Raw genomic sequence first — 57,671 nt, forward strand, 5'->3', positions numbered from 1 at the left:
ATATACGCGAAAGTTTTTAGAAGCGTGTCCTTGGAAGCCAACATTGAAGTCTGTTTTTGCCGGAGCGCTGTTTTATCCGCGTTATAAATGGTTTGATAGAATGATGATCCGCCTAATCATGAAAATGACAGATGGCCCAACCGACCCAAAAACAGAGATTGAGTATACTAACTGGGAAAAGGTTGCCGAATTCGCAACTGAATTTGATGGTTTATAGGTCTTAATTTCAACAAAATGTAGTTATTTTGTGTTTTTTGTTTAATAAATCATCGCTTGGTGAAATAAATCAAAAAAACACTTGCGAGAATTTTTCGACTCCCTATAATGCGCATCCGTTGTCACGACAAACCGGTTAGAAGAAAACTTCATAACCCAGTGATAACAGAGGTGAGAAAGAAAAAAAGTTGAAAATAAACGCTTGACTTTCTAAATAAAAAACGTAATATACGACACCTCGCGACAACGACCTTGAAGTCGAAAATCAAAAGATTTAGTCGCAACGCTCTTTAACAATTTATCAGACAATCTGTGTGGGCACTCACAGGACACTATCAAAAAAATATTTGATTTTAAGTCTTGAAGAGTGACTAACACGTTAATTCATATATATGAACTAATAGGTAATTTGGTTTCTTCGGAAATCAAACGACAGTAACATTCTTTGAGCATCAAGCTTTTTAATTGAAGAGTTTGATCATGGCTCAGATTGAACGCTGGCGGCAGGCCTAACACATGCAAGTCGAGCGGTAACAGGGGAAGCTTGCTTCTCGCTGACGAGCGGCGGACGGGTGAGTAATGTATGGGGATCTGCCCGATAGAGGGGGATAACTACTGGAAACGGTAGCTAATACCGCATAATCTCTTAGGAGCAAAGCAGGGGAACTTCGGTCCTTGCGCTATCGGATGAACCCATATGGGATTAGCTAGTTGGTGAGGTAATGGCTCACCAAGGCGACGATCTCTAGCTGGTCTGAGAGGATGATCAGCCACACTGGGACTGAGACACGGCCCAGACTCCTACGGGAGGCAGCAGTGGGGAATATTGCACAATGGGCGCAAGCCTGATGCAGCCATGCCGCGTGTATGAAGAAGGCCCTAGGGTTGTAAAGTACTTTCAGTCGGGAGGAAGGCGTTGATGCTAATATCATCAACGATTGACGTTACCGACAGAAGAAGCACCGGCTAACTCCGTGCCAGCAGCCGCGGTAATACGGAGGGTGCAAGCGTTAATCGGAATTACTGGGCGTAAAGCGCACGCAGGCGGTTGATTAAGTTAGATGTGAAATCCCCGGGCTTAACCTGGGAATGGCATCTAAGACTGGTCAGCTAGAGTCTTGTAGAGGGGGGTAGAATTCCATGTGTAGCGGTGAAATGCGTAGAGATGTGGAGGAATACCGGTGGCGAAGGCGGCCCCCTGGACAAAGACTGACGCTCAGGTGCGAAAGCGTGGGGAGCAAACAGGATTAGATACCCTGGTAGTCCACGCTGTAAACGATGTCGATTTGAAGGTTGTTCCCTAGAGGAGTGGCTTTCGGAGCTAACGCGTTAAATCGACCGCCTGGGGAGTACGGCCGCAAGGTTAAAACTCAAATGAATTGACGGGGGCCCGCACAAGCGGTGGAGCATGTGGTTTAATTCGATGCAACGCGAAGAACCTTACCTACTCTTGACATCCAGAGAACTTAGCAGAGATGCTTTGGTGCCTTCGGGAACTCTGAGACAGGTGCTGCATGGCTGTCGTCAGCTCGTGTTGTGAAATGTTGGGTTAAGTCCCGCAACGAGCGCAACCCTTATCCTTTGTTGCCAGCGATTCGGTCGGGAACTCAAAGGAGACTGCCGGTGATAAACCGGAGGAAGGTGGGGATGACGTCAAGTCATCATGGCCCTTACGAGTAGGGCTACACACGTGCTACAATGGCGTATACAAAGAGAAGCGACCTCGCGAGAGCAAGCGGAACTCATAAAGTACGTCGTAGTCCGGATTGGAGTCTGCAACTCGACTCCATGAAGTCGGAATCGCTAGTAATCGTAGATCAGAATGCTACGGTGAATACGTTCCCGGGCCTTGTACACACCGCCCGTCACACCATGGGAGTGGGTTGCAAAAGAAGTAGGTAGCTTAACCTTCGGGAGGGCGCTTACCACTTTGTGATTCATGACTGGGGTGAAGTCGTAACAAGGTAACCGTAGGGGAACCTGCGGTTGGATCACCTCCTTACCATTGAAGTGTTTTTGTGAAGTGCTCACACAGATTGTCTGATAGAAAGTAGAGCAATAGGTTCACGTGGGAGGCTTTTTGCGCTGATGTAGAATTTTAACACAGCCGCTCCATTCCAATGAGGAATGTCGCCTTACACGAAACGAGCAAATCAGTGATTTGCTAAACAAGTTTCGTGTCCCCTTCGTCTAGAGGCCTAGGACACCGCCCTTTCACGGCGGTAACAGGGGTTCGAATCCCCTAGGGGACGCCAATTGCGCCGATATCGAGTGAAAGACGATGTCCCCAATAATGATTAAGCCAATTATTTCGATAGTTGGTTTAACAATTATGCTCTTTAACAATCTGGAACAAGCTGAAAATTGAAAACAACGCACATTGTTTATCGCTTAAACAATGTGAGAGTCTCTCAAAAATCTCAACTTGAAGATGTCGTCAACAGACAGAAGCCGTCGGGTTTTGTGTCGAGTGACAAAAAAGACACCTTCGGGTTGTGAGGTTAAGCGACTAAGCGTACACGGTGGATGCCTAGGCAATCAGAGGCGATGAAGGACGTGCTAATCTGCGATAAGCGTCGGTAAGGTGATATGAACCGTTACAACCGACGATTTCCGAATGGGGAAACCCAGTGCAATTCGTTGCACTATCGTTTGATGAATACATAGTCAAACGAAGCGAACCGGGGGAACTGAAACATCTCAGTACCCCGAGGAAAAGAAATCAACCGAGATTCCCCTAGTAGCGGCGAGCGAACGGGGAGCAGCCCAGAGTCTTAATCAGCATTAGCATCAGGAGAACGGTCTGGAAAGTCCGGCAGTAAAGGGTGATAGCCCCGTATCCGAAGGTGTTAGTGTTGTGAACTCGACGAGTAGGGCGGGACACGTGTTATCCTGTCTGAATATGGGGGGACCATCCTCCAAGGCTAAATACTCCTGATTGACCGATAGTGAACCAGTACCGTGAGGGAAAGGCGAAAAGAACCCCGGCGAGGGGAGTGAAATAGAACCTGAAACCGTGTACGTACAAGCAGTGGGAGCCTTGATTTATCAGGGTGACTGCGTACCTTTTGTATAATGGGTCAGCGACTTATATTCTGTAGCAAGGTTAACCGTATAGGGGAGCCGTAGGGAAACCGAGTCTTAACTGGGCGAATAAGTTGCAGGGTATAGACCCGAAACCCGGTGATCTAGCCATGGGCAGGTTGAAGGTTGGGTAACACTAACTGGAGGACCGAACCGACTAATGTTGAAAAATTAGCGGATGACTTGTGGCTGGGGGTGAAAGGCCAATCAAACCGGGAGATAGCTGGTTCTCCCCGAAAGCTATTTAGGTAGCGCCTCGTGAACTCATCTTCGGGGGTAGAGCACTGTTTCGACTAGGGGGTCATCCCGACTTACCAACTCGATGCAAACTACGAATACCGAAGAATGTTATCACGGGAGACACACGGCGGGTGCTAACGTTCGTCGTGAAGAGGGAAACAACCCAGACCGCCAGCTAAGGTCCCAAAGTCATAGTTAAGTGGGAAACGAAGTGGGAAGGCTCAGACAGCCAGGATGTTGGCTTAGAAGCAGCCATCATTTAAAGAAAGCGTAATAGCTCACTGGTCGAGTCGGCCTGCGCGGAAGATGTAACGGGGCTAAACTATGCACCGAAGCTGCGGCAGCGAACGTATCACTTAAACTGATTAAGTGATACTCAGATGTATCAAAACGATTGACGGAGCGAAGCGACGTCAATGCGTCCAACAAAGTCGAGGCGGAAACGTCAGGCAGTCAGTTTAAGGATACGTTCGTTGGGTAGGGGAGCGTTCTGTAAGCCTGTGAAGGTGTACTGTGAGGTATGCTGGAGGTATCAGAAGTGCGAATGCTGACATAAGTAACGATAATGCGGGTGAAAAACCCGCACGCCGGAAGACCAAGGGTTCCTGTCCAACGTTAATCGGGGCAGGGTGAGTCGACCCCTAAGGCGAGGCAGAAATGCGTAGTCGATGGGAAACGGGTTAATATTCCCGTACTGGTGATAATTGCGATGGGGGGACGGAGAAGGCTAGGCTATCCGGGCGACGGTTGTCCCGGTTTAAGAATGTAGGCAGGTGAATTAGGCAAATCCGGTTCACTACATGCTGAGGTTCGATGACGAGTCACTACGGTGATGAAGTAGCTCATGCCCCGCTTCCAGGAAAAGCCTCTAAGCTCTAGATTATCATTAATCGTACCCCAAACCGACACAGGTGGTCAGGTAGAGAATACTCAGGCGCTTGAGAGAACTCGGGTGAAGGAACTAGGCAAAATGGTGCCGTAACTTCGGGAGAAGGCACGCTGGCGCTAGGTGAAGTCCCTCGCGGATGGAGCTGAAGCCAGTCGCAGATACCAGCTGGCTGCAACTGTTTATTAAAAACACAGCACTGTGCAAACACGAAAGTGGACGTATACGGTGTGACGCCTGCCCGGTGCTGGAAGGTTAATTGATGGGGTTATCCGTAAGGAGAAGCTCTTGATCGAAGCCCCAGTAAACGGCGGCCGTAACTATAACGGTCCTAAGGTAGCGAAATTCCTTGTCGGGTAAGTTCCGACCTGCACGAATGGCGTAATGATGGCCAGGCTGTCTCCACCCGAGACTCAGTGAAATTGAACTCGCTGTGAAGATGCAGTGTACCCGCGGCAAGACGGAAAGACCCCGTGAACCTTTACTATAGCTTGACACTGAACATTGAGCCTTGATGTGTAGGATAGGTGGGAGGCTTCGAAGCGTGGACGCCAGTCTGCGTGGAGCCAACCTTGAAATACCACCCTTTAATGTTTGATGTTCTAACGTTGCCCCATTATCTGGGGTGCGGACAGTGTCTGGTGGGTAGTTTGACTGGGGCGGTCTCCTCCCAAAGAGTAACGGAGGAGCACGAAGGTTGGCTAAGCATGGTCGGACATCATGCGGTTAGTGCAAAGGCATAAGCCAGCTTGACTGCGAGAGTGACGGCTCGAGCAGGTACGAAAGTAGGTCTTAGTGATCCGGTGGTTCTGAATGGAAGGGCCATCGCTCAACGGATAAAAGGTACTCCGGGGATAACAGGCTGATACCGCCCAAGAGTTCATATCGACGGCGGTGTTTGGCACCTCGATGTCGGCTCATCACATCCTGGGGCTGAAGTAGGTCCCAAGGGTACGGCTGTTCGCCGTTTAAAGTGGTACGCGAGCTGGGTTTAGAACGTCGTGAGACAGTTCGGTCCCTATCTGCCGTGGGCGTTGGAAGATTGAAAGGGGCTGCTCCTAGTACGAGAGGACCGGAGTGGACGCACCACTGGTGTTCGGGTTGTCATGCCAATGGCATTGCCCGGTAGCTAAGTGCGGAAGAGATAACCGCTGAAAGCATCTAAGCGGGAAACTTGCCTTGAGATGAGTCTTCCCTGACCCTTTAAGGGTCCTAAAGGAACGTTTAAGACTAAGACGTTGATAGGTTGGGTGTGTAAGCATAGCGATATGTTGAGCTAACCAATACTAATGAACCGTGAGGCTTAACCTGACAACACCGAAGGTGTTTTAGGGATTGAGAGATAGAGTTGTTTTTCAAGAAAGAGTGAGAAGCCGAGAGGCGAAGGACACGCAGCTTGTTTGAGATTGACGTTCTGGTTTAGTGGAGAAAACTAAACGGGAACAAACAGAATTTGTCTGGCGGCAATAGCGCGGTGGTCCCACCTGACCCCATGCCGAACTCAGCAGTGAAACGCCGTAGCGCCGATGGTAGTGTGGGGTCTCCCCATGTGAGAGTAGGGAACTGCCAGACATTAAATTAGTGAAGAAGCCACCCATTGGGTGGCTTTTTTGCGTTTAGGGATATCCTCGGTATTGTGCTAACATGCTAACTATCTTATGTTTTTTCTCTTTTCTCTTTTCTCTTTTCTCTTTTCTCTTTTCTCTTTTCTCTTTTTTATTTCTTTATTCCTGTATTTCTTACGCTATTTCCCCTTCCCCTTTTCATCTCTTTGGCTTATGGAAAGCCATTAATATATCTTTACCGCTGATCGTGGTGAATAGAATTGTTGGAACTAAAGTAGTGAGTAACAGCTCACAGATTATTTTGTGGAAAAGAGAATTTTAAGAATGTCACGTGAGTATTATGGATTGGGTGCTTGTTCATCATGGTGATGAATGACATCACTTGAGTCAAAGTAGTAAGTAACAGCTCACGTATTTTTTAATTAAGTGCAGGTAAGTCAATAAAATCAAATGGGTATAGTGATTTGATAATTATTTATTACCCCAGAGAATGTAATCACTTGAGCCAAAGTAGTAAGTAACAACTCACGTGTTGAAGAGCGCGCGGAGATATAAGTGATGGCTGTGGGGTAAAAAGAGTTAAGAGAGTTAGGTTAGGCAATCGGTAGGTGACTCTTAGTGGCATTGGCTCTGTGAATGAAAATTCTGGATATAAAGTAGTAAGTAACAGCTCACATGTTGAGGTGGGGCGGTGACTGCCGGTGATGGTAGTGGGGTGAGGGGAGCTAGGAGGAGCAATGGAGTGTATCAGTGTGACGAATGGACATTCTAGACGTAAAGTAGTGAGTAACAACTCACAGGTTATTTTGTGGAAAAAAATTTAAGAATATCACGTGAGTACTGTGGACTGGGTGTTTCTCCATCACGGTGATGAATGACATCACTTGAGCCAAAGTAGTAAGTAACAACTCACTTGTTGAGGTGGGACGATGGCTGCTGGTGATGGTAGTGGGGTGGGGAGCTAGGAGGAGCAATGGAAGAAAAGCGGTTGTATTGGCGTCATGAATGGATGTTTTAGATACAAAGTAGTAAGTAACAGCTCACTTGTTTCTTAATTAAATGTAGGTAAGTCAATAAAATCAAACGGATATAGTGTATTGATGATTATCTATTACTCCAGAGAATGTAATCACTCGAGCCAAAGTAGTAAGTAACAACTCACAGGTTATTTTGTGGAAAAGAGAATTTTAATAATATCACGTGAGTACTGTGGACTGGGTGTTTTTCCATCACAGTGATGAATGACATCGCTTGAGCCAAAGTAGTAAGTAACAACTCACTTGTTTCTTAACTAAGTATAGTTAATTTCAATAAAATCAAATAAGTATATTGAGTCGACAATTATCCATTGCTGGGGTGAATGTAATTGCTTGTGGTAAAGCAGTAAGTAACAGCTCACTTGTTATGGAAATATAAAAATATAGCTGGAAGGAAAGTAATAGAATGTAGAAAATAAGGTGGTAGTAATTTTCTAGCTGATTAATTTTTATATAAAATATGAGTTAGATTTATTGATGAAGAGAGTAGGTTAAATAAAAATTATCAATAATATTTATTGTTGAAGATAGGCCGGGAGAAAATATTAATCTAACTTAAACTTAAACTTAAACTTAAACTTAAACTTAAACTTAAACTTAAACTTAAACTTAAACTTAAACTTAAACTTAAACTTAAACTTAAACTTAAATCAATACTATTACTAAGTGGAGTTTAATAATATTACGTTTATTACTTGAATATTTATAATGCTACAAATAGATATAAATATTCTTCATAATTAAAAATGAAGATTAGAAAGTTAAATTATTCATAAAAATGTTATAAAACATATTTATTTAAAATCTAATAAAGGAAATTCTTCTAGTATCTTTTTGAACCACGGTGTGAAAATTTCAGGAGTAAGAACGATCTCTTGTTTTAATTGAGGAAGGCTTACCCACCTTGTAGATGAGACTTCTTCTCTATTTGGTTGAATATATTGGTTATAATAACCAATAAAAATATGGTCATACTCATGTTCAATTAAGCCTCCCTGAACATCTGCTTTATAAATTAAGGAACCTATGTGCGTCAATGGAGTGACAAAACCTAATTCCTCTTGAAGCCTACGTTCAGCAGCTTTCTGAGTATCTTCATTTGGTCTAGGATGACTGCAGCAAGAATTTGCCCATTGTCCCGCTGAATGATACTTATGAAAAGCGCGTTGTTGAATTAGTAGCTCATTTTTCTCATTAAAGATAAATACTGAGAATGCTCGATGTAAGTGACCGAGCTGATGTGCCAATAGCTTTGGCATAACCCCAATAGGTTGGTCATGCTCATCGACTAAAATTAATTCATCTTTCATTTATATTATTTTCCGTTATTAAATGATTGCTCTAGTTTAGTATAATTAAAAATATAAGTTTGCATATTAGAGCTGTTTAATTATAAATATAATTATTTTTAACTCACAGCTATCATAAGGTGATATAGCTGTGAGAGTAAAAATTATTTTTGTTGTAAAACCCAAACTGCAGCTTCAACTCTTGATTTTAAATTGAGTTTTTTTAGTAAATGTTTAACATGTACTTTTACTGTGCTTTCTGCAATATCGAGTTTACGAGCTATCATTTTATTTGATAAACCCTGAGAGATCAGTTCTAAAATATCGGCTTCTCTTGGTGTCAATGAAGCAATATTATTATCATCCTGTGTGGTGTTATCTCTTAGTGATTCAGCAAGCACAGATGCTAATGTTGGGCTGACAACTAACTTACCGCTTGCAGCTTCTTTAAGGGCTACGATAAGCTCTTCAGGCTCCATATCTTTTAGTAAATAACCATCGGCACCTCTTTTTAGTGCATTGACTAAATCATCACTATAATTAGAAACGGTAAAAAGAATAATTCTACCTGATAGCTCTCGCTTCCTAAGTTCATCGAGAGTTTCAAAACCATTCATGCCTGGCATGTTGAGGTCAAGTAAGATAAGGTCAGGATCTTGCTCTTCAGCGATCTGTATGCCAGTTTTACCATCTCCAGCTTCACCGATAACTTGCAATGAAGACTCCAAACTAATCAATTGCTTGACTCCATTTCTTAGCATCGGATGATCATCAATAAGTAGAATGGTTGATTTTTCGTTCACTATATTTGTATTTTCCATAGATGATTTTCCGGTATGTTAAGCGTCAGATAAAGGGAAGGTAACTTTTACCTCTGTTCCACCTTGAGGCCTAGGTGTAATACAACAATTTCCATTAAGGCTTAATGCTCTTTCTCTCATAATAATAAGCCCATAATGGTTAAGTTTATCAGTATTTGACGTGATCCCTGTACCATCGTCAGTAACTGTAATGGTAACAATACCATCATACTGGTTTAATGAAACCTCAGCCCACTTTGCATTAGCGTGTTTTAAAATATTAGTTAATGCTTCTCGGACTATTTGTATTATATGAATAGATTGATGCGGTGAAATACTTTTCGCGGGTAGGTCGTAATTTAAGCCTATTGTATACCCTGTGCGTTCACTAAATTCACTAATAGTACTTTCTAATGAGGGAAGTAAACCCGGTTCCATTAATTTAAGCCTAAATGTAGTTAATAATTCTCTTAACTGGCTATATGCGGTATTAATCTCGCTACGCATTTCTGTTAACAGTTGTTGAGGTTTTTCTGGTAATGGCTCTGGCTGTAATTGCAGATAGCTAATTTGCATTTTTAAACAAGATAAAGATTGAGCAATCGAGTCATGAAGTTCACGCGCAATTGCAGAGCGCTCATCCATGATAAGTAACTGTTGCTGTTGTTCTATCTGGTGCTCCATGGCTAACATACCAGAGATTTGTTTAGCTAAAACAGAAACGAGGCTATTTTGTTCATCTGAAAGTATTTGGTTATCTTCAATCTCCCCAATAATAATGCCATAACGATGCATATTGTCTGATAAATCCCACTGTAAGCTGAGCGGTTTTTCGATTGAAGCTTGTTGTTCTAGCTGCGTTGTATTCACTTCTGATAACCCGGTTGAATGGCAGCATATTTCGTGAAAATATGTTTCGTTGCTTTCTTCATACAACCGTAAACTGAGATTTTTGAGTATGGTAATATTTTCTAGTTCAATAAGGACTTTTTGTAATCGCAAGTAGAGAGGATCTGATGAATGAAGGATTTGGCTTGATTGATATAAGTATGATAACACTTTATTTTTTGTGATTAAGTCTGCAGTTTTCTCTGCAACCCTTTCTTCAAGCTGATGATAACTTAGCGCTAATTCATCCGACATTTGGTTCAGAGTTTCTCCTAACGCATTTAGCTCATCTTGCCTATTATTTTTAGGGTAGCGTTGGCTAAAATCTTTTCGTCCAATCGCATTGACCATTGATAATAATTTAACCCATGGGTAATAAATTTTTTTTCTCAGGTGCCAGATAGTTCCCATCAGTAATAAGAATACTAAACTGATAAAAATCAGTTGTGTCATGGCAACATAAGCAATCTTTCTTTCCGTTTTCTCATCAATGTTATGAACTAATTCATCTAGTTTACTTACAAATGATATAACTTCGTATCTTGCATCATTAGGGGCATTTGCTTCCATTAATGAGGGTTTCAAGATATGTAGCCAGTAATTGTAGAGTTCATCAAATTGAGGCGTTAAATTTTCGATCTTTACAACTTGAGTCAGTTCTGGACTGATGAGGTCAGATTCTAATGCATCGAGATAACGCTGATTCTGGGTATTTAAAGGGACTAGAGAAAGTAATCTGTAGCTCTGCATTCGTAGTGAACCTGATTTATTTATTGCATGAGCATTACCTTGCACACTTATAATCATTCGATTGGAAATCGTCATCCCAATAATTCCTAAGATCGCAATAAGTAGCATTAGGCCGATCACTTGGTTAATGATTGAAAATCGACGATACAGCGTGGGCATGTGTCACTTCCTTAAAAAGTCGTGCTAGTGAACTTAAAATGCATACTTCTAGTATTGTTCATAAAGGTTTGAATATTAAATATACTACTTTGGTAGTAATTTTTGGGATTTATAACAGAATAGTAAATAGAAAATAAAATTCTCCGTTGAGTTTTATCGTGTTATTTATTGATATATAAGATTAAATTTTATTTTGCTGTGAGTGAATTTACGTATTATAGCGTAAATTAAAGATGAGTTTCTTTTGATTTAGATCAGTTTAAATATCGAAGTAAATCAATATGTAAACTAATATACATCGAAAGTATTTTTGATAATCATATCAATGATAGAAAGAAGGGCAGCCCTAATGGATAGAGCTACCTTTTTGTTTTAAGCTTTTTTTAATTTTTTGAATAGTGAGATTATCGCAACAAGGATTAGACCTGTTACTAGCCCAAAAAATAAATTAATTATAGTTGGTAGGATAAAATGCATAGTACTACCAATGATCGGTGTTAAGGTTGCAGTAAACGATATTTCGGTAATCCATTCTGAAATATAGCTGATACCGTGGGTTAGAATACCACCACCGACCATAAACATCGCGGCAGTCCCTACAACAGATAATGTTTTCATCAGATAAGGGGTTGCATAAATCAATGAATTACCAAATTTTTTTAATAAAGATGAAGTTTTCTTCTGTAAATAAAAGCCTAAGTCATCTAATTTGACAATCCCTGCAACTAAGCCATATACACCGATAGTCATTACGATAGCAATGATAGAGAGTACGGCCACTTGGTTGATAAAAGTGGTAGTGGAAACAATGCCTAGTGTGATAGCAATGATTTCGGCTGATAAAACAAAATCAGTACGAATAGCCCCTTTGATTTTTTTACTTTCAAATTCCTTAAGTTGTTCTTCTGATAACTGTAACTGGTTTTGGGAAACAGTATTTTTTACGTTAGAATGCAAGAGCTTATGAGTTATTTTTTCTGCGCCTTCAAAACAAAGGTAGGCCCCACCAATCATAAGTAGTGGTGTGATGGCCCAAGGAATAAAGGCACTGATTAATAACGCTAAAGGAACAAGTATTAATTTATTAATAAATGACCCTTTAGCGACGGACCAAACAACAGGGATCTCCCTATCTGCACGAACACCTGTGACTTGCTGGGCATTTAGCGCGAGGTCATCACCTAAAACTCCAGAGGTTTTTTTGGCTGCCATTTTAGTCATGACGGAAACATCGTCTAGTACAGCGGCAATATCATCAAGTAAGGTGAGTAAGCTACTTCCAGCCACAAGGGTATCCTCAATATTTTTTTAAGGTGTCATTAATGTTTATTAGGTCAGTTAATGGATAATTAGTTCACTACAACATAAGCCATATTTACAAATAAGATAATCCCACTGCAGTTGAAAAGTCTGAATTTTGAATTATTAAATTTTTATGACAATGGAACCAATATGATTTTTTCGTTTCTAAACTATTAATTTTAGTAAAATAACATACAGTTATCTACTATCTTACTTTATGTTTGGTTTAATTATTTAGTTTATAAATAATTTTTAATAGATTGGTATAGGGTTATAATACATGTCTTCTCAGCCAGTTTTGAGTATTGTCGTTGCTGTATATAACGGTGAAAAATTTTTACCTCAGTTCTTTGATAGCTTAATCGCACAAAAATTAGAAAATTGGGAACTGATTGTTGTAAATGATGGCTCTAAAGATAAAAGTGAAGACATCATTAAGTCTTATGCAGATAAATTTGTACATTTGAAAGTGCTTTATCAAGAAAACCAAGGTGTCTCAGTTGCTCGCAATACAGGGATGGTTGAGGCCACCGGGAAATACATTACATTCCCTGATATTGATGATGAAATTAGCTCACAAATGTATGGGCGCTTATTAGAAATCGCATTATCAAATAATCTCGATGTTGCAACCTGTAATGGGACTTATGTTTACACTAATGGTGATGCCCCAAAGGCAATTTTTCCACCGAATAAAGTCCCGTCAACTGGTGTCATTTCAGGCCCTGAATGGCTTGAAATTGGCTTAAGCTCTCGCAAGTTTTTGCATGTAACTTGGCTGAATTTATATCGTTTAGACATGTTGCGCGAACACAAGTTTTTCTTTGAACCCAAATTACATCACCAAGACATTCCTTGGACAACAGAAGTGTTGCTCGTGGCAAAGCGCGTGCAATTCATCAATGAACAATACTATCGATATTTAATCCATAACCAATCTGTTTCTCACTCATTGAGTGGTGATGAACGTTCAGTCCGTAAGATAAAAACCTATTTGAAAATTATTGATATGCTGTTAAATATTTACCAGCGTTATCCTGAACAAGTTAAACAAGCACCGGCTTGTCTATGGCAGGTAGGAAAAGAAGGCTTAGGGGTGATTCAAGCGCTATTAGCTATCAAATCACCAGATGTACAGAAAGAAATGGTACAACTATTTTTTGATAAGGGTTATTGGCAAATTGTGTGGGCACATGCAACTACAGTAAAATTAAAATGGCGATTAATTAGGCGCTACACAAAGCTAAAAGAAATTATCAAATCATAATTTACGGAAAAGGTAGCTATTTTAATAGGCTACCTTTTTTGTTTTCTATTTTTCTAATTGCTTTAGAGAAGCAATAAACATATCCCATAACTGTGGGTTATCTAACTTTGTTGCAACTTGTGTGTGGCAATCTGCTTTAGCGGGGTGGCGAAAGTCAGTCACGGTCATACCTGTTGTTAAAGCGCCCTGTAGTTCGATATCAATCGGGGCTTTAATCGTTTCCATTATGGATGGGTCGATAACATAAGCAACAGCACATAGGTCATGAACTGGAGCATGGTCAGTATAGCCATTACGTCTGCGGTAACCAGCAGTGTAGTAATTTAGGGACTCAACAACAAAATCACTTACAGGTGTGTTTAACGCAGCAATTGTTTCCATTATTTGGTCGTCTGGCCTTGCTTGGTGTGTAAGGTCTAGCCCAATCATAGTGATAGGCCAAGTTTCATTAAATACGATATGAGCCGCTTCAGGGTCTATAAGGATATTGAACTCAGCGACTGCAGTACGGTTACCTGTATGGTAGCCTCCTCCCATTAATACCACTTCTTTGACTAACTCTACAATTTCAGGTGCTTTTCTTACTGCCAAAGCAATATTTGTGAGTCCTCCAATCGGGACGAGAGTCACCGTTTTAGGGGGATGTGACTTTAGCGTATCAATAATCAAGTCAACAGCATGGCGCGGATCAATAGGTAATTTAGGTTCGGGGAGGTGAGTGCCGTCAAGGCCTGTTGTACCGTGAACTTCTGGGGCTGTCTGAATGGTTCTCACGAGTGGTCGAGAGCAACCCGCAGCGATAGGGATATTATTTGCACTAACGAATTCCATAATTGCGCGTGCATTATGAGTGACTTTATCTAAAGTTTGGTTTCCAACGACAGTCGTTACCGCAAGTAACTCTATATTTGAATTGCCTAATGCTAAGAAAATTGCCATTGCATCATCATGGCCAGGGTCACAATCGATAATAATTTTATTTTTAGACATTATTTCTCCTTTTCTTAGGTTATTTACTTTTGATTAACATAATATAGGGATGAATTTATTTTTATGTGACGTAAGTTCTATTTTCATGAATGCTAATGTAATGAAACTATTCATTAGGGTAACTAATGAGGAGTGATGTGATTAACATATTAATAACAATCGTGTTGAGTTTATAAAGATAATGTGTTCTTTATGTAGTTTTAAGCAATATAAATGAAACCGCCTAGAGGGTTTTTATTAACGAGTTAATGATTGAGGAGGCAGAGTGGAGAACTATCTAGAAAGATTACCTGATGTTATTGATTCTGTTGCAACTAATCAGTTTTACCCTAATTTATTATCATGGTTGTCTTCACTTATTGCATTCGATAATGCGATTGTTTACTCCTTTGAAAAAGGAGCGCCACCCCGATTTCTTTCCAAAGTAGAGCGCCGTAATAGCGATAGTATTAACAGAATCTATCAACGAGGTGCTTATTTAATGGACCCATTCTACCAAGAAATCCAAAGAGGAGGCGCTTCCAAAGTGTTAACACTAAAAGAACTCGCACCTAAAGGATTTTATCATACGGACTATTATCTCAATTTTTATCGCAAAACAGGGTGGTGTGATGAGGCTGGGCTGTTATTAGATATTTCAGATGATAGGCAATTAGGTATTTTTTTTGGTAATGAAGATAGGCCTTTTTTCTCGGAAAAATATACGCAAGCGCCACTTAAAGATGCCTTCGATATCATTCGTAGTATGGTCAAACTTCATAAAGATATTTCTCCTTCTTCGGTGTCGAATCACTACCAAAATACAGATATGCAAACACGATTTGGGCTGACCCCCAGAGAGTGTGAAGTTGTCGAGTTAATTTTAGCGGGTAAAGGCTCACCACAAATTGCACAGGCGCTTTTCATTAGTTTAGGGACAGTGAAAAATCACCGTAAGAATATCTATCAAAAGTTAAGTATTAACTCACAAGTCGAATTATTTAACTTATTAATGAATAGGCTGAGTTAAGTACAAATTATCGTAATATATTGATTTGATATGGTTTTATGGGATGCTGTCTTTTTTGTTATTACGTTATTTTTTTTGATTTTGTCTAGATGGTCTTAATGAACTAAAATTAATAAACAATATTGTTAATATGAGAATGGTTTGTTAATTGGTTGATTTTTTTGGTTGTTTAATATTTTTTGTGAATTTCGTTACTATTTAAATATTCTACTTGGCTCACATTTGTTAACTTTATGTTTCGAATGTCCCTAAAGGGCTATGTAATTGTTAATGTAAGGTTAAGATAATCGGGTTATCGAAAGATACTAAATAGGGTATCCATAATGAATAACCAAGTAGAATCATTGACTTACTATGCTGCAACTAAGAAGTATGACTTACGTTTTCCGACATTAAAGGAAGATCTTGATGTTGATGTCGTGATCATCGGTGGCGGCTTCTCCGGGATCCATACCGCACTAGAGCTATGTGAGAAAGGGATCACCAATATTGCTATTTTGGAAGGGCGTCATCTTGGCTATGGTGGTTCAGGGCGAAATGGCGGCCAAGTGATGGCAGGCATTGGTCATGATATCGATGCAATTAAAAAATATGTTGGGCCAGAGGGTTTAGAAACGATTTTTAAACTCAGTAATATGGGCGCGGGGATCATGCGTGATCGCATCGCTAAATATGATATTGATGCAGACTTTTGCCGTGGTTACGCATACTTAGGAAGCAACAAGCGCCAAGAAAAGACCTTACGTAACTGGTTAAAAGACGTCAAGTCAGTTGATCCTGATGAAGAAATTGAATTTTACAGTGGTTCAGAACTAAAACAGATTATTGGTTCCGATGCTTATACCTGTGGTATCAAGCACATGGGTGGTGGCCATGTCCACTCATTGAATTTATTATTGGGTGAAGCGAAAGCGATTAGTGAAATATATGGCGCTAAAATATTTGAAAATAGCCAAGTATTAAATGTGGAGTATGGTAATACCATCAAAGTTAGAACTGCGATGGGAACAGTTAAAGCACAGAAAATGCTATGGGCTTGTGACTCATTTCTAAATGGTCTTGAGCCGACGCTTTATCCTAAAACCATTAATACTTACGCATATCAATTAATGACTGAAGAATTGCCTGATGAATTAATTGAGCAAATTAGCCCAATCCGTGGTGCTTATAGTGATATTCGCCCCGTTATAGATTACTACCGAGTAACGAATGAAAATCGCTTATTATTCGGTAGTTCAACGCATTTTCTTGAATACATTCCATCTGATCTTAAAGCATGGAATCGTAATTTAATGCTAAAAGTCTTTCCTTACCTCAAAGATGTCAAAATTGAACTAGCTTGGGGTGGACCGATGGCATGTAGTGCAAATTTATTTCCACAAATTGGCTCATTACCACAACATAAAAATGTGTTTTATGCACAGGGCTATTCAGGTTTTGGTGTTACGCCTAGCCAGATTGTGTGCAAAGTCTTGGCTGAAGGGATGGTAGAAGGTTCTCATCGTTATGACTTAATGAGTTCTATCCCGCACGCTAATATTATTGGTAAAGATAGCATGCGTAATGTGATTGTTTCACTGGCAAAAATAATGCATCAGACATCCGGTTATTGGCAAGGTCGCCGCTAATTCGTTATCCACTTAACTAGTTTATTTAAATCGATTAAAGGTAAAAATTATGATCAGTCCATTACTGTTAAACAAACCACTGCCAGAACTATTAAATATTGGTAGTGTGACAAACTTAGGTTCTGTGGTTGTTGAAGGCGACCCTCAAGCGAGTGTTGCGATGATCCACGGTGAACCAACGGATAACCTGACCTGCGGTATTTTTGCTTGTACTAAAGGTAAGTTTAAAATGGTATATCCATTTGATGAAATGGCGACAGTTCACGAAGGTTCGGTGAAGTTAACGGATGTGAAAACCGGTGTGACGGTTGAATACCATAAAGGCGATACATGGTTTGCTGCGAAAGGTACTGAAGTTTTATGGGAAATTGAAACACCACGCTTCGTAAAACACTACTTAGCTTGTGTAAATGCCTAATTAATTTCTATTTAGTGGAGTGATAACAATGAGCGAGTTAAGCCTATTACCAGAAGTCAGTGAGTTTTTGAAGCGCCAGCACGGTCATTTTATCAACGGGTTACCGGTTTCTGGCAAGGGCGATACTTTTTTTGATGTTGTTAACCCAGCCACAGAACAGGTTATCGCGAAAGTAAAAGAAGGGACCTTAGCAGAAGTGGATGCCGCAATGAATGCAGCTCATACTGCGTTTAAAGGGGTTTGGGCAAATACCACACCAATGGAAAGAGGGAATTGCTTAAACCGCCTTGCTGACTTGCTTGAAAAGCACCTTGAAGAGTTAGCCCAGTTAGAGACGTTATGTTCAGGCAAAACCATTCAATTATCTCGTTTTCTTGAAGTGGGGTCATCTGCGCAGTTCTTGCGTTATTTTGCTGGTTGGGCGACAAAAATCAGCGGGGAAACGTTGAATGTTTCATTGCCTTCTTTTAATGGTGAGAAATATTCTGCATTTACTCAGCGTGAACCCGTTGGTGTTGTAGCCGGTATCATTCCTTGGAACTTTTCTATTATGATTTCCATTTGGAAATTAGCCGCGGCTTTAACATGCGGTTGTACGATTGTGTTGAAACCAAGTGAATTTACGCCACTAACTATGCTCAGAGTGGTGGAATTAGCAAAAGAGGCAGGGATCCCTGACGGTGTCATTAATATCGTGAATGGCGGTGGTCGTGAGGTTGGGCCCGCACTGATCCATCATCCGCTTTGTTCTAAAGTGACATTTACGGGGTCTGTACCGACTGGGCTGGCGGTAGGGCGTTCAGCGATGGAAGGTAAATTAACCCGAGTCACACTTGAACTTGGTGGGAAAAACGGCGCTGCATTCTTAGCTGACCTCTCGGTTGAAAAAATTGTTAATGGGATTATTGAAGCGGGATATCTAAATCAAGGACAAATTTGCGCAGCTGCTGAGCGGTTCTATATTCCCTCTAAATTGATGGATGAAGTATTAGCGGAACTAAAAACACGTTTGTCTGCGATGAAAGTGGGTTCTCCATTAGATGAAACAACCGAGATGGGGCCGCTGGCAAATAAAGCGCATTATGAAAAAATCTTAGCTTTGTTTGAAAAGGCTCGCGAAGAGGGTAGTGAAATTATTTATGGTGGCCAGCCAGTTGCAGGTGCTGGGTATTTTGTGCCTCCAACCATTATTCGTGCTAATAGCCCGGATGATGTATTGATGAAAGAGGAAACATTTGGGCCAATAGGGACTTTCTTGAGTTACGATGATGAAGAAGAACTTATTGAGATGATGAATAGCACTCCGTTTGGTTTAGCTGCGAGTTTATGGACAAATGATCTCAGTAAAGCAATGCGCATGATTTCACGCATTGAAGCGGGAACCGTATGGGTGAATATGCATACTTTCCTTGACCCCGCAGTGCCATTTGGTGGCATTAAGTCATCAGGTATTGGTCGTGAATTTGGTAGTGCCTTTATTGAGTATTACACAGAGTTAAAATCTGTCATGGTGCGTTATTAGTGTTCGATTTATATTTAATTAATCAACATTTCCCGGCCACCGTGCCGGGTTTTTTGTATTTTATAGCTATCGTTGCTTATTCGTGGTTATGATGAAAGCTCGTTATTATTCATTATGGGTAACAGTATGAAGAAAGTGTTGATTACAGGTGCTAGCCGAGGGATTGGTCGAGCTACAGCGATTAAATTGGGCAGCCTTGGTATGCATGTACTGATTAACTATAAAAATCACCAGCAAGCGGCTGATGAAGTTGTGCAAGAGATTCAATCTGCGGGGGGGATTGCAAATGCACTGCAATGTGATATCAGTGATGAAAATGATGTTGTTAAATTATTTGCAACCATCAAAGAACAATATGGTGACTTAGATTACTTAGTGAATAATGCCGGAATTTTATTTCAGCAGTGTCGTACAGAGATGCTGACTGCAGAGCGCATTAATCAGGTATTAGCCACGAATGTCACCGGATTACTGATTTGTTGTCGGGAGTTTATTAAACACGCCTACCATTTTAATCAATTCAAAGATAAAGCCATTGTGAATGTTTCATCTGCAGCTGCGCGTTTAGGTGCTGCAGGGGAATATATTGATTATGCCGCTTCTAAAGGCGCTGTAGATTCAATTACAAAAGGGTTATCACTTGAGCTTGCAGAAGTAGGAATACGTGTTAATGGCGTTCGACCCGGCTATATTTATACTCAAATGCACAAAGATGGCGGTGAGGAAGGTCGAGTTGACCGTGTTGCTTCGCAATTACCGATGAAAAGAGGGGGAGAACCACATGAGATTGCTGAAATCATCGTATGGCTGTTAAGTGGTGCATCTTCTTATGTTACAGGTTCAATTATTGATGCGGCGGGTGGCCGTTAGATTCATTATCATTTTTCTTGGCGAATGATAAACCCTGATGATACAAGCTCGGTGCGGTTTGTCACATTCGCTTTAGTGAAGATATTGCGTAAGTGAGTCTTCACTGTTGATAGTGAAACTCCCAATAATAAGGCAATTCGCTTATTACTTGCGCCTTCCCGTATTAAATGGATGATTTCTTGTTCTTTAGGGGTATAAGAGACTAGCGAGTCGGGTAACACATCGAATGTCATTAGTTCAGCGACAGGCAAGATAGCATTTAATCGCATGATTTCTTGCTGGCTAAATGGACTGTCTCGCAGCACCGAAATCCCCGCAATAATTTTATTTTTACGGCGAATAAATATTTCTGCCATATCAGTCATGTTATTCGGTTGCATAAAATCATGGAAAAAAGCCTGATTTTGCTGACGTATTTCAGAATCCATTCTCACTAAGCGTAAGTCATCACTGCGAAAATGGTCGGGGTGCAAAGGGTCTAATTGGTGAAAATAAGTGAGATATTCTTCGTGCATTTTTGCTGGGATCCCATGAAGAACGTAGTTATCTGGCTGGCAATGATCATTCACGAGGTAATACACCAAAGCAGAAACTGGAATAATATGTGCAATGGTATTTAGGCAGCAATCAATTAATGTTTGTTGATGAGGCTCGAATAATGGTGAATTCATCATATTCCCTTGTGTATTAATCGAATTATTATCATGCTCCTTAATGCCATTAACATAAAGTAAACGTATTAATAACGTGAGGTTGATAGCAGTATTTAAAACGCATAAAAACTCCACAAATATTGATTGGTAGCTTTTTGGTATCTTTAGAGGATTATTTATTAATATATTAATGAGTTAATTGCTTGCTACATATTGATATTACTTTAATTATTTTTATTTCCTCTCAAAGTGTGGGTACTTTTCGTGAGTTAAATTTTATTTCCCCTCTCTCTAGGTATCGTTCTTTAGAACGATAGCAGCCTGTTTAGGCTTATTTCTATAGTGGATGTGTAGTTACTTTGTTTTTACAAAAAATTCACATTCATGGCTGGGTAGAGAGTGAGAGGGATGTAAAATGAATTTATCCTCAAAATTGTCGACACATTTAGAAAAAGGGAAAGTTGGCTTTCCGACCACATTGGCGAGTTCTGCCGGCTTGATTATGGCTAGCCCCGTTATTTTAACCGTTACGAGTGGATTCGGTATAGGTGGTGATACGTTTGCCCTAGCCGTGCTACTTAGCTTCATTATGATGCAAGCTCAGCTAACCACATTTTCGGAGGCTGCAGCCATTCTACCAACGTCAGGCTCAGTATATGACTATATCTCTTGTGGGATGGGGCGGTTTTGGGCGATAACTGGCGCGCTTTCGGCTTATTTGATTGTGCATGTGTTTGCAGGAACTGCCGAAACGATCCTTTCTGGAATTATGGCGCTTGTTAATTTTGAGCATCTCAATACTGTCTTAGAAACCAGTAATTCGTCTTGGATGGTCGGCGTGGGATTAGTTGTCGCGTTTGGGATTTTAAATGCATTCGGCATTGAAGCCTTTGGTAAGGTTGAAGTTGTACTGACATTCGCCATGTGGTCTACGTTAGTGATTTTTAGTGTGAGTGGTTTGATATTGCCCTTTCATGTCGATATGGACGGCTGGTTTGGTCAGCCACTCAATACTGACCCAACATTGATTCTCAGCTTTGTTGGTATGGCGATGTTCATGTTTGTTGGGTGTGAGTTAGTGACACCAATGGCGCCTGAAATTAAAAATTCCGCTAAGGTGATCCCTCGCGCGATGACAACGGGCCTATTTTGTGTCGCGCTCTGTATGGTGTTATTCGGTGCAGCTTTAGCGAACCAAGTGGAAAATGTGGTCGTTGACCCGCAAACAGGCACACGTTTACTGGAAACACCAATGGCAATCCCTGCATTTGCTGAAATTGTGATGGGTGAGTTTGGGAAGTATTGGATAGGTGTCGCATTATTATTGGCTGGTGGAGCAACCATTAATACGTTAATGGCAGCGGTTCCTCGTATTCTTTATGGAATGGCGCTTGATGGGGCATTACCACGCATCTTTGCTTATTTACATCCACGTTTCAAAACCCCAGTATTCGGCATTTTAGTGGCCGTGATGATCCCGTGTTTGCATGCTTTTGCTATTCAAGGCGACCTTGACCGTATCATTCCATTGGTACTGGCGGCGGTGTGTTCTTGGGGAACGGCTTACTTGCTGGTAACGATTTCAGTGGTGTTATTGCGTATTCGTCGTCCTGACTTACATCGTGCTTATCGTTCTCCTTTTTTCCCTATACCGCAAATTATTTCGAGTGTCGGAATTATTTTAGCTATTGTGTACATTACCCCACCGGGTATGAATAAATCGGATATCTATATTCCTTTTGCCATTATGTTAGGTTTAACCGCAGGGTATGCATTAATTTGGACCGTTTTCGTGCAGAAAGTTAACCCATTTAAACCCGTAGATGTTGAATCCGTTTTATCAAATTCCTTTGCCGATGAAGAAATGGAAGGAGGCCAACTTGAGCCATTACGTCACCTCGCCTAAACCGTCTTTGTGGGAAAAAATCGGTAAGCTCACTCAGCAACGTTTGCCTGCCGGATATCAAATAGGATTGACACTTAACCGTGTTGAAAAGGACATGGCGCCTTATCCATGTGAGTGGGGAGCACCCGGAGAGCTCCTTGTACAGCCTCAACCGGAGTTAACCATTGAGGTGACAGAGCGACCAAAAAAGTTGTTTCTCGCTTTCATTGTGTATAGCCGTTTTGCGGTGTCAGGCCAATGCACAGATAATATCAATGCAAAAATTGAAGTAAAAACCCGAGGGAGTATAAAGAAAAAACATATCCATTTCGTCTCAAAACAAATGGATGGACAGAGAGTTATTGAATGGCTGAATGAATACCCCATTATTAGGCAAACATTAGAAGAGCTGGAATTTAATCATTGCGAAATAGAGTTTAGCCATGGTCGTTGGCGTTGTGAAATCGAGCCTTACACCGCATCAGAAATGGTGAGCCGTATTCCTGCGACTCGCCGTTATTTGAGATTAGTACAAAAACAACGCTATTATTTATTGAGTGCGCTGCAGTTAATTAACCAATTGGTGGAAAAACGTGCTGTGAGCCATTGAGTTTAAAAGAGTTTTTTGATAGTAATAATTATTATCAATTGACTCGCTGGAATTTGATGTGAAATCTTTGCCTCTTTTAGGTTGTATGTTGCTGTCATCTACTGCAATGGCAACGCATTCTGACTGCATGCGTTTATCTGAGCTTTCCTTTGTTGAAGGGCTGCATGATAGCGAGGGCCATAGTTGCTTATCTTTTGAAGTATCACAGCAAGATTTTATAAAACAACGTGGTGAAGGCCTTTCCAAGGTCCTGTTATTGGACTCCAATAAACAGCCTGTGCGTGCATTGCAAGAGTATGGCTCGGTGCGAGAACCCCATAGCGCAGACTATGTCGTATCAGAAAATGGGGTTTATTATTTAGCATTGAATGGTGAGCCGGGTAAACCTTGGCAGTTAAAGTTTGATATCAGCGAGTACCAACCTTTAGCCATTAAGAAAGATAATGAACCTATTAGCCCAATGCTACAAAGTTTACTTGATGAACATTATCAAAATGGCGATACAAGCGCATTTTGGCAAGCTGTCGCCGCGCAAGGAACACCACTGGTTGAGGTGTTTTCAAATCGACAAAAACGCGTGACATTTCTTTGGCGAGGCGCGAAAGCAAATGCTTATATTCTAGGGGCACCGTCGGGTAATCACGAAAGAATGGCCCACTTGGCGGGAACGGATATTTGGTATCGTTCTTTTATCATTCCTAATGATACGTTATCGCAATATAAAATTGCACCGGATATCCCTTCTGTGCCAGAGGGCGGCTTTGCTCAACGTAAGGCGATTTTAGTCACTGCGCAGTCAGATCCTTATAATTCTCACGTTATTCCTTCGCAAAGTGTAGATAAATATAACCGTTTTTCGTTGTTATCATTAGTACCGAATATACGCCAATGTCATTTCTCTGATGTAGAAAACAGGCAGATGAAAGGCCATTTAGAGACATTTACGTTGGCGAGTCAGGTATTAAAAAATAAAAGAAAAATAACGGTTTACCAGCCTAATATCCCAATGGAAACCCCTGCACTATTGGTGCTATTGGATGGCCAAATTTACCTGCAAAACTATCAAATGGATAAATTCTTTGATAAGTGGATGGATCAAGGGAGTTTCCCAGCGATGAATATTGTGTTTGTGGACAGCATCAATTCAGCGCGTCGTGGTGATGAGCTTCCTCCTAATGATGCGTTTCCTAAGTTGCTGGCGGATGAACTTATGCCTCAGCTCGCGGAAATGGGAGTTCAAGCACCTGCAAGCCATACGATTATTGCAGGTTCCAGCTATGGAGGGCTTGGGGCGACATGGAATGCGTTACAGTACCCGGAAATTTTCGGTAATGTCATTAGCATGTCAGGATCTTACTGGTGGGCTCCGAAGGATAAAGACCCTGAATGGTTAATTCGTGAAATTGAAATGATGCCAACACAACCGATCCGTTTTTTCCTTGAGGCTGGCCTATTTGAACAACGTGGTAGTTGGGGGGGAATTATTCAAAACCACTACCGGTTATTCGATGTTCTAAAACATAAAGGTTATCAAGTTGATGCCATTGAACTCCCTAGTGGGCACGACTACGTTTCTTGGTGTGAAACGCTTTATGAGGGAACAAACCAACTTGCGTCACAATGGTAAATAGCCCTAACGCTCATTCATAAAAAGCAGCTTATATTTAGCTGCTTTTTCACATTTATGACAAACGTCTTCATTTCGCCATAAAAGCGTCATTCAACTGTCATCTGGCTCCTTTAGCATGCCTTTCATTATTTGAAATATACATCTTCTATTTTCATTATTGATTGGCAAGGAAACAGTTATGACTGGTAATTTTATGAAATCCCTTTTAGCTGTCACGGTAAGTACTTTAATTTTAGGGAGTACAGTCCCTGCCTACGCGGCTGATAAAAATGATGCGGTGTCAGAAAACCGTGCGGCGCAAGGTGATATCACCAAATTTGGTGGCGCGCGTCGTTTAGCGACAGAGCAAACTGATATCATGAAAGCGGCACTTCACAATGGCCAAGCCAAAAATGTGATTTTATTTATTGGTGATGGTATGGGGGACTCAGAGATAACTGTTGCTCGTAACTATGCAGAAGGCGCTTCAGGGTTCTTTAAAGGTATCGATGCGCTGCCAATTACGGGTCAGTACACCCATTATGCATTAGATAAAAAAACACAAAAACCCGACTATGTGACTGATTCTGCCGCGTCTGCCACTTCGTGGTCTTCCGGTGTGAAAACCTACAATGGCGCATTGGGAATTGATGTATTTGGTAACGACCATGAGACATTAATTGAGATAGCTAAACGTAATGGTAAAGCTACAGGTAACGTCACAACTTCCGAGATTCAAGATGCAACGCCTGCTGCGCAATTTTCGCATGTGAGTGCGCGTAAATGTTATGGCCCTGAGGAAACAACAGAAAAATGTGCGACTAACGCGCTAGAAAATGGCGGTCGTGGTTCAATTTCAGAGCAACTGTTGGTAACTCGCCCAGATGTCACACTTGGTGGTGGCGCTAAGAGCTTCAAGCAAGAAGCAAAGGCGGGTGACTACAAAGGTAAAACGTTGGAGCAACAGGCGATTGAACGTGGGTACAATATTGTGCGAGATGCTAAATCATTAGACAGCATTAAAGTCGCAAATCAAGACAAACCTGTTCTTGGCTTATTCCACGATGGCAACATGACGGTTGCATGGGAAGGCCCGAAAGCGGTTCATTATGGTAATATCAACAATGCGCCGTTAGAGTGTAAACCGAACGCTAAGTTAGACCCTAATGCGCCAACATTAGCTCAAATGACGAAAAAAGCGATTGAACTGTTAGAAGTTAACCCGAATGGTTTCTTCTTACAGGTTGAAAGCGCTTCTATCGATAAGCAAGATCATAAAGCAAACCCATGTGGCCAAATTGGTGAAACAGTTGCTCTCGACCAAGCTGTACAAGTTGGCTTAGATTTCGCTAAAAAACATGGTGATACATTAGTTATTGTGACAGCTGACCATTCACATTCAAGCCAAATTATTCCAGAAGGCACAAAATCAACGGGCTTAACGCAAGCGTTGATTACTAAAGACGGTTCTGTGATGGTAGTGAATTACGGTAACTCTGAAGAAGATGATTCTCAAGAGCACACCGGTGCTCAGTTACGTGTGGCGGCTTATGGCCCACATGCGGCAAACGTAATGGGTCTAACTGACCAAACTGATTTGTTCTTTACCATGCGCGATGCAATGGGATTGAAGCAATAAACCAACCCTGTAGTGAAAATTCTCCGCAATAGGATGTTGCGGGGGATTTTTTTATTTTTTAGTCTATTTTCTCCTTATTTTTCAACCGTTCCTCAATAAACTTACTAAATATTTGCACTTCTTTTTTATCCGTTATCTTGAAAAATTGATTTATCTGATAACAATAAATGTGCTTATTCATGGGCACGAATAATGAGAATGGCATAATGAGAGAAGTTCGCGAACTACAACGAGATGAAATCCCATCTGTTTGGTCTATCGACCGCACTGAATTAATTGAAAACCTTTATCTGTATCAAAATGGCGAGTTGGTGCTATCCAAACAGCGGTTTGATATGAAAGGTTGGCCAGAAGGTGAACCTGAAGCCTATACCCCCCATTTGTTGGAAAGTTATGACCAAGGCGCGGTATTTCTTGGGGTTTTTGAACAGGGCAAGTTAATTGCTGCTGCAAGTTTAGATAATGTGTGGCGCGGTGAGCAAAAAAATTTACTGCAATTATCTTTCCTGCATGTGAGCCACTCGTACCGTGGCGAAGGTTTAGCAGGGATGTTATTCCAGCAATGTGTTGAAATTGCGATGCAAAAAGGGGCAAAAGGCTTATATATTTCTGCGACGCCTTCAGAAAATACAGTGCACTTTTATCAATACCTAGGCTGTACCTTAATTGCACAACCTGATCCTGAATTATTTGCATTGGAACCTGAAGATATTCACTTTATTTATCTATTTTAGTAAGTTTTTATTTTGTAAAATAAGTGTTAATTTATAGGGCGATGAAATAAAAAAGCATTGAAATTTACTAAAAACTAGATATTATTGATAATCATTATCATTTAAGGTGTTGAGGTCACTATGCCAACTAGCATATCAAAAACCACAGGTTTAAAGCGTATAGGCGCTGGCCTTTGGGGTGTCTTTGCTGTGATATTGTTGAGCATTGCTTATGTACTCAATAATATGGGCTTAGATAATTTAAAAATCATTATGATTATCATGATGGTAGCAACTGCGGGGATGTTATTTAATCGTGGTTCTCGTCGTTTATTGATTATCCCAGCTGTGATCTCACTTGCATGTTTTATGATGGCCTTTGTACTACAAAGGTAGCTCTATAATCTAATTGATAATTAAATAGAACAGAAAAAAGTGGTATCGAAAGATATTGATAATTGAATGGTATTCAAAATAACGGTTTATTTAAATGATTTATTATTGTCTTATAGTAAATAAGGCAAATAAGACAGCGTTAGCATTACAGAGAAGGTCAAAAGGGCAGGATGTTATAAAAAAATGACTGACCAGTGGTGCGAAAGGGGGGACTTGAACCCCCACGTCCGAAGGACACTAACACCTGAAGCTAGCGCGTCTACCAATTCCGCCACCCTCGCAATACTGTCACATCAATACTACTGTCACATCAATACTATATTATTGTGATTTACCCAAAGCTAGTGGTGCGAAAGGGGGGACTTGAACCCCCACGTCCATAGGACACTAACACCTGAAGCTAGCGCGTCTACCAATTCCGCCACCCTCGCAGTACCTAACTAAACTTTGGTCCATCAATGCTTTTAACCAGCAATAATGTGGTGCGGATTTTAGGCTAATTTCGACGAACGTCAATAATTTTTTTATGAAGTATTTTTTGATTGATGAAAAAATGGCCGGTGAAGGATCACCAGCCAATGAGAAGCATGATAAATTGTGCTTTAGCCTAAATTACTCGTGTATAAATTAACGCTTAACTGCTTGGTAAACTTTAAATTTTCCCGTTTTTGCAAGTACTTCGTGACTACCAAAAGCTTTATCGAGTAAATCAGGGTATGGTAAGAAAGCATTCGCAACGATCCGCAAGCGGCCCCCTTTTTTCAGGTATTTAGGGGCTTGGTAAATCATATTTTCAACCGCACGATAACTGGTGTTTAGGCCATCATGGAATGGCGGGTTAGAAATAATCCAATCAAATTTATCGTTAATATCTGAGTAAGCATCACTAGCGATGACTTTAGCAGTTAGTTTATTGGCCTCAAGAGTGGATGCTGCGGAATCTAGTGCAGACGCACTGACATCACTTAAGGTAAGTTTGATCTCTGGGTTTTGTGAGCCGATCACCGCGGCAATCACACCGTTACCGCAAGCAAGATCAAGCAGATCACCACTCATTGGATCGGTTAATGTTGATAACAGTAGGTCACTACCGATATCAAGCTCATTATGGCTAAACACCCCTGGTAATGCGTTAATTCTAACATTATCAAGTTCATAATGACGCCACCAGCGAGCAATATCAAAGGTGGTTGGTTGCTCTAATTCACCATAGTACAAGCCACAGCGACGTGCGGAGTCAATTTTTTGTAAGCTAGCGATCCCCTCCATAATGGATTCGGCGCTTTTAACACCACTGCGATTCTCACCGACGATAAAGATTTGGCTACCCGCAGCAAGATGAGTACAAAGGTCATCGAGTTGGAAACAGGCTTCTTGCTTGTTTTTTTGCCAAAAATAAATGAGAGTATCGCAAGGCTGGATAAATTCCGCAGGCGTAGTGGCAGAGAATAACGCCATATCTCCCATTAACGGCTGTAAACGCTGCCAGTGATGATACTGGTTGGTGATGACACGAACACTAGCCGCTTCTAAGGTTGCAGCGAGCTCATCCTGAATGTCACCGGCCAAAATGACATGACGATCTGTAAAATGTTCGAGATGGCGTTGAATAACTTCGCTGGCAGGTGTCAGTAATGACATATTCTGTCAATCTCCTAAAATAATAAAAAAACCGATGACATCTTACCAAAGATAAGAGAAATAGCATTGCTCTGTTGGCGCTATTGATCCCCTTTGATAAGATGTGGTTGTAAAATTGCGACTGGAAAATCAAATGACACGACGTGACAGGCTTTTAGAACAACTGGGGATCACTCAATGGATGGTGAGAAATCCTGCCGTGTTACGTGGTGAGCGTGGTGTAAGGATCCCAGCGTCGACTAAGCTTATTATTATTACTGATGAGAACCTTGATTTAAATAGCCAATTGCTAAAAGATATTTTTCTTTCCATGAATATTGCACAGGACGATGTGGTTTGTGTAAATTCAGAGCAACTAGGTTTAATCCCAACACCAATAATAACACCATGTTGGGTATTAGGTGATGAAATCCAGCCTGAAGGTTCAAAAATCATGTTTACTTCACCCGTTTTGTCTGAGCTAAGTACAAGCTGTAGCGCTAAACGGGCACTATGGAAACAAATTTATCAATATGATGAAAATTTCAACACTAAAGCAATCTGATCTCGCAACTGCGTACTTAATTGAGAAGTTGAGCCATGATTTTCCATGGACTGAGCGAGTTTTTTATGGGAACCAAGGGGAAAAGTACCATAACATAAAAATATCTGTTAATAATCAAATTGTTGGTTATGCAATAACACAGTGTGTTCTTGATGAGGCGACCTTGTTTAATATTGCCATACACCCTGATTACCAAGGGAAAGGCTATGGCCGTTTGTTGCTAGAACAGCTCATTGAAGAACTCGTAAAGAAAGGTATTCTCACGTTATGGTTAGAAGTGAGGGAATCAAATGCATCTGCTTTGCATCTATACGATAAGCTAGGTTTTCATCAAGTGACGGTGCGTAAAGATTATTACCCCGCCAAAAAAGGCCGAGAAGATGCTTTAGTACTTGCTTTGACTCTATTTTCTGATGAATAAATTTAAGTAACAAATAATTTATTACTAATATAATTAAAACCCCAATATGTCATGAGACATACTGGGGTTTTGTGCTTTTAGTGAAATTTATTTTTCAATTTCAGGAAGAATGGGCTTATTAATTATTTGGATATTATCTTTTAACGCTTTTTTTGCCGCCGCTTGTGCGTTGACTTCTTCGTTGAGGCCTTTATATGTGGAATAACACATAATTAGCATCATGATGGATAGTGGCACAGCCATGGCGACCAGTGCGGATTGTAAGCCTGATAAGCCACCCGTCATAATTAGCACAATCGCAATAGCAGCAATAACGACACCCCAAATGGTTTTAGTAACATGAGAAGGATTTGGGTTGCCATTTTCACTGACCATTCCCAGTACAAATACCGCTGAGTTAGCTGATGTGATAAAGAAAATCAGCACTAAAACAATCGCTAAGACACTAATAAATGTCGATGCAGGGAAATAGTCTAAAAACTTAAACAGTGCAGATGTGACGTCAGTTTTTACAGCATCTGCTAGTGCGGTTTGACCTAAGTTTTGAATTAAATGAATGGCAGAACCGCCCATGACTGCAAACCAGGCAAAAGCACTTAATACAGGAATAAATACTGCGCCAATCATAAACTCTTTAATTGTTCTTCCTTTTGATATACGCGCCACAAAGCTACCCACTAATGGTGCCCATGCTATCCACCAGCCAAAGTAAAACAGTGTCCAGTTAGCAATCCAAGTGCCGTCATTATAGGGCTCAGTGCGAAATGACATACTGACAAAATTTTGGACGTAGTCACCAATACCTTGGAATAAAACTTTTAAGATAGTTTGGGTGGGGCCAGACAAAAATATAAATGCCATCAATCCTAGGGCAAGTATGATATTTAAGTTTGATAGGTGTTTTATCGCTCCTTGTAATCCAGAGATCGTCGAAGCAACATAAACAACGGTAATTATTGCGATCAAGCCAATTTGTACATAAATACTGATGGGCAATCCCCATAAGTAATTCATGCCACTGTTAACTTGTAGTGTACCAAAGCCTAATGATGTGGCGATACCAATGACGACGGACAACATCACCAAGATATTGATCCATTTCCCGACAGAGCCGTAGATCCGATCCCCGATTAAGGGATAGAAAACCGAGCTGAGTGAGGATGGCAATTTTTTTCTAAATTGGAAATAGCCTAAAGCCACACCGACGAGAGCATAACACGCCCATGCGGAAACCCCCCAGTGCAGATAGACATATTGCATAGCTGCTTTGGCAGACTGTTCTGTTAAGCCTTGCCCAACGGGTGGGCTGATATAATAGGAAACTGGCTCTGCCACCCCCCAGAACATCAAGCTGATACCAATCGAGGCACTGAATAACATCGCAATCCAGGTGACCGTGCTGTATTCCGGTTTGTCATTGTCATCGCCGAGGCGTATGTGACCAAATTTGGAAAAACCGAGAAACATACAGAAGCTGAAAAAGATAAAAACGGAACCTAGGATGAACCAACCTAGGTTGTTATAGATAAAACTTAAGGCGGAATGTGAAAATGCTTCCAGTTTATCAGGAATAAATGCACCAAAACTGATTAACGCCAGACTAAAGGCTAGCGACACGTAAAATACGGATTTTTTGTGATTCATCATACCTCTTCTCCAGTTGCTCACTTATTTTTTCTTTTATGAGAGTTGGCTTGCAGGGAATACTCGTTTTGTTTTTAAGGGTACTTTTTTGTTAATTGCTACTTTTGGTTTACAGAGAATAGCCATGCAAAGATTGTGTAGTCAACAAGTAATTAACCAATTATTAACAGTTTCAATAATTAAAATCAATTTAACTTATTGTTATATAATGATTAAATGTTTTTGGTTAAATTTTTATCAATATTTCGTTTGATCATTAATGCGATCTGCATTAACATTCTCAAAAAAGATGTTAACTATAAGTTTACATAAGTGAGGGCAATTATGAGCAATGCAGCTAAAGTCATTTCGATTAATGATCACCTTGATATCGATAACGCATGGACAATCCCAGCGCGTTATTACACGTCTAATGATGTTTTTGAGTATGAAAAAGAAAAAATATTCGCTAATTCATGGGTTTGTGTCGCACATGTTAGTGAGGTAAAAGAAAAAAATTCGTATATTACCCGTGAACTCATTGGTGAAAGCCTTGTGATTGTTCGTGGTCGCGATGATGTATTGCGCGGTTTCTATAATGTGTGCCCACACCGAGGGCATCAGTTGATCAGCGGTGAAAGTGGTAAGGTCAAAAATGTGATTACTTGCCCTTACCATGCGTGGGCATTCAAGCTAGATGGCCAATTAGCACATGCGACTAACTGTGAAAATGTGAATAATTTTGAAGCTGATGCAATGACATTAAGTAGCTTCCATGTTACTGAACATGCAGGGTTTATCTATGTAAATATGACCGTAGGCGAACCTCAGCCTATTGAAGAGCAACTTCCAGGTTTAGCTGAAAAAATGCAAGAAGCTTGTGCGGTAATTAGTGATTTAAAATTGGCCGCTCGGTTTGTTAGCCATACACCAGCTAATTGGAAGACCATCGTTGATAACTATATTGAGTGTTATCACTGCCCAACCAACCATGTGAGCTTTGCAAGTTCGGTGGATGTTAACGTATACGAACACCAATTATTGGATAATTGGACTGTTCAAATTGGTAAGGCAAAACCTTCTGAGTCCTCCTATCAATTTGATGAATCTGTTTTAGACCCGCGTTTCTTTGGTTTTTGGATTTGGCCAAGCACTATGTTCAATATGCCTCCAGGCGGCGATTTCATGACAGTCATTTATGAGTTTCCTGTGAGCGCAGGGGAAACTTTGCAGCACTATGATATTTATTTCCTCAATGAAGAGTTGACTGAATATCAGAAAAACTTAGTGGAATGGTATCGCACGGTGTTCCGCCCAGAAGATTTACGGTTAGTAGAAAGTGTACAAAAAGGGTTGAGATCGCGTGGCTATCGAGGCCAAGGGCGTATCATGGCTGACAGGCAGCGCAGTGGGATTAGTGAACATGGCGTTGCTCATTTCCATAAAATCATCGCTGGCGCGCACACTGAGTAATTACGTTAACCATAAAAATAAAAGGAGAAGTCACAAATGCATCATTTAACTCACCCTGCACTATTTCGTCAGTCATGTTACATCAATGGGCAATGGGTTGATTCAGACAATAAAATCCCTGTGACTAATCCTTTTGACCAATCTGTGCTGGGAACGATCCCCAGCCTGTCGGCCACACAAGTAAATGAGGCGATTGAATCTGCGTATTCTGCGATGGAAGGCTGGAGTAAGCTGACAGCGAAAGCGCGTTCTATCATTTTACGTCGCTGGTTTGAGCTGATTGAAGCCCATGTTGACGATCTCGGGCGTTTAATGACTCTCGAACAAGGTAAGCCACTGCATGAGGCAAAAGGTGAAATTCGTTATGCCGCGTCATTTATTGAATGGTTTGCGGAAGAGGGAAAACGTGTTTATGGGGAGACTATCCCTCAAACGGTGGGAAGTAACCGTCTTTCGACAATCAAGCAGCCGATTGGTGTTTGTAGTGCGATTACCCCGTGGAATTTCCCCGCAGCGATGATCACCCGTAAAGCGGCTCCAGCACTGGCTGCGGGTTGCAGTATTGTTATCAAACCCGCGACAGAAACGCCTTTTACGGCACTTGCCTTAGCGCAGCTGGCTGATGAGGCGGGTATCCCCGCTGGGATATTTAACGTCATTACTGGGGACTCTCGCGTTCTAGGGGAACGCCTAACTAAACATGAGCTTATCAGTAAATTTTCGTTTACCGGTTCAACACAAGTTGGCCGAATATTGTCTGAGCAGTGCGCATCAACGATTAAGAAAACCTCACTCGAACTGGGGGGGAACGCGCCTTTTATTGTCTTTGATGATGCAGACATTGATAAAGCGGTAAAGAGTGCGGTTCAAGCGAAATTTCGTAATGGTGGGCAAACTTGTGTTTGTGTGAACCGTTTTTATGTTCAAGATGCGATTTTCGATGAATTTCAGACCAAGTTCGTTACAGAAGTCGCCAAATTGCAAGTCGGTAATGGTCTTGAAGCCAGTACCGACATTGGGCCGATGATCACAACACGTGCTATCGATGGGATGAATGAGTTATTGCAAGATGCATTAGCGAAAGGCGCTCGCCAATTAACCTTAGGGAATGAAGTCACTGAGTATGGCAATTTCTTTAATCCCAAAGTCCTTGTTGATGTTGATGATTCAATGAAGATTGTTCATGAAGAAATATTTGGTCCCATTGCAACATTGATTCGTTTTAGTGATGAAAATGAAGTGATTACTCGCGCCAACAATACGATTTATGGCTTAGCGGCTTATTTCTTTTCTCGTGATGTTAGCCGTGTTTATCGTGTTGCTGAAAAGCTACAAAGTGGCATGGTCGGTATCAATACAGGCTTGATTTCTAATGAAGTTGCTCCTTTTGGAGGTGTGAAGCAATCAGGTCTAGGAAAAGAAGGCTCTCGATATGGTATTGAGGATTATTTAAGTACTAAGTATCTGTGTTTAGATATTGAATAATAAGAGAGGCACTGTGATGAACCAACAAAAATTTGCAGTCAATATTAGCCGAATTGAGCAAGTTAGCCCAAATATCAAGATGTTCGAATTTGTAGCGCAAGATGGTACTTTTGTGCCTTTTAGTGCAGGTAGCCACGTTACCGTTCACATGGATGGGCAGGCCGGTTTACAACGTGCTTATTCGTTAATCAGTGACCCACAGCAGTGTGGCAGTTATTGTATTTCTGTATTGCGTGATGAAAACTCGAAAGGCGGCTCTGCATTTATGCATGAGCAGCTATCGCCAGGGGACAGTTTGTACCTGTCACCAGCACAGAATTTTTTCTCGTTGGCACCGGATAACCAATGTAAGCATATTTTGATCGCTGGTGGAATTGGGATCACGCCTTTTCTCTCTTATCTCTATGAATTAGAAGAAAATGGAATGGATTTTGAGCTCCATTACTGTTTTCGTGATAGTGCAACAGCGGCATTTCTTGAACATTTGCAACAGCGTATTGGCTCGCGTTTATTTCTTTATGACAGCAGCCAAGGGCAACGAATGTCTGTTGAACAGTTGGTTCAAGCACAAGCGAGCAATAGCCATCTGTATGTATGTGGTCCCCAATCATTAATTAATGAGGTGATTGAAAAGGGCCATCAGCACCTTGGTGAATCACAGGTTCATTTTGAAAATTTTGGGGAAGTTGCCAGCGAAGGGGATTCATTTGAGGTCTATTTTCAACGTTCAGGCTTTAGTTTAGAAATCGGTAAAGATGAGTCCATTTTGCAGGTAATCGAAGCAGATAAGCGCATTAACGTGGAATGTTTATGCCGTAATGGGGTTTGTGGAACCTGCGAAACGGCAATACTTGAGGGAGAGGCTGATCATCGTGACTACTACCTCGATGATGATGAAAAAGCTGAGCAGAAAACGATGATGTTGTGTGTTTCTCGAGCTAAATCTAAACGGTTAGTCCTTGATTTATAATCAAAGTTGCCCCGCTTAGGTCACAAGTGGGGCAGAATACCTGTTTTAAATATCTTTTAATTCAAACATTAAAAAAGGCTGTTTTTCATCATTCAAGTGTTGATAAGCGGTAATTTGCTTGTCTTGAAATACGATTTGCCCCCGCCCAGTCCGAAATACTTCATCTAGCCATGGCTTATGATTAATCACTAACTGATACAATAAACGTTGTAGTTCAAGGTAATCTATTTCAGTCGATTGGTTGTGTAAGTTGCTGGCTAATATTTCACCTGCTTTATCGGTAAATACGACTAAATGATTGAAATGGGACAATAAAACATCAAAATAGCATTTGATTTTACGCAGGCGCAGTTCAGTATTTTTACGTTCTGTGTTGTCTAAGCTGATCCCAACCAGTTTTGTCACTTTGCCATTAGGGCCTTTGACGCCTGTGGCTCGGGATGTGATCCAGCGGTAATCGCCTTCCCAGTTAATTTTAAAATCCATTTCATGGGCACCCCCTTCACGGATAATTTTGGAATATCCATTAACCAACTTTTCCTTGGAGTCATGGCTCATTAAGGCCCAGAAATCTTCATTACTGGTGATTTTGATGCCATATACGGCTTCAACGTTGTCGGAGTAGTTCAATTCCCCCGTTAATAAGTCCCACTCCCATGTCACGATATCTGCGGATTCTTGAAGATGGACTTCGTTGATATTGCGCATGACGCCTGAATTGCTAACAGTGATTTGATTATTGGTATATTCACCGTATTTCAACCATATCTTGTCGACATCCAATAACGTGGCGAGCTTTTCAAGATTATCTTCATCAATCATGCCGCCTTTCGTCCACTTGTTAACTGCCGTTCGGGAAACGCCAAGGGCTTCAGCTGCCTTTAATTGACTCATTTTTTTCTGTTTTAGCAATTTCAACAAACGTTCTTTGAATGTCTCTGTTTCTGTCATCAATTCATGTTTACCTTATAACTTATGGGGTTAACTAAAAACCATTTGATAAGTGAGTAGCAAGGTATTGCTCTAGATTTTCGATAAAGACTCTAAGGTTAGCACTCGTTCGGAGACTTCTCGAATATACAGCATAAACATCTGCGGTTTGATGCCATTGCGGTAACACTCGCACTAATTGGCCAGACTGTAACTCAGGCTGCACACTCCATTGGGAGCGCAATAGGATCCCTTCACCACTTAAGCACCATTGCTTGGCGACTTCACCATTATTGACGGTTAATTTACTATTGGGAGTGACCGTCATACTTTCTTGCTGATGTTCAAGCTTCCATACCGCGGGGGCTTGATTACGTTCTTTAATCGCAATACAAAAGTGCTTTTGTTCCAGTTCTTGTGGATATTTTGGGTAGCCGTGTGTTGCTAAGTAGCTTGGCGAAGCGCACAGGATACGTTGGTTTTGTGCAATCCGCCTAGCAATAAATTGCTCAGCTATCGTACCGCCAATACAGATATCAACATCAATGTTTTCACTAATAATATCGACAGACTTATCGGTTAAAGTGAGGTCAATGCCTAATAAAGGGTAATTTCCCCGCAATGTCAGTATAAACGGGTTAATGTAAGTACTGCCAAAGCCTGTGCTACAACTGATACGCAGTGAGCCGCGGATCTCTTCGCGACAGGCGTTGAGTTGCTGTTGCATCTGTTCCAATTCAGCTAGCATCATTTCACTGCTACGCAAAATAATTTGCCCTTCATGAGTCAGCTTAATTGAGCGAGCAGTTCTAAAAAATAAAGTTTGTCCTAAATTTTCTTCTAGCAACTTAATGCGTTTAGAAACATAAGCTGGGGATACCAACAGCTGTGAAGCGGCTTGAGAGAAACTCATCAAACGGGCAACCGTGACAAAAACGCGGATATCCTCTAACGAAGGAAGCTTGTTCATAGTTTGTAAACCTAAGGATTACACTTCATATCTATACTTTATCACAGCAACCCCTAAACTGGAGAACAAACAGACATAATTCAATTATCAGAGGTTTTCACAATGTCACAATTTAACATAGCGGTTATTCCTGGTGATGGTATTGGTACCGAAGTGATCCCTGAAGGGTTAAAAGTATTAGAAGCAGCGGCAAATAAGCACGGGATAAAATTGCAGTTTACCCATTTTGATTGGTCGTGCGAAACCTATCACCGTACGGGGCGTATGATGCCTGAAGATGGCTTAGAACAATTGAAAAAATTTGATGCGATTTTCTTAGGCGCAGTCGGGTTCCCAGGTGTTCCTGATCATATTTCATTATGGGGGCTGTTATTACCTATCCGCCGCGCTTTCAACCAATATGTTAACCTGCGTCCTGTCCGTCTGTTTGATGGCATTAAGTGTCCGTTAGCAGATAAAAAACCGGGAGATATTGATTTTTATGTGGTGCGTGAAAACGTTGAAGGGGAATACTCTGCGATTGGCGGTATTCAGTACGAAGGTACTGATGAAGAAATGGTGCTGCAACAAAGTATTTTTACCCGTAAGGGAACAGACCGTATTTTAAAATATGCTTTTGATTTGGCACAGTCGCGTGAGAAAAAACATTTAAGTTCAGCGACGAAATCCAACGGACTATTTCATTCAATGCCTTATTGGGATAGTCGCGTAGCCGAAATAGCGAAGCAATACCCAGATATCAAAGTTGACCAATTTCATATTGATATTTTTGCTGCAAACTTAGTGAGAATGCCAGAGTTCTACGATGTGATTGTTGGGTCAAACCTGTTTGGCGATATTTTGTCTGATTTAGGGCCAGCTTGTACAGGTACCATTGCGATTGCGCCGTCTGCCAATATTAACCCAGAAAAACAATTCCCATCGATGTTTGAGCCGGTTCATGGGTCAGCACCGGATATTGCAGGGCAAAATATTGCTAACCCGATTGGTACGATTTGGGCGGCAGCCATGATGATGCAGCACTTGGGGTGCCCTGAGATGCATGATTCGATTATGTCTGCGGTAGAAACCGCGATTAAACAACGTCAACATTTGACTCGTGATATGGGTGGCGATGCCAGTACGCAGGCGTTGGGGGATGAAATAGCCCGTTTGGTCAGTGCTTAGTTGATGCATAAAGACGCTGTTTATTGAGCCAATTTCGTGAGCCATCGGGGGACTGTTTTGACTGTTCCTCGGTGCTTTGCTTTTCAATGATGTTCAAGTGTGATTTCGGAAAGTGTGTACAAACTTGAGTACAAATTCCGTTTTATGGGCCTCTGGCGAAAATTCCATGACATAAACCGTCTTGTATCCCTTGTTATTCATAGGATTGAGCTAAAAATTTCCATCTTCGGATGGGACTTGTTCTTTTATCACTTGATCTAGTAACTGTACAAAGCAAACACACCAAAACATTGCAGATATTACTCGCGGACTGGACAAAGTAAGTTTTCTAATTTTCGGTAGATTTGGTTTAAAAGTTGGAAATTATACGGCGATATTCGCCGTGAATAGAAAGAATAGTAAACCACGCCTTGTTGTGATAGTTTATTAAGTCTAGGTTTTACGGCGATATTAGCCGTAAAATAGTAAAGAGATAAACTAGAAAAAGGTTTGGTGTTTAAAAATGGTTAGTCATTCCCAGCGCGAAACGGTGAAAGAGTCTTATAAGCAGTCTCTTAAAACTCTTTTACCTTATGGTATGTTAGCAACAAAAAAATGGCTTGCAGAGCAGGGCTTGAGTGCTCATGCGTTGGATAACGCTGTCAAAACCGATACGTTATTGCCGCTAGCTATAGGTGTTTACAGCCAGTATTCTCGAACAGTCACTTGGGAAGGCGTAGTCGCTTCTATGCAGCGTATGATGAATAAAAGTGCAGATGAACAACTTCCGCCTGTCGTGGTCGGTGGGTTGTCAGCGCTTTCCATATCTGGTTTGTCGCAATATTTGTCATTAGGAAGTACACCTCATATTCATTTATATGCAACGGGAAAACTGCCTTCCTGGCTTGAGAGACTGTCATTGCCAATTAAGTTCGAAGGACATAGTACAAGTAAACTTTGGCCTGAGAGCTTATTCAAAGATAGAGCATTCGTTAAAGAGCATGAATGGGGAGAGCAATTACCACCTGTATATTTTTCATGTCCTGAAAAAGCCATATTGGAAGTGTTGGTGGATTTGCCTGAAAGTGTGTCATTTGAACATGCCGATGAGCTAATGCAGGGGTTGGTGAATTTATCTCCAAGAAAACTAGATTCGCTCTTAAAAGCGTGTAAAAGCGTAAAGGTCAAACGATTGTTCTTTTGGCTTGCAAAACGCCAAGCTTATCCTTGGTTTGATAAGTTAAATGTAGAAAATTACGATTTAGGCTCAGGTAAGCGTGTTGTTGCTAAAGGTGGAAAATTGGATACAGAGTATCTAATAACAGTACCTCAGCATATGGTGTTGGCAAGTAAAGGATAAGTTCAGCGATGGATAGAAACAGTATTTATTACAAGCAAGTACAGCTTTTGATACAGGTATTGCCTTTCGTTGCCAAACAGAAATGCTTTGCGCTCAAAGGTGGTACAGCAATCAATTTATTTGTCAGAGACTTTCCTCGTTTATCGGTCGATATTGATTTGGTGTATCTGCCAATGAAGAGCCGTGATGATGCCTTGCAGGAAATCTGTGATGCACTTGATGCTATTAGCGTGGATTTAAAAATAACATTTAAAGATGTCGAGCTAACGGAAGCTTATCGGTCAAAACGCGATGCTCTAAGGTTGATCATTGCTCGCAACGGTGTGCAGATCAAAGTCGAGTTATCACCTGTATTGCGCGGTACTGTTTATGAACCAAAGCTGATGGAAGTTTGCGCAGTCGTAGAAGACGAATTTGGTTATGTTGAAATACCTGTTGTTGACTTAGCTGATCTTTATGCTGGAAAGATATGTGCAGCATTGGATAGACAGCATCCAAGAGACTTATTTGATGTGAAGTTGCTTTTGGAGAATGAAGGGCTAACGGATGAAATTCGTAAAGCATTACTCGTTTATTTATCAAGCCATAATCGGCCAATGGCAGAATTGCTCAGTCCGCAATTTAAGGATATTACTGCCACCTATGAAGGTGAGTTTACTAACATGGCCGAGACGGATGTCCCGTTGGTGGAACTGGAAACCGTAAGGGGACGCCTAGTAGACCTCATTCACCAAGGACTGACCGATGTTGAAAAGGCTTTTTTGCTATCCTTTAAAAATCGAGAACCTGACTGGTCTTTACTCGGCCTGAATGGAGTCTGTGAGCTTCCTGCCATCAAATGGAAACAAATCAATTTAGCAAAAATGCCGAATGACAAACATACACAAGCCTTAGAAAAGCTGAAAGATGTTCTCAGTATGTGATTTCTTAAAAATAGATGTTTATGCAGGGCTGATCTTCTGAACAAATCATGCACCTTTCTGACCATTAACAAGTGGTAAATCAGACGATGAAAAGTCAGATTTATTCAACCAAAACTAGATGTTTTGCTGCTTTGAGTTGTTGGCTCGTCACATTGGTATCATACAGCAGCTGATCAGCCAGATTTGCTCTGGTAAATCGACTAGATCTCGTTACACCATGCAATACCGAACAACGGCAATTGCAGCATTATTGGCGTAGTACGACAAGCTATCATCGATTTTTGGTAGCGAAGGAATTTGTGGTTTAGAGACAGTTGTTTATGGGCTGAAGAAGCAACGATTACAAACAGCTACAACTGAGTATTGGCGCACACTGAGAGTAAATGGTAACAGATTGGATAGCCTTTGATTGTTAATACCCCCAAGATCTGCGAAAATAACCGCCAATTTTGATTAACAAGACGGATTTGCGACGCCAAGAGCCACATTGAGCCTCTTCGAATGCTTATACAAATCTGTATATAAACGAAAAGAACGGTTAAATGACAGATCAGAACTTTCTCCATGAAGTTAGCACACGCAGAACGTTTGCTATCATATCTCACCCTGATGCCGCCCAGCCTTTCAACGCTTAAAACCACCTTTCATTGCACACCACAATCACATCTCTACGTACTGAATTTAAAGGCTTTTTGTCTTTTTCTCGTTTCTTTGCTTTTCAATGATGTTCAAGCGTAACCTCGGAAAATGTGTACAAACTTGAGTACAAATCGCCATATTTACCGTTTTTAGCCAAATTCCATGACACAAACCTAGCTGTAGGCCTTGTTCCTACTGGGTTTTAGCCAAAACTTGCCTATATTTTTTATGCCAAAAATCGAGAAATGATGGTAAGACGTTCGCGATTATCTCTAATTGTTTGCCGGTTGAGTTGGTTACCGGTTGCTTTCTTGCTGTCCTAAAAGTTCATTTGTATGGGCCTGATCTTCTGAACAAATCATGCATCTTTCTGACCATCAACAAGTGATGAATCAGGCGATGATAGCTTTACATTGATTTTCAGGAGAATGCAGATGACAGCAGTAGCGCACCAAGTAACCCCTTTTCTAACGTCTTACGAAGTTATGGCTCGTTACCACATTAGCTATACGACGCTCTGGCGAAGAATAAAAGATGGCAGCTTGCCGCAACCTCGTATCAACCGAAATACACGAAACAAGCTGTGGCACATTGAAGACTTGGAGGAGTATGAGAAGAATTAGGAATAGATAGCGTAGCTTAGTTTTTCTGTTGGAGCTTGGACTAACGCTTTGAAACGCCGGCTTGTGCCAACAATATAGTTAATATGTACACCAACTTAGGCTAAGATAGCAGCATGGATTTTTTATTGATTGGATGGATAGGTAAGTGACGACTCCTCAAGAACGGACAACAGGTATTACAAATGCGTCGATAAAAAAACGTTTCGGCTCAATTCCCGCTTGGAAGATGTTGAGTGAATATATCTGGAACGGTTTGGATGCTGGTGCATCAGATATTGATGTCATTATTAACACCTGTGATCTCGGCGGGGTGGAGTCAATAGAGATCCATGATAATGGTGAAGGAATTGACTTTCATAACCTAGACCGAAATTTTGATAATTGGGATGACTCATCCAAAAAACAGGTTACCCAAAAAGGCAGTCAAGGCAGAGGGCGGTATTCATTTCATAAATATGCTGCAACAGCAACCTGGCTTACGAGAAGACAATCTGAGAATGCACGTATTACCATAGACTCGTCTCGTATTAAAACGTACAAAGTTGAGTTGATCGACGATAAAGAACAGCATAGTAGTATTCTTTCAAATGGAAGTGGGACATCAGTATTTCTTACGGGCATTACGAGTGAAAAATCTCAAAAAATCCCTAATATTGAAAATATCATGGAGGAGCTTTCAAATGAATTTGGTTGGAAGCTAATAGTTTTTTCTAACCTTAAAATATCAGTTAATAGAGTCCGAGTGACGCCTCCCCAACATAGGTTGTTTCAAGAGCTTATAGATGTTGATGGAAATATATTTAGTTCAAGTATCATTCAGTGGATAAAAAAACCATCTGGTGAAAAGTCATACAATTATTTTAGAGATTCAAAAGAACATCAGAAGTATAGAAATCTGACTGGTTTTAACTACAAAAACAATTTTTTCATAAGTGGATATATACAATCTGAGTGGTTCGATAATTTTCAAGATACCTCATCTCCAAATGCTGATCTCTTCATTAGTGAAAAGAGTGATGGGAATAAAGTTTTAGCTATGCTGCTAAAAGAACTGCGCAACAAAACAGCCGAGATTTATCAGGGGTTCCTTAGAGAAAGAGCTGTTCAGCTTGTCGATTCTTTCGAAGAAAAAGGATATTTTCCTGTTTACAATTGGGAGTCTGACGAAGATCGTTCCTTTAGAATTGCACATACGAAGAAATTAGTAACTAGTATCTGCGTTGCTGATCCAGCAGCTTTTAATGGGCTAAAGGCTAAGCAAACAAAAATTATAATCGGTTTGCTTGATAGGCTATCTACATCAAGTGAAAATGATAGTTTGATAGATATATTGGAAGGCGTTTTAGACTTAAATAAGGAGCAAATGGATGAATTTGCATCTCAAATAAGTAAATCTAAACTTGATTATATAATTAGCACGATTGGACACATTCATAAGCGAGATCTAGTCGTACAGAAAATGAAGTACCTTTTTAAAGAGCACGCTAAAGAAGTTCTAGAAACACCAGACTTACAAGGTATTATTGAGGCTAATACATGGTTGTTTGGCCCTCAGTACACAACTATAGGTGCCGAAGAGGATGACTTTTCTAATACAGCTAGAAATCTTCGGAATTCAGATATTGAAATATTGGATGGGGACGATATCAGTACCAGTGATCTTATTGAAGGCGCTACCATAGAGGGGGCAAAAGGCCAAGTAGATTTGTTTCTTGCACGCAAAATGGTCACAATTGATCATTCTACACAAGAAGAATTTATTAAATGTACGATCATTGAAATAAAAAGACCAAGTGTAGCATTGAATAAGAAACATTTAGCTCAAGCTGAACGTTATGCTGAGGTACTTGATAAGCATCCTGCCTTTAATGATGAGAGAATGAGATTTGATGTTGTTCTTGTTGGAACTAAAATCTCCCAGAATGATACTCAAATTACAAGGCGGTTGAAAGACCTTGCTGGTAAGGGCGGCGCGGGCCTTGTTTCCGGGGCGGATGAAAGAATTCGAGTATACGTTAAAAGTTGGTCTACAATTTTTAATGATTTCGAGGTGACTCATAGTGCTTTATTACAAAAGCTAAAAATAAAGAGAAGCGAGCTAGAGTATAAATCTAAGCAAACCCTTGTGGATGAATTGCAAATACCTCTCTCTGAGGCGTCGTGAGACTTATAATAATTATTCGATAAGTTGTTTTTTTGTAACTGGAAAAACAACTAATCTAAACCGAGCCAAATGCACTACTTGACTCGGTCATTTGTACTAGCTCAGTCTCTTCCTTAATTCAGCTACCCCTTATTGTCCGAAACGCCAGTTGAATGGAAAGCCTGTCGGCTCGATGATGGTTTCTAGTTGTTGATACCAAACGTCGTAAGCATGACGCATTTCGTCCAGGTACTGATATTGGTTGTAGATAGCATCCAGCCCTTTTTTGCTGTGGCCAATCATCAACTCGGCAACTTCTTGCGTCGTGATGGCAGACATTCGCGTTCGCATCGTTCTGCGAAGATCATGCATAGACCAGTGTTCCATCTCAATACCAAGCGATCTGCGAGCCCAGATTTTCACATTGTTAGGAATAGTGGTATCAAAGCCATTTGTGGCAAGCTCTTCTTGTCCGTTCGCGGGAAACAAGTAAGTTGATTTGCTCATCTGCATCGCCAGTTCAATCAGCTCAATAGCTGGCTTAATCAATGGCCGCATGATCGGCGCTCCAATTTTCTCACCTTGTTTGCGGATCTCTATGGGCACTGTCCACATTGCAGATTGCAAGTCAAAGTGATGCTTTTCAGCTTGAATGAGTTCGCCCTTGCGCCCTCCCAATAAGAGAAGCAGTTTTATGTAGATGCGATTCTTCTCAGTGATTTTTGACTCATGCAAATAGCGCCAAAGTATCCTGATCTCGTTGTCATTTAGCACCCGAGTTCGTTTTCCTTTTTTACCGCCAACCTTTTTTGCTGTGATCCCAGCGGCAGCGTTAATTTCCAAAATTTGTTCATCAATCAGCCAGTCATAGAACTTATGCAGTACAGACACTAGGCGCTCTGTGTTTGACGGAGACGATTCCGAAACCTCACGAAGACAGTTTCGCAAGGACAATTCAGTGATGTCAGTTAATGGATACTTGCCAAGTCGGGGCAGCAAATATATTTCACTGCTGCGTTTTTGGTAGTGCCACGTTTTCTCCTTTAGCCCTTGCTTACCGGCAGAGTCTATCCAGTCTCGAAAAATCGATTCGAAGCTTTGATTAGCAGAATACTTAGCCCGTTCCTGCTGTAGGTAAAGCTTGGGGTTTCGGCCTTGATCAAGTACTGCCCTTAACCTATCCAGCTCATTCCTGGCTTCAGCCAGCTTCATAAGGGGGTAAGTACCTATGTCTACCCGCTGTTGCTTGCCATCGAACCGATAACGAAACTGAAAAACAATTTTGCCCTTGGGCGATACCCGAGCACTTAGCCCATCTCGGTCGGCTTTTACTACGGTTTCTTTTGCTTCTTTATTTAACCTGGCATCGAGCCAGCTAACTGATAACGCCATGTTATAAGCCCAGCCCTAGTTTTGATTTTAATGATTGTTTACGTGTTTCTGCTTTGGGTTCTGGCGCTGTACTCATAGAAGTAACTTCACCATCTGGTGCAAGGCCATCCACCGGTACAGATGTCGTGGATAGATTGGGTTGGCTCATTTGAATTAACCCAAAGGTTGCCAGCATCCGCAGACGCTCAGCGCGTTCCCGTGGTGGCGTCTTTTCCAATTCTTTGAGTAGTTCTGGGTGGCTCCCTGGGGGAATGTTGACGACAACTCTCATGATCATGCCCCATAAAACCAGAAGCCTCGGACGTTCGCCAAAACAGACTGCTCAGGCACGATGATCTTGCTTCGTGAAAAAATCTCCTTGGCCGCTTCCTTATAAGCCAAGGCTCCACCTCCGGCGATCAATACCAAGTCCGCATTAATGCTTTCGTCACGCATGGATTGACGCATGGCTGTAAGAGCAACAGGCGCTACCTTTTTCATGGCAGCATTCAGATAAGGTGAAATATCGACTTTTTCTCCAAATAGCAGGACCTGTAAGTCGCCGGTTCTCATGGCTTTTTCAAGTCGATCCATTCCGACTTTGGCACCATGATCTTCCGAAATCAGCTTATCGATGGTTTCCAGTAGCACGGACATTGCCTGAAGACTGGTTCCTGATGAGCTGTAGCGAATTTCTCCGGCCTCAAGGGCAACCCAATCAACAGAAAAGAAGCCGGGATCAATGACGACGACACGACCTTCTTCAATCAAGCCCAGATCACCACCCGTTTGAACCAGATCCATATAGGCACCGGCAGGCTGTGGTAGTACTTTGACGTCATGAACGGTGATGCTGCGCTTAGGCGTCACTTGATGGACACCTTTTAAACGCTGCACAAGGTCAGACTTACGTTGTGGTTCATGAAACTGGGAAACCGGTAATCCAGTGACAACCAAATCGATGGATTCTGTTTCAGCCATTAACAAGGCGGCATGAAAAAGTGCCTTATAGGTTTTTGTGGTGGGATATTCCGGGTGAAGCTCTCGTTCCCAGCCTTGAAGGCGTCCAGCAGGAACACCAGCGGCCCAGCGCTCATTATCGACAGAGACATACAAACAAGTTTCATCATCGCCTCCACCGATACGCTCCGGCATACGATCCGCTGGACCGGCACCCGCAGGTAGAATAATGGTTTTCGGTTCACTACCTGATTGGCCAATTGCCAGCTTCAGGTTTGAGTAACCGATATCTACGCCTAGTACAAACATACTTATCTCCTGTGCACTCAAAGTGCTCTAACGGTTTTCAATCAACCGCGCTGTTCACGCTTGGGCATTTCCAAGTGCTCTGGCGGTTTACTCAAATGTCATTATCAGGATTCGGTGCACTGGCGGTGGGCAGAAAGGTGACAAATCCTTTCATCTATCTGCCTATTGCATTTTTGCAAAAGTATGAGAATAGGCTCTGTTTGGCGGCTGGTGACCTAGCCAAAAAAATTGAGACGCCAAACGTCGTTTGCATTCTGGCCTGAACTTGCCAAACGGTTTGTATCTTCATGGCGATACGTCTTTTTAGGTGTTTTTAAGTGAAATCAGCCTGTATCCCTTGTCGGGTATGGGATTGAGCGAGTCGATTTATATCGAGACGCCAAACAGTGATTGTGACGGCAGTTTTACGTTTGGCGTTTCGATCCAAAAGCCAAACGGATAGTGGTTTTGGCTTTAGGGGTTAATTGGATGGGGAAATTGGTTTGGTAGAAATCGTCAATGAACAATGGAAAGCAGATGTATCAGATTTACTTCAGCAAGAAACGGACAGGCTAAAAGCGCTGGCACGAGCTGAAGTTGATGACTTTTGGGTTACCCATTACAAGGTTCGAGAGAATGAGCCCTTTAAAGACTGGGGTCTGCTTGGTGTCCGTATCAGAGACTTTAAGTATGGCTTTGGCATAGAGTGGTATATCAACAGTTTTCACGGTCAACGAGGCAAACGCGTGGTCTTTAGCAAGGGGCTGCGTATCTCAAAGACGAAGCTGAGATACGCATTTTTAGACTGCCAAGGTTTGGCCAAAGAATGGGAGCTAGCGCTGGCCATGGAGAAAGAGGAATTCTTCAGTGATATTCGACGCCAGGTTGATAAGCTCAACATGCTGCGTCGCAGAGTGAATGCGTATTGAGTCAACTGCGCTACTTCACTCGCGGTAACTGGTCCCAGCGTGTTGTATAAGCGGGAGACAAATGCTCTCGCTTCATCGACCAATCTTTCTTGAGTCCTTGTCCAGCAAAGAAAACCTTTCCGGCACCGCTTTGGTTAATGGTGTCCAATACAGACATTAGCTGCTGGCTATTAGAGCGGGTCGATACGTCATCGAATAGTCCTGGTTGAAACATGCCAGGATCGTAAAAGTCAGACAGCATGACGCCCGCTTTGGCATAACGAAAACCATCCTTCCATATCCGCTTGAGTAAGTGATTGGCCAGCTCGATAAAATCCCGCGTGTCGCAACTGGGGATTAGCAATTCACCCGATGCAGAGTTGCTGTACTGCGGCTCGTTGTCCTTAAAGGGGCTGGTACGTATGAACACGGTCAGCACTTTGGCTTGCTGCTGTTCTTTGCGAAGTTTCTCAGTGGCGCGGGTTGCGTATTCGCATACGGCTTCACTTAAAAATTCAAAGTGCGTCACTTTTACGCCAAATGAACGGCTACAGACGATTTGCTTCTTAGTTGGCGGGATCTCTTCAAGTTCAATGCACGACTCACCATTGAGCTCTCTGACGGTTCTTTCTAAAACCTCTGAAAACTGGTCTCTGATGGCTCTAGGAGAGGCATTGGCGAGATCTAAGGCTGTGGTGATACCCAACGCATTTAAACGCTTAGAAAGCCGTCTACCAACGCCCCAAACATCATCAACCGGGACTAATGCGAGCAATCGACGTTGCCGATCTGGATTGGTCAGGTCTACAACCCCCTGAGTAGCTGGATATTTTTTGGCGGCATGGTTAGCCAGTTTGGCGAGTGTTTTAGTCGGTGCAATGCCTACACAGACGGTGATCCCAATCCAGTGGCCTATGCGCTCTCGCACTTGTTGTCCGAACTCGACAAGAGATATGGCAGACTCAATACCGGTTAAATCCAAAAACGCTTCGTCAATAGAGTAAACCTCTACTCGTGGTGCCATCTCCTCCAAAGTGCGCATCACTCGACTGCTTAAATCTGCATACAGCGCGTACAGTTGGCTAAGAATTCCCGCTAAAAATAGACGAGTAAGTGAGCAACCATTCTGCCGCATGGGTTGCTGGCGTCTAACACCAGAAAAATCACCCAGCCCAACCCGCTGTCTATTTTTTAAGGTGGGCATTCATCTACATGTCTAATTTTTTACCAATTTGATCGCTAAGATGTACTAATTTGATTACCGAGGGAGACTGACGGACTAATTACTTAGGGGCTTAATCGTACAATCTCCACTCGACACCACACAACTCACTTCTGGACATTTCTGAGTTGCATTTTAGCTAATTTAGAAAAACATGAATTAGATAAAGTATGGAAATTTCAAATCAATATGAGGCGGACATGAAGAAATTGAAAAAAGTAGCTTAACTGGGTTGGTCAATTTTGGTTGACCACGTCATGTTCCGGTGAGTACGCAAGTCATTGGCGCTAACGAATATGAAGGTCACTTTGCTTTTGACTTACTCTATAACAACTCTTCAGATATACAGCCTAATACCTTATCGACCGATACGCATGGTACCAATAATGTTAACTTCGCTATATTAGATTTCTTTGGTTACACATTCGCCCCTCGATACGCGAAAATGAAAAAGGTGTTTTTTGAGCTATTTGAAGTGACTGAAGAGAACGGAGGCCGTATTCAATTAAAGAAAGATATTAATCATAAGCTAATTGCTGAAGAATGGGACAATATTCAGCATATTGTTTGTTCATTGAGTCGTAAAACCACCACTCAAAGCACAATCATTAGAAAGTTGAGTAACGGCAAGAGCCGAAGATTGTCAGCATTGCATGAGTACGACCGTTTAATTAAATCTATTTATGTTTTGGAGTATGTTGATAATTCAACGTTGCGTCATTACGTCCAGCAAGCCTTGAACAGAGGTGAAGCATACCATCAGTTAAAACGTGCTATTACTTCAGTTAATGGCAATAAATTTCGTGGGGGGAATGATTACCAAGTATCACAATGGGGTTCTAGGGATTTTCCCCTCTAAAAAGACTTAATCCTCTGTAGACCACACCAATAAATGGCTGCGGAGGTGGGTTACTACTTATAAGTGTGGCAAATTAGGTAAATATCGTACATTTAATACGGAACAGCCCTGATATGGCCATCAAAAACGAAATTACTATTCTCACGAGAGCAGAACAGGCAGATCTTTATTCCCCACCCATTTTTTCAATCGAAGAACAACGTCTGTACTTTTCTCTGAACGATGCGGAATTGGCAGTTTTTCGGTCAATTCGTCTCAGAGCTCATAGATGTTACTTTGTCGCGATTTTGGGATACTTCAAATCAAAGCCCGTCATCCTAGATATCGCTTACTCGCAGGTTTCTAAGGATTTAATGTTCATCAGTAAAGAGCTGCTTGGCGGCAAGGGGCTCAGACCATTCACTCCCTCACAAAAACAAAAAGATCGACTCTACGCAAAAGTATTAGACCTTGCTGGTTATCACAAATGGGACGAAAGTCAGCACTTCAATTCTCTTTTCGACCACCTTGTTCAGGTGGGCAATGCCTGGCTGGAGCCGCGTTACCTCTTTGATACTGCTATTGAATTCCTAACCAGTCACAGCATTGCTATCCCTAGGTACACCGTACTCCAGAGACTGATAAGCAGAGCGATGCAGCAGGTCAGAAAAGACCTGGCGCACCAACTTAATCAACTCACCAGTCCTGAACTTCACGTCTTTCTGGACAGCATAACAGCCATTGATGACGGACTAAGCCTGAACCAGCTCAGAGGCGGTGCAAAAAGTCTGACCGTACCTGAACTTAAAAAAGAGCTTGCCCTTTATCATCAGTTAGCGCCATGGCGCACGCAAATCAATGGCGTTATCGATGGGCTTAATCTGTCTCTTAAAAATCGACAACACTTCGGTGAGCTCATCAACTATTACGGTAGTAAACTCAAACGATTCAAACGCGCACAGCAGCATCTATGGTTGCTATGTCACCTGACAGAGCGGATACAACTGGCACTGGAACGGTTAACTGATGGGTTCATTTACCATATCCGCAAGCAACAAGAAGCTGCCAACACCTTTGCACAACAAGCAGTGTTCCTGTCCTGGCAGTCAGCCGCGGACAATGTCACGAAAGCGGCAGAGTTACTGCATCTGTTTGTGGATGAGAACATTGATGATAATCAACCCTTCTCAGTAGTCAGACAACAGGCATTGAAGGTCATGAATGACAGGGATATCCAGACCCTCTGCCTTTACCTGAAAAAACAGAAACGGACCGTGGAAGAGTACCAGTGGCAACATTACGATGAACAATGCAATCTCCTGGAGCAACTGTTAAGGCAGGTGTTCTTGTGCCTTGAATGTGAGGCCGGTAAAGGCTCAGAAGCCGTCGTCGCCCAACTTCAACAGATGCAGACGGAAATCGCATTCGGTGGACCACTGAAGACGATGGATACGTCGCTCATCCCGAAAAAGCACCTCCCATGGTTGGTTAAACAGGATAACGTTAACCCGCAACGTTACGAATGGCTGCTCTACCGGCAGTTAACCTCACGACTGAATGGACGCATTTATTTGCCAAATGTTACCAAATACCGCGCACTGGAAGACGACCTGATCCCCCAGACATCGCAGGATACCTTGCTGGCCTCATCAACACTGGACAGACTAAAACAGCCCGCAGAGTTATTGTTACAGGAGAAACAACACCGGCTGGAAAGTGCACTCAAAGACGTTGCTCTCCATATTGATGAGGGAGACAATCGAAATGTGATCATGAAAAATCGTACCGGTACCCGCTGGCGTCTGCCGACCAAAAGCGCTACATCTCTGGTCAACAATCCCTTTTTTAAGCGAATGCAACCGGTCGGTATCGCGGATGTACTGCGGTATGTAGAGCGCGAAACCGGGTTCATGAAATGTCTGACTCATGTACTTCCGATACAAAAACAAGGGTTCACTCATCAGGATGATTTACTGGCCATTCTGATTGCCAACGCCACTCACCGTGGTGTGTATGGCATGGCGCAGATCTCCGATCGAAGCTATGAACACCTGAGTACGGTGCAGGCCAACTATATCCGGCCTGAAACGCTGCATGACGCCAGCGACGTGATCAATAATGCGGTTGCAGCGCTACCCATCTTCCGCCACTACCATATTCAGGAGGACCAGCTGCATGCCAGTGCGGATGGTCAGAAATTCGAAACCCATCTGGAAACCTTTAAAACCCGGTACTCCTCTAAGTATTTCGGCACCAACAAAGGGATCACGGCCATGACACTGGTGGCCAACCACAGCGCCCTCAATGCTCGGATCATCGGTTCCAACGAGCACGAATCACACTATATTTATGACCTGTTACAATCCAACAGCAGTGAAATCAAACCTGACGTACTCTCGACAGATACACACGGTGTCAATCATGTTAACTTCGCCTTACTGGATCTATGCGGTTACAGTTTTGCACCGCGATACGCGCAGTTCAGTAGTGTCATCAATGATCTGTTTGATGTGACTGAAAGTGAACAAGGCAGCACCATACTGGCGCTAAAGAAGCCTATCAGAACGAATGTTATTACAACGGGATGGCAAGATATCAGGCGTATTGTTCTGTCACTTCAGACAAAGCGGACGACACAAGCAATGCTGGTAAGAAAGTTGTCTGGTTACCCTTCTGGACACCCAATATTACAGGCTCTGACGGAGTATAATCGACTGGTTAAAGCGCAATATTTACTTGACTACATCGACGATGCCAGTTTGCGGCAGTATGTGCAACGTGCCCTGAACCGGGGAGAAGCATGGCACTTCCTTAGACGAGCCATTGCGTCGGTGAATGGTGATCAGTTCCGTGGCAAAAACGAGTCTGAAATCGCTATCTGGAATGAATGCGCAAGATTGCTTGCCAACGCGATCATCTACTTCAACTCCGCGATACTGAGTCATCTTCTGGGACACTTTGAAGCGAGAGGAGATGAAGAGAAAGCGGGTATCACTCGTGCTGTTTCGCCCGTTGCGTGGCAAAATATCAACTTAAGCGGAACGTATAACTTCACTAATACTGGGAAATTGCCCAATATTGGCGAAATAACAAGGCCGATAGTGGATGATTAGGCTCCAAGCTGAAAGTAAACCACCTCCGCAGCCATTTATTGGTGTGGTCTACAGAGGATTATGTCTTTTTAGAGGGGAAAATCCCTAGAACCCCATATTGGCGCAAATTAAACCCATAATAAATGATGCGCTACGCATCACTTAAAACGTTGGTTTGTTCTGCCCTATGAGCGTACAAAAAAGGCCGGGTGAGTGGCCCGGCCTTCGTTTAGGTGCTGAATAGGATTGGTTCTGGTGCCAGCCTCATGAGAAGCGCGTCATAAAACCACATGAGGGCCGACGCACCAAGGCCGACGCCTGCGACCGATAGCATGATGTGGGTCTTATTGGCCGAGTCCAGCCCAAGCCACATGATCGGTAGGGTGATGAGACTGGCGAACGAAGCCAAGCCGAGAAGAAAGCGCACCGGGCCGCGCAGCCACCAGAGAATGAGGAACACCAGATGTCGTTTTCAGAAGACGGCTGCACTGAACGTCAGAAGCCGACTGCACTATAGCAGCGGAGGGGTTGGATCCATCAGGCAACGACGGGCTGCTGCCGGCCATCAGCGGACGCAGGGAGGACTTTCCGCAACCGGCCGTTCGATGCGGCACCGATGGCCTTCGCGCAGGGGTAGTGAATCCGCCAGGATTGACTTGCGCTGCCCTACCTCTCACTAGTGAGGGGCGGCAGCGCATCAAGCGGTGAGCGCACTCCGGCACCGCCAACTTTCAGCACATGCGTGTAAATCATCGTCGTAGAGACGTCGGAATGGCCGAGCAGATCCTGCACGGTTCGAATGTCGTAACCGCTGCGGAGCAAGGCCGTCGCGAACGAGTGGCGGAGGGTGTGCGGTGTGGCGGGCTTCGTGATGCCTGCTTGTTCTACGGGGCACTGTTGCAAATAGTCGGTGGTGATAAACTTATCATCCCCTTTTGCTGATGGAGCTGCACATGAACCCATTCAAAGGCCGGCATTTTCAGCGTGACATCATTCTGTGGGCCGTACGCTGGTACTGCAAATACGGCATCAGTTACCGTGAGCTGCAGGAGATGCTGGCTGAACGCGGAGTGAATGTCGATCACTCCACGATTTACCGCTGGGTTCAGCGTTATGCGCCTGAAATGGAAAAACGGCTGCGCTGGTACTGGCGTAACCCTTCCGATCTTTGCCCGTGGCACATGGATGAAACCTACGTGAAGGTCAATGGCCGCTGGGCGTATCTGTACCGGGCCGTCGACAGCCGGGGCCGCACTGTCGATTTTATCTCTCCTCCCGTCGTAACAGCAAAGCTGCATACCGGTTTCTGGGTAAAATCCTCAACAACGTGAAGAAGTGGCAGATCCCGCGATTCATCAACACGGATAAAGCGCCCGCCTATGGTCGCGCGCTTGCTCTGCTCAAACGCGAAGGCCGGTGCCCGTCTGACGTTGAACACCGACAGATTAAGTACCGGAACAACGTGATTGAATGCGATCATGGCAAACTGAAACGGATAATCGGCGCCACGCTGGGATTTAAATCCATGAAGACGGCTTACGCCACCATCAAAGGTATTGAGGTGATGCGTGCACTACGCAAAGGCCAGGCCTCAGCATTTTATTATGGTGATCCCCTGGGCGAAATGCGCCTGGTAAGCAGAGTTTTTGAAATGTAAGGCCTTTGAATAAGACAAAAGGCTGCCTCATCGCTAACTTTGCAACAGTGCCTTCTACGGCACGTTTGAAGGCGCGCTGAAAGGTCTGGTCATACATGTGATGGCGACGCACGACACCGCTCCGTGGATCGGTCGAATGCGTGTGCTGCGCAAAAACCCAGAACCACGGCCAGGAATGCCCGGCGCGCGGATACTTCCGCTCAAGGGCGTCGGGAAGCGCAACGCCGCTGCGGCCCTCGGCCTGGTCCTTCAGCCACCATGCCCGTGCACGCGACAGCTGCTCGCGCAGGCTGGGTGCCAAGCTCTCGGGTAACATCAAGGCCCGATCCTTGGAGCCCTTGCCCTCCCGCACGATGATCGTGCCGTGATCGAAATCCAGATCCTTGACCCGCAGTTGCAAACCCTCACTGATCCGCATGCCCGTTCCATACAGAAGCTGGGCGAACAAACGATGCTCGCCTTCCAGAAAACCGAGGATGCGAACCACTTCATCCGGGGTCAGCACCACCGGCAAGCGCCGCGACGGCCGAGGTCTTCCGATCTCCTGAAGCCAGGGCAGATCCGTGCACAGCACCTTGCCGTAGAAGAACAGCAAGGCCGCCAATGCCTGACGATGCGTGGAGACCGAAACCTTGCGCTCGTTCGCCAGCCAGGACAGAAATGCCTCGACTTCGCTGCTGCCCAAGGTTGCCGGGTGACGCACACCGTGGAAACGGATGAAGGCACGAACCCAGTTGACATAAGCCTGTTCGGTTCGTAAACTGTAATGCAAGTAGCGTATGCGCTCACGCAACTGGTCCAGAACCTTGACCGAACGCAGCGGTGGTAACGGCGCAGTGGCGGTTTTCATGGCTTGTTATGACTGTTTTTTTGTACAGTCTATGCCTCGGGCATCCAAGCAGCAAGCGCGTTACGCCGTGGGTCGATGTTTGATGTTATGGAGCAGCAACGATGTTACGCAGCAGGGCAGTCGCCCTAAAACAAAGTTATGTTCGCTGAGGAGAGTCAGTGTTACGAGGATTGAATCATATTACTATTGCAGTAAGTGACCTTGAACGTTCCGTGGAGTTCTATACGCGTCTATTAGGAATGAAGGCACATGTCCGCTGGGATAGTGGGGCATATCTGAGCTTGGAGGCTACTTGGATTTGCTTGTCTTGTGACGAAGTGCATCCGAGCCAAGATTACTGTCACATCGCGTTTGATGTTTCCGAAGAGAATTTCGAACCAGTTACTAAAAAGCTTCGCGAAGCACATGTCGTTGAATGGAAACAAAATAGAAGCGAAGGACTTTCTTTATACTTGCTCGATCCTGACGGCCATAAATTGGAAATCCATAGCGGTAGCCTACAAAGTCGTTTGGAATCGTTGAAGTCTAAACCCTATCAAGGGTTAGTATGGCTATAAGCAAACATAACAAGTCAATTAACTACGCGCCTGCGGCGCCGGACGTGCTAGCGCACGCCGGTTATTTCGGGCGTTAGGCATCACAAAGTACAGCATCGTGACCAACAGCAACGATTCCGTCACACTGCGCCTCATGACTGAGCATGACCTTGCGATGCTCTATGAGTGGCTAAATCGATCTCATATCGTCGAGTGGTGGGGCGGAGAAGAAGCACGCCCGACACTTGCTGACGTACAGGAACAGTACTTGCCAAGCGTTTTAGCGCAAGAGTCCGTCACTCCATACATTGCAATGCTGAATGGAGAGCCGATTGGGTATGCCCAGTCGTACGTTGCTCTTGGAAGCGGGGACGGTTGGTGGGAAGAAGAAACCGATCCAGGAGTACGCGGAATAGACCAGTCACTGGCGAATGCATCACAACTGGGCAAAGGCTTGGGAACCAAGCTGGTTCGAGCTCTGGTTGAGTTGCTGTTCAATGATCCCGAGGTCACCAAGATCCAAACGGACCCGTCGCCGAGCAACTTGCGAGCGATCCGATGCTACGAGAAAGCGGGGTTTGAGAGGCAAGGTACCGTAACCACCCCAGATGGTCCAGCCGTGTACATGGTTCAAACACGCCAGGCATTCGAGCGAACACGCAGTGTTGCCTAACCCTTCCATCGAGGGGGACGTCCAAGGGCTGGCGCCCTTGGCCGCCCCTCATGTCAAACGTTATGCTCTGTGAGCCGGGTTATTGGCGAAGCGAACGTATGACGATTACAGCAATAAACGCAAAGGGTGAAAAAAAATGACATGGAGAACGACCAAAACACTTTTACAGCCTCAAAATCTGGACTTCAATGAGTTTGAGATTCTTACTTCCGTAATTGAGGGCGCCCGAATTGTCGGCATTGGCGAGGGCGCTCATTTTGTCGCGGAGTTTTCACTGGCTAGAGCAAGTCTTATCCGCTATTTGGTCGAAAGGCATGATTTTAATGCGATTGGTTTGGAATGTGGGGCGATTCAGGCATCCCGGTTATCTGAATGGCTCAACTCAACAGCCGGTGCTCATGAACTTGAGCGATTTTCGGATACCCTGACCTTTTCTGTGTATGGCTCAGTGCTGATCTGGCTGAAATCATATCTCCGCGAATCAGGAAGAAAACTGCAGTTAGTCGGAATCGACTTACCCAACACCCTGAACCCAAGGGACGACCTAGCGCAATTGGCCGAAATTATCCAGCTCATCGATCACCTCATGAAACCGCACGTTGATATGCTGACTCACTTGTTGGCGTCCATTGATGGCCAGTCGGCGGTTATTTCATCGGCAAAATGGGGGGAGCTAGAAACGGCTCGGCAGGAGAAAGCTATCTCAGGGGTAACCAGATTGAAGCTCCGCTTGGCGTCGCTTGCCCCTGTCCTGAAAAAACACGTCAACAGCGATTTGTTCCGAAAAGCCTCTGATCGAATAGAGTCGATAGAGTATACGTTGGAAACCTTGCGTATAATGAAAACTTTCTTCGATGGTACCTCTCTTGAGGGAGATACTTCCGTACGTGACTCGTATATGGCGGGCGTAGTAGATGGAATGGTTCGAGCGAATCCGGATGTGAAGATAATTCTGCTGGC

The 57,671-nt window shown here is 42.8% G+C and carries 41 protein-coding genes, 3 tRNA genes, 3 rRNA genes and 4 pseudogenes (2 of these 51 only partly in view); 33 read left to right on the top strand and 18 right to left on the bottom strand.

All coding sequences use genetic code 11. From position 1 onward, the window contains the following. The 5 genes from hemG to rrf form a co-directional block, all read left to right on the top strand. On the top strand, positions 1 to 217 hold the final stretch of the coding sequence (hemG, locus tag CYG50_RS22380; protein ID WP_102139070.1) for a menaquinone-dependent protoporphyrinogen IX dehydrogenase. Its footprint begins 308 nt before the window's first position; the window shows 217 of its 525 coding nt (coding positions 309–525); its start codon lies off the left edge, out of view; its stop codon occupies positions 215 to 217. A gap of 461 nt (positions 218 to 678) precedes the next feature. After that, a 16S ribosomal RNA gene (locus CYG50_RS22385) occupies positions 679 to 2,218 on the top strand. Between the two features lie 177 nt (positions 2,219 to 2,395). Further along, positions 2,396 to 2,471 (top strand) — tRNA-Glu (locus CYG50_RS22390). A 244-nt stretch (positions 2,472 to 2,715) separates the two neighbouring features. Beyond that, positions 2,716 to 5,737, top strand: a 23S ribosomal RNA gene (locus CYG50_RS22395). Positions 5,738 to 5,882: 145 nt separating this feature from the next. Beyond that, positions 5,883 to 5,998: ribosomal RNA gene (gene rrf, locus CYG50_RS22400) — 5S ribosomal RNA — on the top strand. Together the 16S, 23S and 5S rRNA genes with 1 tRNA gene alongside form the textbook arrangement of a ribosomal RNA operon. Positions 5,999 to 7,822: 1,824 nt before the next feature. On the opposite strand, the gene idi is transcribed toward rrf, so the two are convergent. The 4 genes from idi to CYG50_RS22420 all read right to left on the bottom strand — a co-directional run bounded on the left by idi (position 7,823) and on the right by CYG50_RS22420 (position 12,201). Continuing rightward, complete coding sequence (idi, locus tag CYG50_RS22405; protein ID WP_102140312.1) at positions 7,823 to 8,338, bottom strand: isopentenyl-diphosphate Delta-isomerase; 516 nt, start codon at positions 8,336 to 8,338, stop codon at positions 7,823 to 7,825. A gap of 143 nt (positions 8,339 to 8,481) precedes the next feature. Further along, on the bottom strand, positions 8,482 to 9,138 hold the full coding sequence (gene narL / locus CYG50_RS22410) for a two-component system response regulator NarL (protein WP_102140311.1): 657 nt from the start codon (positions 9,136 to 9,138) through the stop codon (positions 8,482 to 8,484). An 18-nt stretch (positions 9,139 to 9,156) separates the two neighbouring features. Beyond that, positions 9,157 to 10,914, bottom strand: coding sequence for a nitrate/nitrite two-component system sensor histidine kinase NarX (narX, locus tag CYG50_RS22415; protein ID WP_102140310.1), 1,758 nt, complete (start codon positions 10,912 to 10,914; stop codon positions 9,157 to 9,159). Positions 10,915 to 11,286: 372 nt separating this feature from the next. Continuing rightward, positions 11,287 to 12,201: a DUF808 domain-containing protein gene (locus CYG50_RS22420; protein WP_102140309.1), complete on the bottom strand. Its 915-nt coding sequence runs from the start codon at positions 12,199 to 12,201 to the stop codon at positions 11,287 to 11,289. A 295-nt stretch (positions 12,202 to 12,496) separates the two neighbouring features. Here CYG50_RS22420 and CYG50_RS22425 point away from each other — a divergent pair, with 295 nt between their 5' ends. Beyond that, a complete protein-coding gene (locus CYG50_RS22425; protein ID WP_102140308.1) occupies positions 12,497 to 13,483 on the top strand; it encodes a glycosyltransferase in 987 nt (328 codons plus the stop codon). Positions 13,484 to 13,528: 45 nt separating this feature from the next. Here CYG50_RS22425 and uriH read toward each other — a convergent pair whose 3' ends face one another. Beyond that, positions 13,529 to 14,473, bottom strand: a complete 945-nt coding sequence (gene uriH, locus CYG50_RS22430; RefSeq protein WP_102140307.1) for a uridine-preferring nucleoside hydrolase UriH — start codon at positions 14,471 to 14,473, stop codon at positions 13,529 to 13,531. A gap of 265 nt (positions 14,474 to 14,738) precedes the next feature. Between uriH and CYG50_RS22435 the strand changes: the two genes are divergently transcribed. The 5 genes from CYG50_RS22435 (at position 14,739) to CYG50_RS22455 (ending at position 19,920) form a co-directional block, all read left to right on the top strand. Further along, positions 14,739 to 15,482 (top strand): helix-turn-helix transcriptional regulator, encoded by a 744-nt coding sequence (locus CYG50_RS22435; RefSeq protein WP_102140306.1) that lies wholly within the window; start codon positions 14,739 to 14,741, stop codon positions 15,480 to 15,482. Positions 15,483 to 15,805: 323 nt separating this feature from the next. After that, a complete protein-coding gene (locus CYG50_RS22440; RefSeq protein ID WP_102140305.1) occupies positions 15,806 to 17,110 on the top strand; it encodes an NAD(P)/FAD-dependent oxidoreductase in 1,305 nt (434 codons plus the stop codon). A gap of 49 nt (positions 17,111 to 17,159) precedes the next feature. Continuing rightward, complete coding sequence (locus CYG50_RS22445; RefSeq protein ID WP_102140304.1) at positions 17,160 to 17,528, top strand: cupin domain-containing protein; 369 nt, start codon at positions 17,160 to 17,162, stop codon at positions 17,526 to 17,528. Between the two features lie 28 nt (positions 17,529 to 17,556). Next, positions 17,557 to 19,050, top strand: a complete 1,494-nt coding sequence (locus CYG50_RS22450; protein ID WP_102140303.1) for an aldehyde dehydrogenase family protein — start codon at positions 17,557 to 17,559, stop codon at positions 19,048 to 19,050. A gap of 126 nt (positions 19,051 to 19,176) precedes the next feature. After that, the gene (locus CYG50_RS22455; RefSeq protein ID WP_102140302.1) at positions 19,177 to 19,920 is read left to right on the top strand and encodes an SDR family oxidoreductase; all 744 of its coding nucleotides are present in this window, start codon (positions 19,177 to 19,179) and stop codon (positions 19,918 to 19,920) included. Positions 19,921 to 19,928: 8 nt separating this feature from the next. Here the strand turns inward: CYG50_RS22455 and CYG50_RS22460 are convergent, their stop codons facing one another. Next, positions 19,929 to 20,591 carry a helix-turn-helix transcriptional regulator gene (locus CYG50_RS22460; protein WP_102140316.1) on the bottom strand — a complete coding sequence of 221 codons (663 nt, stop codon included), beginning with the start codon at positions 20,589 to 20,591 and terminating at the stop codon, positions 19,929 to 19,931. Positions 20,592 to 20,988: 397 nt separating this feature from the next. On the opposite strand from CYG50_RS22460, the gene CYG50_RS22465 reads away from it, so the two are divergent. The 6 genes from CYG50_RS22465 (at position 20,989) to CYG50_RS22490 (ending at position 27,425) form a co-directional block, all read left to right on the top strand. Then, positions 20,989 to 22,479 (top strand): APC family permease, encoded by a 1,491-nt coding sequence (locus tag CYG50_RS22465; protein ID WP_102140301.1) that lies wholly within the window; start codon positions 20,989 to 20,991, stop codon positions 22,477 to 22,479. Further along, positions 22,454 to 23,068: a DUF3156 family protein gene (locus CYG50_RS22470; RefSeq protein ID WP_232368226.1), complete on the top strand. Its 615-nt coding sequence runs from the start codon at positions 22,454 to 22,456 to the stop codon at positions 23,066 to 23,068. The genes CYG50_RS22465 and CYG50_RS22470 overlap by 26 nt, the downstream gene beginning before the upstream one ends. Before the next feature lie 58 nt (positions 23,069 to 23,126). Beyond that, the gene (locus CYG50_RS22475) at positions 23,127 to 24,695 is read left to right on the top strand and encodes an alpha/beta hydrolase-fold protein (RefSeq protein WP_232368227.1); all 1,569 of its coding nucleotides are present in this window, start codon (positions 23,127 to 23,129) and stop codon (positions 24,693 to 24,695) included. Between the two features lie 181 nt (positions 24,696 to 24,876). Then, positions 24,877 to 26,316, top strand: a complete 1,440-nt coding sequence (gene phoA, locus CYG50_RS22480; protein WP_102140299.1) for an alkaline phosphatase — start codon at positions 24,877 to 24,879, stop codon at positions 26,314 to 26,316. A 206-nt stretch (positions 26,317 to 26,522) separates the two neighbouring features. Next, positions 26,523 to 27,050: a GNAT family N-acetyltransferase gene (locus CYG50_RS22485; protein ID WP_102140314.1), complete on the top strand. Its 528-nt coding sequence runs from the start codon at positions 26,523 to 26,525 to the stop codon at positions 27,048 to 27,050. Positions 27,051 to 27,170: 120 nt separating this feature from the next. After that, the gene (locus tag CYG50_RS22490; RefSeq protein WP_004905763.1) at positions 27,171 to 27,425 is read left to right on the top strand and encodes a DUF1435 family protein; all 255 of its coding nucleotides are present in this window, start codon (positions 27,171 to 27,173) and stop codon (positions 27,423 to 27,425) included. 195 nt (positions 27,426 to 27,620) lie between these two features. Here CYG50_RS22490 and CYG50_RS22495 read toward each other — a convergent pair. The 3 genes from CYG50_RS22495 to rsmC all read right to left on the bottom strand — a co-directional run bounded on the left by CYG50_RS22495 (position 27,621) and on the right by rsmC (position 29,066). Beyond that, positions 27,621 to 27,706, bottom strand: a tRNA-Leu gene (locus CYG50_RS22495). A 64-nt stretch (positions 27,707 to 27,770) separates the two neighbouring features. Beyond that, positions 27,771 to 27,856: transfer RNA gene (locus CYG50_RS22500), tRNA-Leu, on the bottom strand. A gap of 196 nt (positions 27,857 to 28,052) precedes the next feature. Then, positions 28,053 to 29,066: a 16S rRNA (guanine(1207)-N(2))-methyltransferase RsmC gene (gene rsmC, locus CYG50_RS22505; RefSeq protein WP_102140298.1), complete on the bottom strand. Its 1,014-nt coding sequence runs from the start codon at positions 29,064 to 29,066 to the stop codon at positions 28,053 to 28,055. 133 nt (positions 29,067 to 29,199) lie between these two features. On the opposite strand from rsmC, the gene CYG50_RS22510 reads away from it, so the two are divergent. Both CYG50_RS22510 and rimI read left to right on the top strand, forming a co-directional pair. Then, on the top strand, positions 29,200 to 29,610 hold the full coding sequence (locus CYG50_RS22510) for a DNA polymerase III subunit psi (RefSeq protein WP_102140297.1): 411 nt from the start codon (positions 29,200 to 29,202) through the stop codon (positions 29,608 to 29,610). Next, positions 29,579 to 30,031, top strand: a complete 453-nt coding sequence (rimI, locus tag CYG50_RS22515; protein WP_102140296.1) for a ribosomal protein S18-alanine N-acetyltransferase — start codon at positions 29,579 to 29,581, stop codon at positions 30,029 to 30,031. The genes CYG50_RS22510 and rimI overlap by 32 nt, the downstream gene beginning before the upstream one ends. A gap of 87 nt (positions 30,032 to 30,118) precedes the next feature. Here the strand turns inward: rimI and CYG50_RS22520 are convergent, their stop codons facing one another. Further along, the gene (locus CYG50_RS22520; protein WP_202981448.1) at positions 30,119 to 31,678 is read right to left on the bottom strand and encodes a BCCT family transporter; all 1,560 of its coding nucleotides are present in this window, start codon (positions 31,676 to 31,678) and stop codon (positions 30,119 to 30,121) included. 321 nt (positions 31,679 to 31,999) lie between these two features. Between CYG50_RS22520 and CYG50_RS22525 the strand changes: the two genes are divergently transcribed. The 3 genes from CYG50_RS22525 to CYG50_RS22535 are packed head-to-tail and all read left to right on the top strand — an operon-like array spanning position 32,000 to position 35,582. Beyond that, positions 32,000 to 33,127 carry an aromatic ring-hydroxylating oxygenase subunit alpha gene (locus tag CYG50_RS22525; protein ID WP_102140295.1) on the top strand — a complete coding sequence of 376 codons (1,128 nt, stop codon included), beginning with the start codon at positions 32,000 to 32,002 and terminating at the stop codon, positions 33,125 to 33,127. 36 nt (positions 33,128 to 33,163) lie between these two features. After that, the gene (locus tag CYG50_RS22530; protein WP_102140294.1) at positions 33,164 to 34,612 is read left to right on the top strand and encodes an NAD-dependent succinate-semialdehyde dehydrogenase; all 1,449 of its coding nucleotides are present in this window, start codon (positions 33,164 to 33,166) and stop codon (positions 34,610 to 34,612) included. Positions 34,613 to 34,628: 16 nt separating this feature from the next. After that, the gene (locus CYG50_RS22535) at positions 34,629 to 35,582 is read left to right on the top strand and encodes a PDR/VanB family oxidoreductase (RefSeq protein ID WP_102140293.1); all 954 of its coding nucleotides are present in this window, start codon (positions 34,629 to 34,631) and stop codon (positions 35,580 to 35,582) included. A 45-nt stretch (positions 35,583 to 35,627) separates the two neighbouring features. Here CYG50_RS22535 and CYG50_RS22540 read toward each other — a convergent pair whose 3' ends face one another. Together CYG50_RS22540 and CYG50_RS22545 are read right to left on the bottom strand one after the other, a co-directional pair. Further along, positions 35,628 to 36,533, bottom strand: a complete 906-nt coding sequence (locus CYG50_RS22540; RefSeq protein WP_102140292.1) for a helix-turn-helix domain-containing protein — start codon at positions 36,531 to 36,533, stop codon at positions 35,628 to 35,630. A gap of 34 nt (positions 36,534 to 36,567) precedes the next feature. Next, entirely contained in the window at positions 36,568 to 37,482 is a 915-nt protein-coding gene (locus CYG50_RS22545) for a LysR family transcriptional regulator (protein WP_102140291.1), read from the bottom strand. Positions 37,483 to 37,584: 102 nt separating this feature from the next. On the opposite strand from CYG50_RS22545, the gene CYG50_RS22550 reads away from it, so the two are divergent. The 4 genes from CYG50_RS22550 (at position 37,585) to CYG50_RS22580 (ending at position 44,337) form a co-directional block, all read left to right on the top strand. After that, a complete protein-coding gene (locus tag CYG50_RS22550; protein ID WP_102140290.1) occupies positions 37,585 to 38,649 on the top strand; it encodes a tartrate dehydrogenase in 1,065 nt (354 codons plus the stop codon). A 502-nt stretch (positions 38,650 to 39,151) separates the two neighbouring features. Continuing rightward, positions 39,152 to 39,988: a type IV toxin-antitoxin system AbiEi family antitoxin gene (locus CYG50_RS22555; protein ID WP_102140289.1), complete on the top strand. Its 837-nt coding sequence runs from the start codon at positions 39,152 to 39,154 to the stop codon at positions 39,986 to 39,988. An 8-nt stretch (positions 39,989 to 39,996) separates the two neighbouring features. Then, positions 39,997 to 40,911, top strand: coding sequence for a nucleotidyl transferase AbiEii/AbiGii toxin family protein (locus CYG50_RS22560; protein WP_102140288.1), 915 nt, complete (start codon positions 39,997 to 39,999; stop codon positions 40,909 to 40,911). Between the two features lie 1,407 nt (positions 40,912 to 42,318). Beyond that, positions 42,319 to 44,337: an ATP-binding protein gene (locus CYG50_RS22580; RefSeq protein ID WP_000211147.1), complete on the top strand. Its 2,019-nt coding sequence runs from the start codon at positions 42,319 to 42,321 to the stop codon at positions 44,335 to 44,337. Positions 44,338 to 44,466: 129 nt separating this feature from the next. On the opposite strand, the gene CYG50_RS22585 is transcribed toward CYG50_RS22580, so the two are convergent. From CYG50_RS22585 to CYG50_RS22595, 3 genes are read right to left on the bottom strand one after another with little or no spacing between them, the layout of a single operon-like run. Next, positions 44,467 to 45,708: a tyrosine-type recombinase/integrase gene (locus CYG50_RS22585; RefSeq protein WP_001218618.1), complete on the bottom strand. Its 1,242-nt coding sequence runs from the start codon at positions 45,706 to 45,708 to the stop codon at positions 44,467 to 44,469. A 1-nt stretch (position 45,709) separates the two neighbouring features. Next, positions 45,710 to 45,979 carry a hypothetical protein gene (locus CYG50_RS23595; RefSeq protein WP_001995600.1) on the bottom strand — a complete coding sequence of 90 codons (270 nt, stop codon included), beginning with the start codon at positions 45,977 to 45,979 and terminating at the stop codon, positions 45,710 to 45,712. A 2-nt stretch (positions 45,980 to 45,981) separates the two neighbouring features. Next, a complete protein-coding gene (locus CYG50_RS22595) occupies positions 45,982 to 46,956 on the bottom strand; it encodes a ParM/StbA family protein (RefSeq protein WP_000497807.1) in 975 nt (324 codons plus the stop codon). A 464-nt stretch (positions 46,957 to 47,420) separates the two neighbouring features. Here CYG50_RS22595 and mobI point away from each other — a divergent pair, with 464 nt between their 5' ends. Beyond that, positions 47,421 to 47,864 carry a conjugative transfer protein MobI(A/C) gene (gene mobI / locus CYG50_RS22600; RefSeq protein ID WP_000348524.1) on the top strand — a complete coding sequence of 148 codons (444 nt, stop codon included), beginning with the start codon at positions 47,421 to 47,423 and terminating at the stop codon, positions 47,862 to 47,864. A gap of 10 nt (positions 47,865 to 47,874) precedes the next feature. Here mobI and umuC read toward each other — a convergent pair whose 3' ends face one another. Next, on the bottom strand, positions 47,875 to 49,047 hold the full coding sequence (gene umuC, locus CYG50_RS22605) for a translesion error-prone DNA polymerase V subunit UmuC (RefSeq protein ID WP_001142610.1): 1,173 nt from the start codon (positions 49,045 to 49,047) through the stop codon (positions 47,875 to 47,877). Positions 49,048 to 49,330: 283 nt separating this feature from the next. Here umuC and CYG50_RS22610 point away from each other — a divergent pair, with 283 nt between their 5' ends. Together CYG50_RS22610 and CYG50_RS22615 are read left to right on the top strand one after the other, a co-directional pair. Continuing rightward, the gene (locus tag CYG50_RS22610; RefSeq protein ID WP_000107352.1) at positions 49,331 to 49,924 is read left to right on the top strand and encodes a Tn3 family transposase; all 594 of its coding nucleotides are present in this window, start codon (positions 49,331 to 49,333) and stop codon (positions 49,922 to 49,924) included. A gap of 113 nt (positions 49,925 to 50,037) precedes the next feature. After that, positions 50,038 to 53,016 carry a Tn3 family transposase gene (locus CYG50_RS22615; protein WP_000985631.1) on the top strand — a complete coding sequence of 993 codons (2,979 nt, stop codon included), beginning with the start codon at positions 50,038 to 50,040 and terminating at the stop codon, positions 53,014 to 53,016. A 645-nt stretch (positions 53,017 to 53,661) separates the two neighbouring features. Here the strand turns inward: CYG50_RS22615 and CYG50_RS22625 are convergent. After that, positions 53,662 to 53,883: pseudogene (locus CYG50_RS22625) on the bottom strand (tyrosine-type recombinase/integrase); the annotation flags it as partial. A 65-nt stretch (positions 53,884 to 53,948) separates the two neighbouring features. Here CYG50_RS22625 and CYG50_RS22630 point away from each other — a divergent pair. Further along, positions 53,949 to 54,652 (top strand): annotated as a pseudogene (locus CYG50_RS22630) (IS6-like element IS26 family transposase). A 52-nt stretch (positions 54,653 to 54,704) separates the two neighbouring features. On the opposite strand, the pseudogene intI1 reads toward CYG50_RS22630, so the two are convergent. Continuing rightward, positions 54,705 to 55,502 (bottom strand): annotated as a pseudogene (gene intI1, locus CYG50_RS22635) (class 1 integron integrase IntI1); the annotation flags it as partial. A 158-nt stretch (positions 55,503 to 55,660) separates the two neighbouring features. On the opposite strand from intI1, the gene CYG50_RS22640 reads away from it, so the two are divergent. The 3 genes and pseudogenes from CYG50_RS22640 to ere(A) form a co-directional block, all read left to right on the top strand. Next, on the top strand, positions 55,661 to 56,059 hold the full coding sequence (locus CYG50_RS22640; RefSeq protein ID WP_032492605.1) for a FosC2 family fosfomycin resistance glutathione transferase: 399 nt from the start codon (positions 55,661 to 55,663) through the stop codon (positions 56,057 to 56,059). 97 nt (positions 56,060 to 56,156) lie between these two features. After that, positions 56,157 to 56,711 (top strand): aminoglycoside N-acetyltransferase AAC(6')-Ib', encoded by a 555-nt coding sequence (locus CYG50_RS22645; protein ID WP_014454105.1) that lies wholly within the window; start codon positions 56,157 to 56,159, stop codon positions 56,709 to 56,711. Between the two features lie 104 nt (positions 56,712 to 56,815). Next, a pseudogene (gene ere(A), locus CYG50_RS22650) lies at positions 56,816 to 57,671 on the top strand (EreA family erythromycin esterase); it runs 397 nt beyond the window's last position.

The organism is Providencia huaxiensis, assembly GCF_002843235.3.
Lineage (GTDB): Bacteria > Pseudomonadota > Gammaproteobacteria > Enterobacterales > Enterobacteriaceae > Providencia > Providencia huaxiensis.

What these genes read in the sequence shown, in the direction of transcription:
- idi (WP_102140312.1), bottom strand. Translation starts at nt 8,338, where the DNA reads ATGAAAGATGAATTAATTTTAGTCGATGAGCATGACCAACCTATTGGG.
- narL (WP_102140311.1), bottom strand. Translation starts at nt 9,138, where the DNA reads ATGGAAAATACAAATATAGTGAACGAAAAATCAACCATTCTACTTATT.
- narX (WP_102140310.1), bottom strand. Translation starts at nt 10,914, where the DNA reads ATGCCCACGCTGTATCGTCGATTTTCAATCATTAACCAAGTGATCGGC.
- CYG50_RS22425 (WP_102140308.1), top strand. Translation starts at nt 12,497, where the DNA reads ATGTCTTCTCAGCCAGTTTTGAGTATTGTCGTTGCTGTATATAACGGT.
- uriH (WP_102140307.1), bottom strand. Translation starts at nt 14,473, where the DNA reads ATGTCTAAAAATAAAATTATTATCGATTGTGACCCTGGCCATGATGAT.
- CYG50_RS22440 (WP_102140305.1), top strand. Translation starts at nt 15,806, where the DNA reads ATGAATAACCAAGTAGAATCATTGACTTACTATGCTGCAACTAAGAAG.
- CYG50_RS22445 (WP_102140304.1), top strand. Translation starts at nt 17,160, where the DNA reads ATGATCAGTCCATTACTGTTAAACAAACCACTGCCAGAACTATTAAAT.
- CYG50_RS22450 (WP_102140303.1), top strand. Translation starts at nt 17,557, where the DNA reads ATGAGCGAGTTAAGCCTATTACCAGAAGTCAGTGAGTTTTTGAAGCGC.
- CYG50_RS22455 (WP_102140302.1), top strand. Translation starts at nt 19,177, where the DNA reads ATGAAGAAAGTGTTGATTACAGGTGCTAGCCGAGGGATTGGTCGAGCT.
- CYG50_RS22460 (WP_102140316.1), bottom strand. Translation starts at nt 20,591, where the DNA reads ATGAATTCACCATTATTCGAGCCTCATCAACAAACATTAATTGATTGC.
- CYG50_RS22465 (WP_102140301.1), top strand. Translation starts at nt 20,989, where the DNA reads ATGAATTTATCCTCAAAATTGTCGACACATTTAGAAAAAGGGAAAGTT.
- phoA (WP_102140299.1), top strand. Translation starts at nt 24,877, where the DNA reads ATGACTGGTAATTTTATGAAATCCCTTTTAGCTGTCACGGTAAGTACT.
- CYG50_RS22485 (WP_102140314.1), top strand. Translation starts at nt 26,523, where the DNA reads ATGAGAGAAGTTCGCGAACTACAACGAGATGAAATCCCATCTGTTTGG.
- CYG50_RS22490 (WP_004905763.1), top strand. Translation starts at nt 27,171, where the DNA reads ATGCCAACTAGCATATCAAAAACCACAGGTTTAAAGCGTATAGGCGCT.
- rsmC (WP_102140298.1), bottom strand. Translation starts at nt 29,066, where the DNA reads ATGTCATTACTGACACCTGCCAGCGAAGTTATTCAACGCCATCTCGAA.
- CYG50_RS22510 (WP_102140297.1), top strand. Translation starts at nt 29,200, where the DNA reads ATGACACGACGTGACAGGCTTTTAGAACAACTGGGGATCACTCAATGG.
- rimI (WP_102140296.1), top strand. Translation starts at nt 29,579, where the DNA reads ATGATGAAAATTTCAACACTAAAGCAATCTGATCTCGCAACTGCGTAC.
- CYG50_RS22520 (WP_202981448.1), bottom strand. Translation starts at nt 31,678, where the DNA reads ATGATGAATCACAAAAAATCCGTATTTTACGTGTCGCTAGCCTTTAGT.
- CYG50_RS22525 (WP_102140295.1), top strand. Translation starts at nt 32,000, where the DNA reads ATGAGCAATGCAGCTAAAGTCATTTCGATTAATGATCACCTTGATATC.
- CYG50_RS22530 (WP_102140294.1), top strand. Translation starts at nt 33,164, where the DNA reads ATGCATCATTTAACTCACCCTGCACTATTTCGTCAGTCATGTTACATC.
- CYG50_RS22535 (WP_102140293.1), top strand. Translation starts at nt 34,629, where the DNA reads ATGAACCAACAAAAATTTGCAGTCAATATTAGCCGAATTGAGCAAGTT.
- CYG50_RS22540 (WP_102140292.1), bottom strand. Translation starts at nt 36,533, where the DNA reads ATGACAGAAACAGAGACATTCAAAGAACGTTTGTTGAAATTGCTAAAA.
- CYG50_RS22545 (WP_102140291.1), bottom strand. Translation starts at nt 37,482, where the DNA reads ATGAACAAGCTTCCTTCGTTAGAGGATATCCGCGTTTTTGTCACGGTT.
- CYG50_RS22550 (WP_102140290.1), top strand. Translation starts at nt 37,585, where the DNA reads ATGTCACAATTTAACATAGCGGTTATTCCTGGTGATGGTATTGGTACC.
- CYG50_RS22555 (WP_102140289.1), top strand. Translation starts at nt 39,152, where the DNA reads ATGGTTAGTCATTCCCAGCGCGAAACGGTGAAAGAGTCTTATAAGCAG.
- CYG50_RS22560 (WP_102140288.1), top strand. Translation starts at nt 39,997, where the DNA reads ATGGATAGAAACAGTATTTATTACAAGCAAGTACAGCTTTTGATACAG.
- CYG50_RS22585 (WP_001218618.1), bottom strand. Translation starts at nt 45,708, where the DNA reads ATGGCGTTATCAGTTAGCTGGCTCGATGCCAGGTTAAATAAAGAAGCA.
- CYG50_RS23595 (WP_001995600.1), bottom strand. Translation starts at nt 45,979, where the DNA reads ATGAGAGTTGTCGTCAACATTCCCCCAGGGAGCCACCCAGAACTACTC.
- CYG50_RS22595 (WP_000497807.1), bottom strand. Translation starts at nt 46,956, where the DNA reads ATGTTTGTACTAGGCGTAGATATCGGTTACTCAAACCTGAAGCTGGCA.
- umuC (WP_001142610.1), bottom strand. Translation starts at nt 49,047, where the DNA reads ATGCCCACCTTAAAAAATAGACAGCGGGTTGGGCTGGGTGATTTTTCT.
- CYG50_RS22615 (WP_000985631.1), top strand. Translation starts at nt 50,038, where the DNA reads ATGGCCATCAAAAACGAAATTACTATTCTCACGAGAGCAGAACAGGCA.